Below are 57,671 nucleotides of genomic sequence, written 5' to 3' on the forward strand. Positions count from 1 at the left end.
AATCCAAACAAAAAAGGATGACCCTTTAAAGTCTTTGACTTTTGGGTCACCCTCATTTTCTTTATACTATATTGGTCTCGGCCTGTGTTTAATAGGCTTGTGTGCTCCAGCCTCCGCCCAATACCTTGTAGAGATTGACCATGGCCAGATATTCGTCGCGTATGGCATTGCTCAGCCCGATTTGAGCGTCGAAGAAGTTACGATGAGCATCCAGTACGTCGATGTAGCGGATTACCCCGTTGAGGTATTGCAGTTGAGCCAGGTCGACATATTTTTGGGCCGCTTCGTAGAGGTTGAGTTGCAACTCCGAAGTGCGCCGCTTCTTCTGGTAGGTGATGACGGCATCGTTGACCTCGCGAAAGACCTCGAGCACCTTCTGCTCATAGGCATAGCGCTTTTCGTCGTATGCCGCCAGGGCAGCCTTGTATTGCGCCTTCTTCTTCCCGAAGGTAAAGAGCGGGGCTACCAGATTGCCTGCCACGTAGGAGAAGGGCGATTGGAAGTAGCCTCTCAGTTCGTCGTTCTCGAAACCACCCACCAGATTGATGGTCAGCCTGGGAAAACGGTCGGCATAGGCAATGCCTACCGAAGCCATGGCCGATTTGAGCTGCTGTTCGGCCTGTCGCACGTCGGGGCGTCGTTGCAGCAGAGTAGAGGGGAGACCTATGGGAATCTCTTCGGGAAGCGAGGCGTTGAGGTCAAATTTTTTCCGTTCTATCTTTGAAGGATATTCTCCCGACAGAACGGCTATTTGATTCTCTTTCAAGGCTATTTTCTGTTCCAGATTCGGGATGAGGGCCGATGCGTTGGCCAATTCCACCTGAGCTTGTTGGTAGGCCGTCTCGGAGGTGAGACCACCCTCGAACCGCAGGCGGGCCTGGTTGACGCTCTCCTCGCGGGTCTCGACCGTCTGCAACACAATTTCGAGCTCTTGGTCCAGTGCAACCAGTTCGAAGTAGGCGGTGGCCGTTTCGGCAATCAGAGTCATCTGCATGGCCCGTGCAGCTTCGACCGAATTGAGGTATTCGGCTGCTCCTTTTTTCTTGCTCCAGCGCAGGCTGCCCCACAGGTCTACTTCCCAGCTCAGCGAGGCTTTCAGGCTGAGTTCGGGTTCGATGCTGGTCTTTTCGCCGTAGTAGGCATTGGTCTCGCGGTCGGCAAATACCTGGCCTCCGATCGAGGGCCACAGCGACGCCTTGCTCACGCGGTACAACTCCTCCATTTGTCGGATATGCGCTTCGGCTGCCCGCATGTTGCGGTTGTTGTTCAGCGTTTTGTCGATGAGTTTGCTCAGGGTCGAGTCGGAGTAGAGCTCCCACCAGGCCATATCGGCCAGCGTGAGGGTATCGTTTTCTCCCGCGATGATTTCGTCCGGCAGATTGAGCTCGGGCGCCTGGCAGCGCTTCTGGATGGAGCAACCGTTCAGAAGCAACGCGGCCAGCAGTATGAATAGAACTATTTTTGTCTCTTTCATCGTTTCATCAGTTTAAATTTCAGCTTGTATACCCATACAAAGAGCAGGGGAACAAAGATAATACCTATCGTGATGGCCACAATCATACCGAAGAATACGCCGGTACCGATGCCTTGTCGGCTGGCCGAACCCGGACCGCTGGCAAAGACGAGCGGCAACATACCGAGGATGAAGGCCAACGAGGTCATTACGATGGGGCGGAACCGCAGGTGTGCGGCTTTGATTACCGCATTGACTACGTTGTTGCCTTTCTCCACCTCCTCTTTGGCAAATTCGACGATAAGGATGGCGTTCTTGGCCACCAAACCGATGAGCATGACCAAACCGATTTGGAAGTAGATGTTGTTTTCGAGCCCGCATATCCAGTTGCCCAGATAGGCTCCCACACCGGCAATCGGCAGGGACAGAATCACGGCTACCGGGATAGACCAACTCTCGTACTGGGCTGCCAGGAACAGGAAGACGAAGAGCAGGGCCAGTGCCAGCACATAGCCGGTTTGTCCGCTTACATGCTTCTCCTGATAGGAGAGGCCGCTCCATTCCACACCGATGTTGGAGGGGAGGTGCTTCTTGGCAATATCCTCGAGGATGGTCATCACCTGGCCCGAGCTGTAGCCCGGAGCCGCTTCGCCCGATATGGTAGTCGAGGTGAACATGTTGAACCGTCGTATCGTACCCGGGCCGGTCGTGTACGAAGTAGTGCCGAGGGCCGTGATGGGTATCATGGCGTTGTTGCTGCCCTTGACGAAGAATAGGCCCAGATTCTCCTTGTGAGCCCGGTAGGGGGCTTCGGCCTGGATGTAAACCCGATAGATGCGGTTGAACATGTTGAAGTCGTTGACATAAATCGACCCCGTAAAGGTTTTGAGAGTCGAGAATATATCGGAGATTTTCACGCCCAACATCTGAGCCTTGTCGCGGTCGACATCGAAATAGAGCTGGGGAATATCGTTCTGAATCGATGAGGAGAGGCCGCTGATTTCCTTACGTTGCGAAGCGTAGTAGAGCAGGGTGTCGGCCGCTCGTTGCAGGTCTTCGTAAGAAGCGTCGCCACGGGCTTCGAGTACCATCTCGAAACCTCCCGAACTACCCAGACCCGGGATAACGGGCGGCGTGCTCAGGTAGGCTTTGCTTTCGGGATATGTATTCAGCTCTTCACGAATCTCTTCCATGATTTCGCGCAGGTTCGACGACTTGCGCTCTTCCCACGGTTTGAGAATAACGGTCAACTGGCTGCGTGACTGGTTGGTACCTACACGAGGGCTCGAGCCGGTTACGTTGAGCACATAGTCTACATCCTTGCGTGACATCAAATAGTTCATGGCCCGGTCGGTTATTGCCCGGGTACGCTCGAGGGTAGCCCCTTCGGGTAACTCCAATTCTACGGTGAAGTATCCCTGGTCTTCCTGCGGCATGAAACTTTGCGGTACTACCTTGTTGAGCAGCCAGATGGCAATCAGGGAGAGCCCGAAGGCTACCAGCACCCGGCGCGGATTTTTCAGGCCCTTGCGAATGAGTCGCTCGTAAAGCCGGTTTCCGAGTCCCAACCACAGATTGATATAGCGGAATACCTTGTTTTTCTTTTTACCCGAGGCCGGACGGAGCAGCAGGGCACACATGGCCGGACTCAGCGTGAGGGCGACCACGGTCGAGATGAGCACCGATACGGCAATGGTGATGGTGAATTGGCGATAGAGCTGACCCGTGATTCCGGCCAGAAAGCTCACAGGCACAAACACGGCGCACAATACCAGCGAGGTGGCAATAATGGCACTGCCCAGTCCCCGCATTGCCTTTTTGGTGGCGGTATAGGGGTCGAGGTGCTCTTCATTCATGATACGCTCGACATTCTCGACTACCACAATGGCGTCGTCGACCACGATACCGATAGCCAGAATGAGACCCAACAGAGTCATCATGTTGAGCGAAAACCCGAATGCCAGCATGATACCGAAGGTACCGATCAGCGAGATAGGTACGGCAATCACGGGGATAAGGGTAGCCCGCCAGTTCTGCAGGGAGAGGAATACCACCAGAATAACCAGAACAAGAGCCTCGAACAAGGTGTGATACACCTCGCTGATCGATTGCGAGATGTAGGAGGTCATATCGAACGGAATCTCGTAGGAAATGCCTTCGGGGAAGTTGCGGCTGATAGCCTCCATCTCTTTCTTCACCGATTTGGCTACCTCCATGGCGTTGGCTCCCGGCAACATGTTGATGTTCAGCACGGCAGCATTACCGCCGTTGATACCGCTCTCGGTGTTGTACGACTGGGCTTCGAGCGAGATGCGGGCCACGTCGCGCAAGCGGGTCAGCGACCCGTCGGGGTTGGCCCGAATCACAATCTCTTCAAACTCGGCTACCGACGACAATCGCCCTTGTGCGATGATAGGGGTGGTCACGTCGATGTTTTCGATGGGTTGTTGACCCAGCACACCGGCAGCCGATTCCCGGTTCTGGTCTTTCAGGGCCTTTTGCAGGTCTTCGACCGTGAGTCCGAGGTTGGCCAGTCGGTCGGGTTGAACCCATATTTGCATGGCGTAGTAGCGACTGCCGACATTCGACACGCTACCTACGCCCTTGACACGTCGCAGCACATCTACTACGTTGAGTGTCGCGTAGTTACTCAGATAAATCTCGTCGAATTTCGGGTCGTTCGACAGCAGCGTAACGGTCATCAGCTTGCTCGAAGCCTGCTTCTCTACCGAGATGCCGTTTTGTACCACCTCGGCCGGCAGACGGGCTTCGGCCTGCTTGACCCGGTTTTGTATTTCTACGGCCGCCAGGTCGGGGTCGGTCGATATGTCGAAGGTGATGGTTGCCGAAAAACTACCCGAGTTGCTGTTGGTCGACTCCATGTAGAGCATACCGGGGGTACCGTTCAACTCCTGCTCGATAGGTGTGGCTACGGCTTGGGTAACGGTTTGGGCACTCGCTCCCGGATAGGAGGCCGAGACCTTGACTACCGGGGGAACAATCTGGGGATATTGGTCTATGGGGAGGAGGATAAGGCCCAATACACCCACAATTACGATCACGATTGAAATAACAATCGAGAATATGGGCCTGTCAATAAAGAAGTCCGATTTCATAATGCACTAATTTTTGGGACTTTCTTCTTTTTTGGACTCTTCTCGATAAATGGCCGGTATCACCTTGTCGCCGTGGGTAAGTTTGTGGTATCCCTCTACAACGATGTTTTCGTTGGGGACAAGGCCACGCTCTATGATTACGTTGTTACCCACTTCGGGACCGAGTTCGACCATCCGGCGTTCGGCTACGCTGTCGGTTCTTACGACAAAGATGTAGGCGCCGCCCTTTTCGATAATGATTGCCTTGGTAGGTACTACGACCGCTTTTTCCCGTACATCGAGCAGAAGTCGCACTTTGGTAAACTGTCCCGGCAGCAGGATGTGCTCGGGGTTAGGCATCTCGGCACGAACCGAGAAGGTACCGGTTTGCGGGTCGACCTGCGGGTCGGCAAAGTCGACGATACCCCGTTGCGGGTAGGCCGAGTTGTCGGGCAGGGTGATGGTGATATAGGGTTCCCACGTGCGGGTTGTATCTTTCTGTCCCAGATTCACGTTGCGGGCTTTACTTTTCAGGTAGTCTAGCCCCGTCATGCTGAAGTCTACGCGCACCGTGTCGCTCTTGACCACCGTAGCCAGCAGCGACTGTCCACCCGGGCTCACGAGGGTACCTATGTCGACATTACGTTCCGATATGTAACCCGAGATGGGCGAGCTTACGGTTGTATACCCCAATGCTGTTTCGGCTTGGGTGAGGTCGGCTTCGCTCATCTCCACCTCGGCCTTGGCGCTCTCGTACGAAGCGATGGCGTTGTCGAGGTCGAGTTGACTGGCAGCATTCTGCTGGTAGAGGGGGCGTATACGCTCCAGGTCACGCTCGGCTTTCAGGGCCAGAGCCTTGTTCTTGTTCAACTGAGCTTTGGCTTTGTTGGCTCGGGCCTGGTACAGTTTAGGGTCGATAATGAAAAGTGGCTGACCCTTTTTTACATAGGTGCCTTCGTCGAAAAGCATTTTCTCGAGGAAGCCCTCGACCCGGGCCCGTATTTCGACAAACTGCTGGGCTCTGATGCGACCCACATATTCGCCATAAATCTCTACATCGTCGGTCTTCACGGGCTCTACTTCTACAATCGGCAGGTTGGGAGCCGGAGGTGCCGGTCGCAAGAACCAGTATAAGCCACCGCATATCAGAAGCAGGGCTATACCTATATATATCCACGAGCGTAACGAAATGCGGCGAAGTTGCTCTCGTAGCAGCAAAATGTAACCACCGATTCTTCGGGCCGTGCGCCGAATATTCTCAAAAGAAAGTTTTGTCATAAAATTTAATTCGTTGTTTTTTAGTGTCGAAACACAGTAATCCTAATTTAATGAAGAATGGAATGGTTTGCAAAAATACACTTTTTCCCTTTTATATGCGTTATTCTATTGCAATATTTAGAAAAAGAATCGCGAAAAATGGAGTTTTTTTTGTTTTATTCCAACTTAAATCGGATATTTGCAGCGGCTAAAATTTGATAAAGGCCCTTTTTTTGTAAAAAATCAATTTACAAAAAAGAACATATTTTATTTTACTTAAAAAAGATGCTTCTGTTGAGTGATTAAATTACTGAATATAAATGAATTTAAATTTTAACAAATTGACTCTTCGTACCATGATTACACAAAATAGAAAAAAAATATTTTTTTTTACTAGGGGAAAATCGGGAAATGGAGTTATTTAATATATCGTGAGAAAAAATAGCAAACTATATATAATGTATAATATGCCAGAAGAACGAATCATGAAAAAAACATTTCTTTTTTTGCAGGGAAATCAAAAAAATATTTATATATTGCAAGCGTTTTCTATTTGGAACGTGTAAAACTTGTTGTATGGGTTTTTACAAGTGATAGCTTTTCTTGAATAAAAATAGCATAATGATAATATATAAAGCCTATGGAGATTAAGTAATAGTTTTTTTAATGAGAGAGGTAAATTTTTTTTAGTATTCGAATACCTATAAATGCACGTATGTATAGAAGAAATCTAAAAGCAATTATTGTAGCTTTTGTACTGGTTTCAGGTTTTGGAATCGGTACCGCTGCGCATGCCAGTGCAGCCCCGGCTGTGGCGTCGAGTACGACACAAGCCCAGAGTGTAAATCAGAATGTAGCCGCAGGTACGAAAGTGGTTACGGGTACGGTTACCGACCCCTCGGGCGAGACTCTTATCGGTCTTACCGTAAAGGTTGTGGGTACCAACGTAGTCGTAGCAACCGATATCGACGGTAACTATTCGATTAAAGTTCCCGCGGGGAGCAACGAGTTGGAGTTCTCGTATATCGGCTATGAGACGATAAAGAAAGCTATCAACGGACAGAGCAAGATTGATGTAGTGATGGACAGCAACGACAAGTTGCTCGACGAGGTGGTGGTAACCGCCATGGGTATTACCCGTAAGGAGTCGTCGCTGACCTATGCTACTCAAGAGATCAAAGGCGACGAGTTGATGAAAGTACAGGATGCCAACTTTGTAAACTCATTGCAAGGTAAGGCTGCCGGTGTAACGATTACACAGAGTGCCGGTGGTGCCGGTGGTACTTCCAAGATTCTGTTGCGTGGTAACAAATCGGTTATGGGTAACAACAGCCCGCTGATTGTGGTCGACGGTATTCCTATGACCAACCAGATTGGTGGTGCCGCTTCGGCATGGAGCAGCGATGGTAACTCTCTTACCTATTCGAGCACGGCCGAGGGTGGCGATGCTCTTTCGCTGGTGAACCCCGATGACATCGAGAGCATCAACATTCTGAAAGGTGCCAATGCCGCCGCCCTGTACGGTAGTGCTGCTGCCAACGGTGTACTGATGATTACCACCAAGCGTGGTAAAGAGGGTAGCATCTCGGTGAGCGTGAACTCCAATGTGACGTTCGAGTCGCCGCTGGTTCTCCCCCAAATCCAAAACACCTACGGTGCCGATGTCAACGTGGCTGCCAATCAGCTCTCTACCACGAGCTGGGGTAAGAAGGTGTCGGACATGACGGCCGAAGAGCTTGCTTACCAGGGTGCTCACCTGCGCAACTATACCAAGAACGATATTTCCGACTTCTTCGAGACGGGTGCTACCTACAACAACTCGGTTTCGATAAGCGGTGGTACCGAGAAGGTTCGTTCCTACTTCTCGTATGCCAACTCTTACTCCGACGGTATGGTGCCCAACAACTCGTACCAACGTAACACCTTCTCGTTCCGTCAGAACTACTCGCTGTTCAAAAAGAAATTGAACATCGACCTGTCGTTGAACTATGTACACGCTACGACCAAAAATCGTCCCGGAGGTGGTACGGTGATGAACCCCTTGTACGACCTGTATCGCATGCCGCGTAACATCGACATGGATTACTATCGCAAGAACTACATGGGCCAAGGCACCTGGACCTCGAATATCTATGGTTACTACAACGAACAGAGACAATGGATTGCCAACGGTACTGCTCAACTGTCGGGTCCCATGCAACAGTGGGCCTACTTCTCGCCGGGTAACAACAACCCCTACTGGATTACCGGCATGAACCGGAGCGAGAATACCGAAGAGCGTGCCTACGGATACATTTCGGCCAGCTACGAAATTATCCCCGGCTTGAAAGCTCAAGGTCGTTTGAATATCGACCGCGCCAAATACAAAGGCTTCACCAACCGCTACGCCACAACCTGGAACGTAGCCACGATGGAAGACTATGGTATGTATGGTCAAGACCTCCTGTGGAGCAACGACATCTATGTAGATGCCATGTTGAGCTATAACAAAGAGATCAAAGACTTCTCGATTTCGGCATCGGCCGGTTGGGTAGGGCACACGGTGAAAGGCGAAACTCAAAAGATGTGGAACCGCGCTACCTACTTCTCCTACACCTCGATGAACGAGCTGCCTACCCGCATCAACTTCTTCGAACCCACCGCTTCGTGGGGTGCCGGTAACGTAACTACCTACAGCCTCTCGTCCAACTGGGACAAGGGTCTCTTCTTCACCGGTCAAATCGGTTATAAAGATTATGTATACTTGGAAGGTAGCTACCGTCAAGACTGGTATCGTGCCTTCAAACAGTTCGAGTATCGTGGTACGCCCGATAACTACGGTTACTTCTCGGTAGGTGCCAACACCTTGATGCACAAATACATCACCATGCCCGAGTTCATCACTCACCTGAAGCTGCGCGCATCGTATAGTGAGGTAGGTAACTCGATTCCCAACGAGGTATTCAGCATGGGTTCCGAGAACCTGGCTACCGGTGCCATCGCATCGTCGACCTACGGCTACTTCGACAACCCGCTGCCCGAAACTTCCAAATCGTTCGAGGCCGGTTTCGATGTATCGCTCTTCGAGAGTGCCCTCAACTGGGATTTGACCTACTATCACACGCAACTTTGCAACAGTTACTTCCTGCAGACGACTACGGGTGGTAAGTTGAAACCTGTAAATACCGGTATGATTCGCAACCAAGGTATCGAGACCACGCTCTCTTACTCGCTCAACTTCTCGAAAGACTGGATGTGGAGAACCTCGGTTAACTTCTCGTACAACGACAACAAGATTGTAAAAACCTTCAAGGACGACCAAGGCAACCCTGCCAAACTCGAGCAGAAGATTGCCGGTGGTAACATCGTGGTTCGCTACGACGAAGGTGGTTCGTATGGCGACATGTACGCCCTCGACTTCCGTCGCAATGCTGACGGCAGCATCTGGTTGAGCTCCGAAGGTGCTCCCCAGGTAAGTACGACCGACTTTGTTTATCTGGGCAACATGAACTCCGATTTCCAACTGGGTTGGGGTAACACTTTCACCTGGAAAGACCTTTCGCTCTACTTCCTGATCAACGGCCGCATCGGTGGTAAAGTCATTTCGCTTACCGAGGCTTACCTCGACTATCAAGGCGTTTCGAAACGGGTAGGCGACGCTCGCGACTACGCTGCCGCTCACAATCTGGTATGGACTTCGCCCGACGGATCGGTAACGAAACCGGGTATGATTATGCCCGACGGCAACGTGGCTCCTATCCAGGAATACTACCAGACCGTAGGTGGTAACTACATGGGTTCGCAATATGTATACGATGCTACCAACTTCCGTCTGGCCGAGCTCTCGCTGGGTTACACCTTCCGCAACCTCTTCGGTGGCGTTATCCGCAACCTGTCACTCTCGGTTATCGGTCGTAACCTCTTCTTCATCTACAAGGATGCTCCGGTTGATCCCGATATTGCCCTCTCGACCAAAAACGGTTTGGGTGCATTCGATATCTTCAATATGCCGGCAACCCGTTCGATCGGTGTGAATTTGAAAATTGATTTTTAAGTAAGTAGCCAATAATTAAGATAGAAATATGAAAAAAACCATTTTAACGGCATTTTGTGCCATGCTCGCTGCTGCGAGCTTGCACTCGTGTTTGGATTTCGATATGCCTACCGATACCTTTACCGGCGGTCAGACCGATTTGGATCCGGTCGTGTACAGAGGTAAAGCCGATAGCATCGACTATCGGAAAGTGATTTCGGAGCAGGGCTTCAACGATGCTATGTCCGATTTGCAGCAATACTTTGCCCAGATGAAGACAGCCCAATACTACCTGCGTGGTGGTAAAGATGGTCAGACCCCGGGTCCGCACCAATACCAGTATGTTTACAACATCACGGTCGACAACTATGCCGGTTATTTTGTAGTACCTCACAATTTCTCGCACGGCGGCGGCGGTCTGCTCAACTCGACCTATGCCTACAACCAGGACTATTGCGATGGCCCTTATGGTGCATTCCTCAGCATCAAGAACAACATTGCCAACATGATCAACCACCCCATGATCGACTCGATTCCCGAAATGAAAGCTATCGGTCTGTTGATCTTCGACTATTCGTCTCAAGAGATGGTAGACCTCTACGGTTCTATTCCTTATGTTGACCACAAGTCCAACAAGGAGAGCAACCCCTTTACCTTCAACAAGATGGCCGATATCTACGCTTCTATCGTAGATAACCTCGATACCATCAACGCCTGCTTGAAGCACTTCGACAGTCGTCCCGACTGGTACAAAGCCGGTGTACAATCTATTTTGGGTCAATACGATGTGATGACTCAAGACAAGAGCGTAGCATCGTGGTGCCGCCTGGCCAACTCGTTGAAACTGCGTATGGCCATGCACACCGTGAAGGTTCAACCCAGTGTAGCTCAGAAATGGGCCGAAGAGGCTGTTCAAGCCGGTGTTGTAGAGACTACTGCCCAAGAGTTGCTGCTCGACCCCATGGTGATGGGTTATACCAACCCCTTGTTCGAGATTGCCAACAACTGGGGTGATACCCGTCTGAACGCTTCGTTCGAGAGCCTGCTCGCCAGCCTCAAGCACCCCTATCTGGAGTATGTGTTCGACAAGAACAGCAATATCGTTGTCAACTCGTCCGACCCCAACGACATCATGCAAGCCAATACCCGCATCATGGGTCTGCGTGCCGGTATCCGTATGATTCCGGGTCAGGCCTACAAGGACAACTTCCGCATTGCTTACTCGTCCATTAAAAACAATGGTGAGATGGCTATGGCTCCGCTCTATCTGATGAAGGTTTCGGAGGTTGAGTTCCTGCGTGCCGAAGGTGCTCTGCGTGGTTGGAACATGGGCGGTAGCGCTCAACAGTTCTACGAGCAAGGTATCCGCAACGCTCAGGTAGAACACCGTCTGATGTCTACTTATTATCCCAATGCTGTCGACGAGTACATGAGCCTCGAAGCTCCTGTGGCCTATAAATATGTAGATCAGTACGATCACAGCTACGATGCCGAGAGCGTGACCACCATCGGTGTGAAGTGGAACGAAGGTGACTCGCAAGAGACGAAACTCGAGAAAATCATTACCCAGAAGTACATTGCCGCTTTCCCGTACTCTTATGAGTCTTGGAACGACATGCGCCGCACCGGCTATCCCAAACAGTTCGAGGTGCTGAACGTAGAGGATGGCGACGGTAGCCTGGTACAGGGCGATATTATCCGCAAGATACCTCTGCCCGGTCGTGATACGTCGGTAGGTATGTCCGATATCACCGCCTCGGGTATCGAAGCATTGGGCGGTAGCGATACGCAAGGTACTCGTGTATGGTGGGACGTAGCCGGTTCCAATTTCTAATTCCTAAATTTAACCAGTATAGTCAAAGAGCGGGGGAGAACCCCCTCGGGTCGCTTCCCCGCTCCTCGCTATAACAAAAAACACAATCTTTTTTTTAATTTAATGTTTTTATCATGAAGAAGTTTACCGTATTCGGTGCGGCTCTGCTCTTAGGCACAGCCGTAAACGTGCAGGCACAGGATGTAATCTACCCCGCGTCTGCATCGACTGAGATTTTTGACTTTACTCCATGGGACGACGATCAGCTGCTCGTGCTCTTTGCCAAGGCAGCCGACGAGGGCCGCAAATATCCTACCAAGGAGGAGTTTGAGGCTGCCGGTTTCAATCTCGACCTGGAGTTCTCGCGTTCGCACGTGCGTCCTGCCGCCATCATGGAGGATGCCACGAAAAACATCGTTCCCGATGTGTATCCTACCCGTCGGTTGTGGATGAACATTCCTACCGGTCAAGGTGACCTGATTGGTGGTTATCCCAGTGCCGAGTTCCACAACGACGTTTACTCCATGTGGAACTACACCAACCTCTATGGTGCTTGGAACCACAGCATTCTGCAAGCTCCCGGTTCGTGGGCCGATGCCGCTCACAAAAACGGTACCCACATGTTCTCGGGTATCAAGTTCTTCGAAAGCTGGGGTACAACCTCGAGTGCATATATTGACTTTATTACGGCCAAGAATGACGACGGTTCGTTCCGTTATGTCGATGCCCTGTTGAATGCCTTGATTTATCTGGGTCTCGACGGTATCAACTACAACTTCGAGGACGAAGGCTACAAACAAACCGACGTAGTTAATTTCCACAAAGCCCTTTACAAAAGAGCTGATGAGATTGGTTTCGACAGCTTCCACATCGGTATCTATACGAGCATGTCGTCGTTGACCAGCTACAACTTGGATGCTGTATTTGGTACAAAAGAGACCGGTAAGACGGCCGACCTGATGCTGAACTATGCTGCCAATGACTTCTCGTGGAATATGGCTTCGTCTGTAACGACTGCCGAGCAGGCCATGGGTTCTGCCGACGGTCTCTACGCCGGTGTATGGATGGTAACTTTGAACCGTCGTTGGACCGCTCTGAACCAAGATGAGCAATCCAAGAAGTGTGGTGTATGTCTGTGGGGCGAACACAAAGTGAGCCGTATCTTCCAATATACGGTAGGTAACTCGCTGATGGAGTTGCAATCCAACTATCAGACGCTGTTGGAGAAGGTATTCTCGGGTGCTAACCGCACGCCGCTGAATCGTCCGGTTGTCTCGAACTCGGCCGGTAACTTCCAAGTATCTCCCTCTGTTGGTATCGACCAACAGTTGACCTCGTTCTGCGGTCTGGCTTCGTTCATTCCCGAGCGTACGGCTATCCAAGGCGACCTGCCTTTCAACACCAACTTCACGCTGGGTAACGGTGATTTCTATGCCTACAAAGGTAAAAAGACACTGGGTAGCTGGTACAATATGGGTCAGCAAGACTATGTACCTACCTATCGTTGGGTCATCTACAACACGGGTACCGAAACCCTCTCTAACGACATCAAGGCCGAGTTTACTCACGAAGATGCTTACATCGGTGGTTCTTCGTTGCGCCTGAAAGGTACTCCCACTTCGACGGGTGCCGACGTATGGTTGTATCGTGCCAAACTGAATGTTTCGGCTGGTAATCCTAAAGCTAAAATTGCTGTGAAGACGGGTGTTGAGGGTACCAACGCTTCGAACCTCTACCTCATCTTGAGAAAATTCGACGATTCGAACTGGATGGAATTCCCCGTAGGCGACCTGGCTGGTGCAACCTGGGAAGAGAAAGAGATTGCTCTTACCGGTATTAACGCCGGCGATGTAATCGAATACATCGGTTTCCGTGTAAAAGGTTCGGCTGCCAATGACGACTATAAGATCATGATTGGTCAACTCATGCTGAGCGACGACCGTGCTGCTTCGGCTCCGGCCAGCATCGATGGCGAAAGCATCATCGCCGAAGTAAAAGAAGAGACTACCTCTTCGTTGTCGGTGAAACTGACTTGGAAAGTTGATCCTGCCGGTTTCTCGCCCGCTCGTGAAGACTATGGTATAATTTACAACGACGAGGTGAATATCGACCACTTCGAACTCTTCTACAAGAATGGCGAAGACGGCCGTGTATCGGAAGTAGGTCGTACCTCTACCTGGTCGGCTTATATTGGTAACATCCAATTCGCAAACGAAAACGACGATCCTTATGTAGGTATCCGTTCGGTATCGAAAGACATGAAGACCTACTCGCCCATCGAATGGGTTCACATCGCACGTTCTACCGAAACTTTGCCCGAGGCTTCCAACTCGCAATATCCTCCGACGTACATCAACTCGGCTGCCGATGGTTACGAGACCGCTTTGAGAACTCGTTACATTGCCGAAGTGAAGACGACCGGTGCTACTCAAAACATCGACTACTCGAGAAGCGACTCTGTAGGTGGTGAAAACTACCTCTTCGCCGAGGACTATGTACTGAAAGTTGAGCAAGGTCAGAAAGTAACCTTGACTCTCAAAGGTGCCAACTTGGACGATAACCTCAAGTACTGCTTCGGTGTTGCTTATATGGACTGGGATATCAACTACGAGTTCGATGCTACGACCGACGAAAAACTCTTCGAGGTTGGTCAGCTGAATGCCGGTACCGACTCGATCGTATCGGGTTCGACCTTCATCATCAATGTTCCCGAGGATGCTGCAGTGGGTACGACTCGTCTGCGTATGGTATTCTCCGATGCATGGTTCCCGCACCCCGGTCCCACGGGCGGCACGCAAAAAGGTTTCTCGATCGACTTCCCGGTTGAAGTTTCTGGCTCGAATGCTGGTCGTGAACCGGCTGCAAGCTATACCGAATTCCGCGACCAAGGTGTTGCCGACGAACCTGAAATGAACGAAGTATCGGGTATCGAGAACGTAGTCAACGAAAACGGTGGTCTCTCTGCTGTTTCGTCGATGTATCCTACCGTTACCAGCGACATGATCTATTTCAACAACGTAGAAAAGGCTTGGATATACACTGCCGACGGTCAATTCGTTAAGTTCTTGAAGAACAACCCCGAATCGGCTAATGTATCTGACCTCTCTGCCGGTGTTTATGTAGTGAAGATGCAAAACGGTCGCGTAATTCGCAACCAAAAGATGATCAAAAAATAATCTAAGATTGTTTTAGATTATAATCAGTCTGAAAAAGACTGCCTCTCTCGAAAGGTTATCCGATGTGAATCGGATAACCTTTCTTTTTTTTCCCGCCAGGGAAGAATACAAATGGAGTGGGGTAGAGTGAGGAGATGGGTGAAACAGAAAAGGCATTGGCAACCGCATGAACAACGATTGCCAATGCCTTTATTGTTTTGTCGGGGTAGCGGGATTCGAACCCACGACCCCCTGCTCCCAAAGCAGGTGCGCTAACCGGACTGCGCTACACCCCGAAACAAGCAATGGCCCTCTCTTTTTTGGGCAGGGCAAATTTACTGCTTTTTTTCGTATCGGCAATAATACGTTTACATTTTTATCAAATTCTTGGGGGAAACATACCTGTTTACCGATGTTTTATTTTAATTTTGCAAGGACATTCGGGCTGTTCCGAATGCCGTTGAGTAACCGAAATCAATAACAACAAAACATATAAATCCTATAACAATGTATAGAACGAATACATGTGGAGAGCTGCGATTGAGCCATGTGGGCCAACAGGTAACCCTGGCCGGTTGGGTGCAACGCAGCCGTAAGATGGGTGGTATGACTTTTGTCGATCTGCGCGATCGCTACGGTATCACTCAGTTGGTATTTAACCAGGAGACCAACGCCGGTTTGTGCGACCAGGCCAATAAACTGGGGCGCGAATATGTGATACAGGTGACGGGTACCGTGACCGAGCGCTCGAACAAGAACGCCAATCTGCCGACGGGCGACATTGAAATCATAGCCGAAAAACTGGTGGTGCTCCATACCGCAGAAACTCCGCCCTTTACCATCGAAGACGAGTCGGATGGCGGCGACGATATTCGCATGCAGTACCGTTACCTCGACTTGCGCCGTCCCATTGTACGCCGCAATCTCGAGTTGCGTCACAAGATGGCCTTCGAGGTTCGTCGTTATCTCGACGAGTTGAACTTCCTCGAGGTAGAGACGCCTGTGCTGATAAAATCGACTCCCGAGGGTGCCCGCGACTTTGTGGTGCCGTCGAGAATGAATCCGGGCGAGTTCTATGCATTGCCGCAGTCGCCGCAAACGCTCAAGCAGTTGCTGATGGTGTCGGGCTTCGACCGCTATTTCCAGATTGTAAAGTGTTTCCGCGACGAAGACCTGCGGGCCGACCGTCAGCCCGAGTTTACGCAAATCGACTGCGAAATGTCGTTTGTGGAGCAAGAGGATATTCTCAATATCTTCGAGGGCATGATCAAGCATCTGTTCAAGAAAATCCGCGGTATCGAGTTCAACGAGCCGTTCTTGCGCATGACGTGGGCCGATGCCATGAAATACTACGGTAGCGACAAACCCGATATGCGTTTCGGCATGCGCTTTGTCGAACTGAAGGATTTGACCGAGGGCCACAACTTCGGGGTGTTCGACAGTGCCGAGTATGTGGGCGGTATCTGTGCCGAGGGTTGTGCTACCTATTCGCGCAAACAACTCGATGAGTTGACCGACTTTGTGAAACGTCCGCAAATCGGAGCCAAGGGCCTGATTTATGTACGTTTCGACGAGAATGGGAATCCCAAGTCGTCGGTCGACAAATTCTATTCGCCCGACGACCTGAAGAAGTGGGGCGAACGCTTCGGAGCCAAACCGGGCGACCTGCTGCTGATTCTGGCCGGTCCTGCGATGAAGACCCGCAAGGCACTGTGCGAACTGCGTCTGGAGATGGGTTCGCGTCTGGGCTTGCGCGATAAGAATACCTTTGCTCCGCTGTGGGTTATCGACTTCCCCTTGTTCGAGTGGGACGACGAGACACAACGCTTCTATGCGATGCACCACCCCTTCACCTCGCCCAAGGCCGAAGATATTCCCCTGCTCGATACCGATACAGGAGCCGTGCGGGCCAATGCCTACGACATGGTAATCAATGGCGTAGAGCTGGGCGGCGGTTCTATCCGTATTCACGACAGCGAGTTGCAAGACCACATGTTCCGCCTGCTGGGATTCACCGAAGAGCAGGCCGAGGCTCAATTCGGCTTCCTGATGAATGCCTTCAAATACGGAGCTCCTCCTCACGGAGGTCTGGCATTCGGTCTCGACCGCCTGGTATCGATGTTTGCCGGTCTTGATTCGATTCGCGACTGCATCGCATTCCCCAAGAACAACTCGGGTCGCGATGTCATGCTCAATGCACCGTCGCCGCTGGACGACTCGCAATTGAACGAATTGTGTATCAAAGTAGATTTGAAGGATTAACAGCACGTGGTAATTCTAAATGATATTATAGAGACCATCGAGTCGGTAGCACCTGTCGCCTGGCAAGAGTCGTACGACAATGCCGGGTTGCAGGTGGGCAACCGGTTTCATCCGGTTTCGGGAGCGGTTGTGTGTCTCGATGTGACCGAAGGGGTTGTCGACGAGGCTATCGCCTTGGGCTATAACTTGATTGTGTCGCATCACCCCCTGCTCTTCAAGGGGCTGAAATCGATTACGGGGAGGAGCTATGTCGAGCGTATTGTCATCAAGGCAATCCAACACAACATAGCCATCTATGCCGCCCATACCAATCTCGATAATGCTCCTGGCGGTGTCTCGTTCAGAATGGCCCGCAAGTTGGGCTTGACTGAGGTGCGGGTGCTCGACCCCATGCCCGGGTTGCTGATGAAACTGGTTACCTATGTGCCTGTTTCTCATGTCGAAGCGGTGAGAACCGCTCTGTTCGAGGCCGGGGCTGGACATATCGGTAATTACGACCAGTGCAGTTTCGGTCAGGAGGGCGAGGGTACCTATCGTCCCGGGGTGCAGGCTCATCCCTATTGCGGTACGATAGGCGAGCAGCATCGCGAGCCCGAGACTCGACTCGAAGTAATCGTGCCCGCCTACATGCAGGGTGCCGTCGAGACCGCCTTGAAGCGAAGCCATCCCTACGAAGAACCGGCTTTCGACTGGATACCCCTGGCCAATCGCTGGGAGCAGGTGGGGGCCGGAGTGGTGGGCAATTTGCCTGAACCGGCCGACGAACTGCTGGTGCTGGAGAAGCTGAAAGATACCTTTGCGGTAGGTTGTGTGAAGCATTCGCCTCTGCACGGGCGCAAGATTTCGCGTGTGGCCCTGTGTGGCGGTGCCGGAGCATCGCTCATGTCGAGAGCCGTTGCCGTCGGAGCCGATATGTTTGTGACGGGTGAGATACGGTATCACGATTATTTCGAATATGAGTCGCGTATCCTGCTGGCCGAAATCGGTCACTATGAGAGTGAACAATATACAAAAGAGATTTTTTGTGAGATTATTCAAAAAAAATTCCCTACCTTTGCAATCCGTTCTACACAAGTAGATACAAATCCGATAAATTATTTGTAACGTATGGCTACTGACAAAACAAAAGCTGAAAAAGAATATACAGTGGAAGAGAAGTTGAAAACACTGTACGATTTGCAAACCATTCTCTCGGAGATCGATAGAATAAAGACGCTGAGAGGTGAGCTGCCTCTCGAAGTTCAGGACCTTGAGGACGAGATCGCCGGTCTTGAAACGCGTATCAAAAACTACCATACCGAGATTGAAGACCTGAAAGCTGCCGTAGCGGCCAAAAAAGTAGAAATACAAAACGCCCAAACGCTTATCGACAAATATACCAAGCAGCAAGACAATGTGCGCAACAATCGCGAATTTGACTTCCTCTCGAAAGAGATAGAGTATCAGACTCTCGAAATTCAGTTGTGCGAGAAACGTATCAACGAATACATTGCCGCACAAGAGGCCAAGAGCAAAGAGGTGGCTGCTTCGGAAGAGACGCTGCAGGATCGTCAGCATATCCTGGCCGAGAAGAAGAGCGAACTCGACGAAATCGTTTCGGAGACGAAACAGGACGAGGAGAAGTTGAGAGAGAAGGCCAAGAAACTCGAGAACAAGGTAGAGCCCCGTTTGCTCGCTGCCTTCAAGCGCATCCGCAAGAATGCCCGTAACGGTCTGGCTGTGGTTTACATCCAACGCGACTCTTGCGGTGGTTGCTTCAACCGCATTCCGCCTCAAAGACAGCTCGACATCAAGATGCGTAAAAAGATTATCGTTTGCGAATACTGCGGACGTATCATGATTGACCCGGAACTTGCCGGTGTAAAAGAGGAGCATTAAATCGATTGCAACGATATGGAAACAGCCGGTCACCCGAGTGGTGACCGGCTGTTTTGTTTTCTGCAACTTGCAGCTCGCAGGTTATTTGATTCGAATAGTCTGTATGGGTTGTTGCTTGACGGTGTCGAGCGGTTGTACCTGATATTTGACCCGACCGAAGTCGATGCTCTTCAGATCGAAGCAGCGGATGGCGCTGTTGTACATGGTGCGGTAGTAGAGCAGGCGGTTGGCCATGTCGGCAGCCGAAGTCCATTGCGTAGCGCTGGGGATGTCGGTAGGAGTCTGACCGGTCGTGAACTCAGCTCCTATGGGGATGTCGAAGTTGTTGAGAATGTGGAAACTCTCGGTAACGGCTTCGATTGCAGACTGGGACTGTGGAGCGGTGGTCTGGTAAAAGACCGCACGCACAAAGCGGGAGGGCGGTGTGATGTCGCCGGGAAGACCCAGAAATCCGCTGCCGGCACCGAACGAGGATAGCTTGATGTCGCCGAACGACTTGGGTTCGGTCGTTCCCGGATAGAGGTTGATGTAGTTGTTGAGATTGGTCATTTGCCAATCGAAGCCCGGCGAGTTGGTGAGTACCCCCAGCTTGTTTTCATAAAATTGCATCTTGCCGGCAATAATCTCCAGCACCACTTGGCGGCCTGTTACGTCGGTCATGCGCCAGTGGACCGTCGAGGCCCGCGGGTCTATCGATACGACGTGCACCGTTTTCAGTCCTTCGATGGCTTCGTCGACAGTGGCGAAGTTGCCCAGAATCCAGGCAACCAGTTGCAGGTCGGCCATGCTCGAGGCTTGTTGTGCCGGGTTATAGGCTTCGTATTGTCCGTAATTGGGAAAGTAGAAGAGCCCGGCCGACAATCCGGCTTCGTTCAGTCCTTCGGCTACAAACTCTTTTTGCTCTACGGCCAATCCCACATAGCCATATTTGGCTGTAAATTTCATGCCGGTTTGTTGCCCGCCCGGTACATAGGAGCGTTGTTCGTATCCGCGGGGAACAATCACATATTGGCTGTTCAAGTCGCTGCCGCCCCATTCGATGGTACGGGCTACGATTTTGGAGCCGTCTTTTACCGTGAGGGTAATTCCCGTGCACGCCCATAGCCGTGGTGTAGCAATAGCGGCAGCTGCAATCAGTAAGGAAAATAATCGTTTCATTGTTGCTGTATATTAAGTTAGAACATGTGCGATAGTCTGGCCGATTCAAAGGTATGAAAATATTTATGATCCCCATGGATGGGGATGAATGTATTTCTCGTCACTGAGCCTGTTGCCGGCCTTTTTATAAACACACGATGTTTGTGAAATGTTTGGGGCCGGGACAGAAGAAACGAATGGATAAAAAATGCCGGTCGAAAGGAAACTCCGGCCGGCATGATATGAGTTCTTCTTCGATGTTAGAACCGGAAACTGATGTAGAAGTAGTTACCCGACGTTTTCCAGGTCTGGTTCTCGTCGTCGATTTTGTACGAGGTAGAACCCCAACGGTATTCATAGCCCAGCGAGATAACTTTGTATGAAGCAGCCAAACCGGTATTGAAGTAAGAGCCGTAGTTGCCTTTGAACTCGTTGCCGTCGGTATTGAACATCATCGAGTAGGTGGGGTCATAGCGGAAATAGAGATTGACCTTCAGGAAGTCGATAGGGTTGACGGTAATCGAGGGGCCGAACTGCATGGAGATTTCTCCTTTGTAAATATCACTGTCGTCCCGGGTATAGAGTCCGTCTTCCTCTTCGTATTGAGCTACGGCAATGTCGAAGAAGGTCCAGTCCAAACCGAATTTGATCATACCCAGAAGCGGTTTTTTGTGCAGGTAATAGGTTTTGCCACGTCCGATAGAGAATGCAAAATCGCTGTTCAATTTCGGTTGTCCGTTACCTCGGTCGAGCGAGGTCATACCATAGGCGATATAAAAGTATTTGCTGCGTTTCCAAATCTTTTCCTGACGAGCCAGATATTCGAGTTTGGCGTTCATCTCGTTGGTGAGGTTTACCAGCGAAGTGTTAAGGCTGTCTACCTGATTACGTAATGCTTTGTTCTGGTTGCGATAGACAAAGAGCGAATCTTTCAGTTGGTCGTTCTCGACCGACAGCTCCTTGTATTTGCCCAACAAGTTTTTCTGTGCTCCGTCAAGCGAGTCTTTAGTAGCCAGGAGTAGTGCGTGTTTGCTTTTGAGGGTCGAGTTTTCCTGCGACAATGTCTGATTGGCGGTTGTCTTTTCGTCGATGACTTTTTGCATGACACCGATCGAATCCTTCAACATTTGGTTCTGCTTTTTCAGAGTCTGAGCCGACAGAGGTATTATCGACATTCCGATAAGACATAAGAGTACAATTCGTTTCATAATTTTAGATCTTTGTTTCAGGACAAAAGTATATAAAAAGAATAATATACGTATAATAATCTTTATTCTTTTGTTCGGAATTATTGGAGCCTTGTACCTGTTCTTTAACTTAATATCGACAAGAGCAGTAGCTAGCTGATAAATATCTCGGGCATGCCCGCAGCAGAGTCGGGGGTAGAGTACTGCTCCAGCAGGTGGAAGCACATCCGTTGCGAGCGTATGGGTGGGCCTGGTGTGCGGACATATTGGTTACCCAGATATTCGTCTATGCGGCAGGCTTTTACATTGTCTCGCAACTGCAGGTCTATGACCGACAGGATTTCGTTTTTGATATGCTGGTCGAAAATGGGTACGGCGGTCTCGATGCGGCGGTTCAGGTTGCGGCGCATCCAGTCGGCCGACGACAGATATACCTCTTCGCGTCCCCCGGCATAGAAGTACCAGATGCGGGCATGCTCGAGGTACGAGTCGATGATGCGCGTCATGTGTATGTTGCGGCTGTAAGGCTGGTTGGGTACCAGGCAGTTGATGCCGCGCACCAGCAGGTCGATGTGTACGCCTGCCTCGCTGGCATCGTAGAGGGCATCAATCATGCCCGTGTCGTGCAGGCCGTTCATTTTCAGAATGATGTGTGCCTTCCGTCCCTGACGGGCCTCTTCCATCTCGAAACGTATTTTCCGTTTCAACTCGTCGACCATGTTGAACTGGGCCACGAGCAACGTCTTGAAATCGCGGTCTTTTGAAGAACCGTCGAGTATGGAGAAGAGCTTGTCGAGTTCGCTCGTAATGGCGCGGTTGACGGTAAACAGCCCCATGTCGGAGTAGATGCGGGCTGTGTCTTCGTTGAAGTTGCCGGTACTCATGAAAGCATAGGCTTGGGGGTGAGAGCCGTCGGTAGGGGCACACTTGACCAATAAGGCCTTGGCATGGACCTTCAATCCCGGGGTGCTGTATACGACACGAACACCCGACTCCTGCATCAGTTCCGAGGTGATGATGTTGTTCTCCTCGTCGAACCGGGCTTTGATTTCGACATATACCGTCACCTGTTTCCCCTGTTTGGCGGCGTAGAGCAACCGGTCTATCACTTCGGAGTTTTCGGCTACCCGATATTGTGTGAGTTTTATTTCAGTCACGGCCGGGTTCTCGGCAGCCTCGGTCAGGAACCGGGTGAGGTAGTCGAACGACTGATAGGGGAAGTGTATCAGAAAGTCGCGGTGACGAATTACCTCGAACATCGATGGCGCATTGTCGAAGATGGGTAACCGCATGGGCGAGGGGAGTGTCTCGCTCAATACCTTGCCGGTGAGGTTGGGTAGCTTGGTCAGATCCTCCAGATTCAAATACCGGCTCGAGCGGATGCACTGGCCGTGTGGAATGTCGTAGGCTTCGCAGATATACTCCAGCATGTCGCGAGGCATGCAGCCGTCGTAGACCAACCGGTTGGCGTTGCCTATCTTGCGTTTCTTGACCCGCTTGCGCACGGCATCGACAATGTTGGCCCCCTCTTTGGGCTCGATGGAAAAGTCGGCATCGCGCGAGACCCGTATCGCATAGTGCGAGTCGATGTCGAATCCCGGGAAGACGATGTCGAGGTTCAAGGCAATCATGTCGTCGATAAACATCACGTAGTTCTTTCCGTTGTGCGGAGTGAGCTTGATAAACCGCGGCACTTTGCTGAACGGAATCTTTATCTGGGCATAGAACGGTTGTCGGTCGGGGTTGTTGCGTTCGCTCTTCCGATACATTTTGATGGCCAGGTAGAGCCGGTTGTCGCGCAGGAAAGAGACGATGTCGTCTTTCAATATCAACACCGGCTGCAAGAAAGGGAATACCTCTTCTTTAAAGAAGTTACGCACCTCGTCCCGGTGGCACTCCTCGATTTTCTCCTGATGGTACAGCACCATACCCTCGCGCTCGAGTTCGGGGATGATGTCGTTGAAAAAGAATTTGTTGAAGTCGTCGACCTGCTGGTTGACTTCCCGGTTAATCGACTCCAAGGTACGCTCGGCCTGCTCCTTCTCCTCGTCGCTTTTCGCAGAGTCCGACAGAATCTGGTGATACTCCGAAACCCTCACGCGATAAAATTCCTCTTGATTCGACTGGTATATCGACAGAAACCTGATGCGGTCGAACAACGGCACCGTCTTGTCCATGGCCTCCATCAATACCCGGTAATTGAAAGATAACCAACTGATATCGCGTTTGAAATACTTCCGAACATTTTCCATAGTCATCGTCGTAAGGATTAAGTAACGGTAAATATACAAATAATGTTCGGGTGTACAAATTTTTCTCGCAAATCTGCATAATGAGAAAAGCTAATGAAATAGCGATTATGGATTATTTACTTTTGTAGTTCCTGCTCAATATAATCGACTTGTTCTTTATCTAAATATTTGTAGGATTGGATGTAGCGGCTTATTCCAATATTTTCTAAATCAGCTCTTTTTAGGTAATTCCCCTCATACATTGAAGATATAGGTATCAGTTTGATACAGTCTGGATCGGGGAAAAATGGAACTTTCCAAAATTTTTCGTCTTTTCTGGAGGTGCTAGTGTTGGCAACTTTCAGTTTATAACAGATTTGATTATATCCGCCATTTGTTAGGTATAAATAACAAATATCTCCTATGGCGAATCGTTTCCGTCCTTTTGTCCAATATAAACATTTTAGTTCGTTGATGCACTTGATGTGATCAATCATATCTTCGTCACCCTTTAAAAATATAAATTTTACTTCTCGTTTCATAGTAAATCATTATATTATGGATACAAAAGTACGAATAAAAAGTGATAAACAGAAAAATGTAGCAAAGTTATTGGCAGATAGGCGTTTTAGGAAGATGGCTTGAAAAAATGAAAGACAGAAAAAGCAATGAAAAAGCCAAGTTAGGACATCGCAGCGTTACCAATTCGTGACCATGCCCAAAACAGGTTATGACGAGGTTGGAAGAATATAGAAAATATTAACTTCCAGTGAGTTACTAACAACTCACGCAAGAAAATGCGGCGTGAACGAGAATTGCAGTATTCCTCAATGATTTGCGTAGCGACGAAGGATTCTTCACGAACTAAATTTGAAACCAAAAAAATTTTAGAACGATGAAGAGTACATTTTCAGTTATCTTCTACCTGAAAAGACAGGCAGTGAAGAAAGACGGTACAGTACCGGTTATGGGACGTATCACAGTGGACGGAACGCAGACGCAATTCAGCAGCAAACTTTCGGTCGATCCCAAATTGTGGGACACGAAAGGCGGACGTGTCACGGGAAGAAGTTCAGCCGCACTTGAAACAAACCGCCTGCTTGACAAGATGCGTGTGAGCATCAACAGGCATTATCAGGAAATCATGGAGCGTGACAATTTTGTGACGGCTGAAAAAGTGAAGAATGCCTTTCTCGGACTGGAACACCGCTGCCATACACTGATGCAGGTGTTCCGCCAGCACAACGAGGATTATGCAAAACAGGTGGAAGCCGGCATGAAAGCCAAAGCCACGCTTTCAAAATATCTGGTCGTTTACAAGCACCTGCAAGAGTTCCTGAATATCCGATACCATGTGAAGGATATTGCCCTGAAGGAACTTACTCCGGCATTTATCTCCGATTTTGAAATGTTTCTCCGCACGGACAAGCACTGCTGTACCAATACGGTCTGGCTTTATGTGTGTCCGTTACGGACAATGGTGTTCATTGCCATTAACAATGAATGGCTGACACGCGACCCGTTCCGTGAATATGAAATCAAGAAAGAGGAAACGACAAGAGGGTTTCTCACGAAAGAGGAAATCCGTATGCTGATGGACGGCAAACTGAAAAACGCCAAACAGGAGCTTTACCGTGACCTGTATCTGTTCTGTGCGTTCACGGGGTTGTCATTCTCCGATATGCGCAATCTGCGTGAGGAAAATATCCGTACATACTTCGACAACCATGAGTGGATAAACATCAACCGCCAGAAGACGGGCGTGGAATCGAATATCCGCCTGCTGGACCTGCCCCGAAGAATCATAGAAAAATACCGCGGACTGTGTGAGGACGGAAGGATATTCCCTGTCCCCCATTACATGACCTGCCTGTATGGAATACGAGCCGTAGCCAAACGGTGCGGTATCACGAAACACCTTACATGGCACCAGAGCCGCCACACGGCGGCGACAACGGTATTCCTGTCAAACGGCGTACCTATTGAAACGGTGAGTTCAATGCTCGGACACAAGAGCATCAAGACGACGCAAATCTATGCGAAGATTACAAAAGAAAAGCTCAATCAGGATATGGAAAATCTTGTCGCACGTCTTGGCAGCATAGAAGAGTTCAAAGGATGCAACATCTAAAAAAGAAGAATCATGAAACGAAATATCATTACCATAGAAGGAAAATCGGTAACCGTAACCGGTAACGATGTATGGATGACGGCATGGGAAATCGGAGAACTGTTCAATGTGACAACAACAGCGGTGAATGCGGCTATCCGGGCAATCCTGAAAACGGACGTGCTGAATGACTTTGAGGTGTGCCGGTATGTCCGGCTGGAAAACGGTCTGAATGCCGATGTCTATTCCCTTGAAATCATTATACCGATAGCGTTCCGCCTGAATACCTATTATACCCATGTGTTCCGTTCGTGGCTTTTACGGAAAGCGTACGCCAAAGAGCAGAAGGATACCTATATGCTGTTTGTGCCGATAGCCAAAGGAGGCCATTGCTGAGAACGGAACAAACGCAAGCAAGAACGGACAACCGGATGACGGCTGTCCGTTCTTGCTTTTGGTCGGAGGCTATCTGAAAGGCTTCCGATAGTTCGCTTCCAGTACCTCACGCAGTCCCGATTCGGGATACAGTGCCTTTCCGCCTAAAATGATATAAGGCAGCAGCCGTTCGTTACGGTATTCCTGAAGAGTACGGCGGCTTACCCGTAAAAGGTCTGCCACTTCCTTGTCCGTCAGGTACACCTCACCGTCAAGCGGCGGGCGGTAACTCTCCAGAAACCCGCTGAGCCATCTGGAGCTTTTTTTCATTTTCTGCAATATGGAAGCGACCTTTTCGTCTTCCATCGTGATGATTTCATTGTTCTCGTTCATGTTACTTCGGATTTAGTGGTGAATATTCGGTTATTTGCCGCCGGGGTGGATTATGCCGACAAGCGGAATCAGCCGCTTGACCTCTTCCGGCTTGTAAAAGAACTTGTGCCCGATCTGTGAATAGCCGATGAATCCCTTGTCACGCAGTTTCTGCAAGGTGCGCTGGCTTATCCGTAACCGGTTACACACTTCGTCGCCCGTGAGCCAACGGGCAAGGCGTTTCCCGTCCCCCTTGCGCTGCAAGGCGGTCACTTTTTCCACAAAGGCGTCCCACTGCGCCATCAGTTCCTCGAAGGTCTTTTTCTCAATAGATACCGTTTCCATAAGAATTTGATTTTAGTTCCGTGCAAAGGTAACGACGCAGGCGGAAAAAGATTCCATATTCCGCTAACTGGCAACTTGTTGCGCCGTTTGTCCGGGTAACGGAGCCATTTCTCAAAAAAATCTCACGTGAGCCACGTAGTGAGTTGTTAAAGCCCCTTTTGTTTATTGCTGAACTTTGCCGCAGGAACAAGAAAAAAGACAGAACATGAAAGTGATAACGATGGAAAGTTCCGCATACAAGGCAATGATGGAACAGATAGCAGAAGTAGCCGGCTATGTCCGTGAAATCAGGGAGGCGATGAAACGTGAAAATACGGACAGGCTTCTCGACACGAATGAAGCCGCCAGAGAACTGGGCGTAAGCAAGCGGACCTTGCAGCGCATGAGGGATGATCACCGTATCAGATACGTGGTCCTGCGGCGCAAATGCCAGTACAGGCTCTCGGAAATCCGGAGGATTCTTGACTCCCATACCATCCGGGAGGACGGCAGGACACTCGATGAACTGCACCATAACAGCAGACTGCCCACCGGAAACGGCAGGCAGCCGAAAGGAAGGAGGACATGAACATGGAACTGCTGACAAAGAAACTGTTTGAACAGTGGATGGAAACCATCCTTGAAAGGCTTGAACGTCAGGACGAGATGCTGCTTGCCCTGAAAGCACCGGAAAAACGGGAACACACGCCGGACAGGATACGGCTCTTTGACAACCAGGACCTGTGCCTGCTGCTCCAGATAAGCAAACGGTCACTGCAACGCTACCGCAGCACGGGAGCCTTGCCCTACAAGATACTGGGCAAGAAGACCTATTACAGCGAAGATGACGTGCTGAAATTCCTGTCGGAACACGTAAAGGACTTCCAGAAGGACGATGTCGAGTTCTACAAGGCTCGTATCCATAATTTCTTTAATAAATAACAATTAAAAATTATTCAAATGGCAAAGAAAAGCGACGAAAAGGACGTGCTGATAGTCCGTGATGAAAAGACGGGCGAAATCAGCGTGGTAGCCGGCCTTAATGCGGACGGCTCGCCCAAGCGGACTCCGGCAAGGCTGGACAACGCAAAGGATTTTCTACTGTTCGACAAGCATGGTGACATGCTCGACAACTTTTTCAAAAACTTCTTCCGGCAATGCAAGGAACCCAGCCGCTTCGGTTTCTACCGCATAGCGGCGGATCAGGTGGATTCGCTCTTGGGGGTGATGAAAGACCTCCTGCAGAAACCCCATGAGAACAAGGACATTCTTGCCCCGCACAAGGTGGACACATCCACCTATCAGATGCAGACGGAAGAAGAAAAAATGGAAAAGAAAGAAGAACAAAGTGAAACAAAAAAACAGGAAAACATGGAACAGAAACAGGAAAAAACGCAGGAAAAGCCTCAGAACCGACAAGGCTACCAGCCCATTGACGAGAGTTCAATCAACTGGCAGGAACTGAAAGAGAAATGGGGCATCGACCGTGAGGAACTTGAAAAGTCCGGTGACCTGAAGAAGATGCTCAACTACGGCAAGTCGGATCTGGTGAAAGTGTCCCCAAAGTTCGGGGAGGAAATCTTTGAACTGGACGCCCGCCTGTCGTTCAGGAAAAACGAGGACGGCAGCATCGGTCTTGTACCGCATTTCATCCGCAAGGAGCAGAAACTTGACGAGTACAAAGGGCACAAGTTCTCGGAAGACGACAAAAGGAATCTGAAGGCTACCGGCAACATGGGGCGTGTGATTGACCTTGTGGACAAGGAAACCGGAGAGATTATTCCCTCGTACATCAGCATTGACCGCAAGACGAACGAAATCACCGATGTCCCTGCCAGCAAGGTACGCATACCGGAAAGAATCGGAAAGACGGAAATCACCAAACAGGAGCAGGAAATGCTCCGTGCGGGGCTGCCGGTAAAAGACAAGCTGGTGGAACGCAATGACGGAAGGAAGTTCGTAACGACCCTGCAGGTGAATGTGGAACAGCGCGGAGTCGAGTTCGTGCCGGGCACCGGAAAGTCCCCGCGTACCGTACAGAAACAGGAAAACACGGAACTGCCGGAACTGGAACCGGACATGAACGACGCTGAAAAGCAGGATGCGAAGCAGCAGAAAAGGAACACATGGACGAACGAGGACGGCAGCATCCGCGGTATCACCAAATGGTGCGGCAAGCCCCTGACGGAACAGCAGCAGGCGGACTACAAGGCAGGCAAGACCATCAGACTGGAGAACGTGACGGACAAGCAGGGGCAGCATGCCATCATGTATGTCAAGTTCAATCCGGAAAAGGGACGCCCGTACCGCTACGATGAAAATCCGGACAATGCCCAGAAAGTCGCCCCGTCGAACGAAAGCCGGACACAGGTAGCCGTAAACAGCGAGGGCAAGACGAACGAGGCGACCAAGAACATCAAGGAGCCGCTGCAGCAGGGACAGTCAGCCCCGAAGGATGACGCACAGAAGCAGCAGCAGGAAAAGCCCAAGAAAAACAAAGGCATGAAGGTATAGTCCCCGCACACCACTAAATCCAAAAACATAAAAAACAGAATCAAAACAAATCAGTATGAAAACAATCATAGCAGAAAAGCCCAGTGTGGCACGTGAAATCGCCCGCATCGTGGGTGCCGGCAAGCGAGAGGAAGGTTATCTGACCGGAAACGGTTATAATGTGACATGGGCATTCGGACATCTTGTCCAGCCCGCCATGCCGGAAGAATACAACCTGCACGGCTTTGTACGCAGCAACCTGCCCATCATTCCCGAAACCTTCACGCTTGTTCCCCGACAGGTAAGGACGGAAAAAGGATACAAGGCGGACAGCAGCGTGGTCGCCCAGATAAAAATCATCACCAGACTGTTCAAGGACAGCGAGCAGATTATTGTGGCGACCGATGCCGGCCGCGAAGGTGAGCTGATATTCCGATACCTCTATCATTATATCGGCTGTACGGTCCCGTTCGTGCGTCTGTGGATAAGCAGCCTGACGGACAAGGCTATCCGTGAGGGACTGAAAAAACTTGAAGACGGAAGCAAGTATGACAACCTTTACCATGCCGCCAAAGCCCGAAGTGAAGCCGACTGGCTGGTGGGGATAAACGGAACGCAGGCACTGTCCATCGCAGCCGGACGCGGAACCTACTCGGTGGGACGTGTCCAGACGCCGACACTGGCGATGATCTGTGAACGTTATTGGGAAAACCGCCGTTTCACCCCCGAAGCCTTCTGGCAGCTGCATATCTCGGCAAAGGTACAGGACAGTGACGGAGTCGTGAAAATGCCGTCGGTGGAGAAATGGAAGGACAAGGCAACCGCAACAGCCCTATATAATAATGTAAAGGAGAGCAACACGGCTACTGTCGTGAAAGTCGAACGAAAGGAGAAAATCGAAGAAACACCGCTTCTGTATGACCTGACCACACTCCAGAAGGATGCGAACACGAAGTACGGGTTCACTGCAGAGCAGACACTCGACATCACGCAGAAACTTTATGAGAAGAAACTCGTCACTTATCCCCGAACCGGCAGCCGATACATCCCGGAAGATGTCTTTGCGGAAATACCGAAACTGCTGGCTTTCATCGGCAGGCTCTCACAATGGAGCGGCAAGGTCCCGCAAAAGCCGGAGCCTACCCGAAGAAGTGTTGATGACAGCAAGGTGACAGATCATCACGCACTGCTGGTTACGGGAGAAAAGCCCCTGTTCCTTTCCGAAGATGAAAGCAAGGTGTACCATCTGATAGCGGGACGCATGATAGAAGCCTTTTCGGAAAAATGCGTGAAGGACGTGACAGCCGTCACGGTGGAATGTTCCGGTGTGGTATTCTCAGCCAAAGGTCATGTAGTGAAACAGGCCGGATGGCGTGCCGTCTGCAAGGAAGAACAGGAAGAGACGATACTTCCGGACTGGAAAGAAGGGGAACTGCTGCACCTAAGCGGCTGTTCCATGACGGAAGGAAAGACCAAGCCCAAGCCTCTCCATACGGAAGCCACCCTGCTCTCGGCGATGGAAACGGCCGGCAGGGAAATCGAGGACGAGGAACTGCGTCAGGCACTGAAGGACTGCGGTATCGGAACCCCCGCCACCCGTGCCTCCGTCATTGAAACGCTCTTTGCCCGCGAATATGTGACAAGGCAGAAGAAATGCCTTGTGCCCACAGAAAAAGGGCTTGCCCTCTATTCCATTGTCAAGACCATGCGCATTGCCGACGTAGCCATGACCGGCGAATGGGAAAAGGAACTGGCGTGCATCGAACGCGGAGAGGTATCTGCCGGAAAGTTCCGCAAGGAGATTGAGGAATATGCGACATCTATCACCTCCGAACTGCTGTCGTGCGAAAAGCTGTTCGGGAAAAAGGATTCCGGCTGCATGTGTCCCAAGTGCGGAACGGGCAGGATGCAGTTCTTCGGCAAGGTGGTACGATGCGACAACACGGAATGCGGCCTGCCCATATTCAGGCTGAAAGCCAACAGGATGCTTACCGACGATGAAATCAGGGAACTGCTGACAAAGGGAAAGACGGGTGTCCTGAAGGGATTCAAGAACAAGCAGGGCAAGCGTTTCGATGCCGCCCTGGTCTTTGATGCCGACTTCAACACCGGTTTTGTCTTTCCGGAAAGAAAGGACGGTGCGGCATCCGCAAAAAAGAGAAAGTGAGGAATGGGAAGTAAGGGGTAATCCGCCTTTCGGATGAATTATCAGCGGAAATTATTTCGTATTTCATCCGGATTGGACTACCTTTGCCACTGATTCAAGGTTCATAAATCATCATACTGATCAAGACTTTGGATTTAGTGGTGGCACTCGGAGGGATACCGGGTGCCTTTTTCTTCCCCTTCCCCGTATATCCGGACATTTGTCAAATCACTAAATCCATTGTAAAAATGAACAAGAAGAATCTTGAACAGACCGAACTTTCCTATTACGGTCTGTATCTGCTGAACTATCTCAAGGAAAACAAGTTTGAACAGGCTTCCGATGCCGCCTTCGTGAAGGCGCGTGCCGATGAAGCCGCAGAAGCCTATGAGCGTGCAAGGCTTGAGGGGTACACTCCCGACGGTGCGCAGGAGATTGCCATGTCCGCACTCGTCCACGGCCTGCACTATTCCCGATACGCCATCCTGCGTGAAGTCGTGGAAAGCGAGTTTCATGAAGAGATTCCGGAAGACGCGCGTGAGGGCTTCGTAGAGAAACTGCTGCCGCTTGTGGGCAACATATTCTCCATTTACGACCTGTCAGACGACCAGTTCGCCCTGTCGTCCGACTATGACCTGCTCTATACGGAGCTGACGGGAGCCGTCGTCCTTTACCTGAGGGAGTATGGCATTTAACCGCAAGCAGAAACTGCGCGACAACATCGAGGCGATACGGACGGCATTCACACTGGAGAAGGAACAGCGCACGCCCACCGCGCGTGAACGTGTGCTGCTGGAAAGGTATTGCGGCTTCGGGGGACTGAAGTGCATACTGAATCCCGCCAGAGAACTGACGGATGCCGTCCATTGGGCGAAATCTGACCTCGACCTGTTTGCCCCGACCATCGAACTGCACCGGCTGATCCGTGAGAACAGCCGGGATGAAAGGGAATACAAAAGTTATGTGGACTCGCTGAAATCATCGGTACTGACGGCATTCTACACGCCGGCGGAGGTTACGGGTGCAATAACGGAAGCCCTGTATGACCGCAAGGTGCGTCCCGACCGCGTACTGGAACCGTCCGCCGGTATGGGTGCTTTTGTGGATGCGGTGCTGCAATACCAGCCGCAGGCGGATGTGATGGCTTTCGAGAAGGACCTGCTGACGGGCAAGCTGCTGGGCTGTCTTTACCCGGAACAGAAAATCCGCACGATGGGTTTCGAGAAAATCGAAAAGCCGTTTCTGAACCATTTTGACCTTGCCATCTCCAATATCCCTTTCGGGGATTTCGGAGTGTTCGATGCGGAGTTCAGCCGCAGCGCATCCTTTGGCAGACGTTCGGCACAGAAAGCCATCCATGACTATTTCTTCCTGAAAGGTCTGGATGCGGTGCGTGACGGCGGCATCGTGGCGTTCATCACCTCGCAGGGGGTATTGAACAGCTCGAAGGTATCCGTCAGGAACGAGATGTTCAGCAAGGCGAATCTGGTATCGGCAATCCGACTGCCCAACAACCTGTTTACCGACAATGCAGGCACGGAAGCCGGCAGCGACCTGATCATCCTGCAAAAAGACCTGCAAAAGAAAGAACTGACACAGGAAGAGAGGGTACTGACCATCATACAGACGGAACATAACGGCGGACTGACGGAGAACGCCTATTTTGCCTACCACACGGAACGTATCGTACATACCGATGCGAAGAGGGGTACCGACCCGTACGGAAAGCCCGCCATGATATATACGCACAGCGGAGGTGTGGAAGGTATCGCGACAGACCTGGGCAGGATGCTTGCGGAGGACTTGCGCAAACGTCTGAACATGGAACTTTATCATGGACGCAGGACAGCAGCGGAACAGACCGTACAATCCGCCATGAGCATCTCCATGCCGGAAACTGAAACAGTGAAGGCGGAAAGGTCAGTTCCCGAACCTGACCCCGTCCGGCAGCAACCGGAGAACAGGGATGCAGCGACAGAAGAAAAGGCACAACCGGTTACGGAAAGACAGGAGACCGGGACGCATGAGCCGGAACAGGCTCCAACCGTGCAGCTGACACTCTTTGACCTGTGGGAATATACGGAAGAGGAACGCAATCAGGCCCTTTCGGGCAAAAAGAAAAAGTCCGCAGCCAAGTCAAAGGAAAAGAACGGCAAGAAGCAGGCACAGGTTACGCCGAAGGTTACGGATAAACCGGCGGCTGCATCTGCCGTTTCCCCGCAAACGGAGACTGAAGACGAAAAGGCGGAAGATGTGAAAGATGTGAAAGCGGAAGATGTGGAAGCCAAAGAAACGGCAGTCCAAGCCCATCCGGACGACATATATGCGGATATAGACTGGGAGGAAAACCCGCCCATCAACGGTTTTTACGAAACCATGATGCACCTTACCCCCGAAGTGCGTATCCAGCTCAGGCATGAGGCGGAGAAACACAGACAGGAACTGCTTGCGAAGTCCGGCATGAAAGACACCCTCGACCCGGCGTTTGTGCCATCGTCGGATTCCCGGCCGGTGCAGCAGGCTGACATGACACACGGGTCAGAACAGGCACCGGAAGATGAAAGCCCATTGCCGGAAGGCATGACCGCTACGGCTGAGAATCCGTCCGTACAATCCGGACAGACGGGAACAACTTCCGCTTCGCTGTTCCCGGAATATGATACGGAAACTGCCAAGGAGGAAACTGCCGACCTGACACCGCACCCGTACAGCGGGACGGTGGAAGCCTATCACCGTGACGGCTCAATGGTGGCGGAAGGGACCACCGTCGGGTATCTGAGGGGCATCACCCCCTATGGAGCCACCTTCCACCCGCTTGACCTGAAAGGCTACCAGAAGGAAAAGGCCCTGCTGTATATATCCATCCGTGACGCCTATGAACGCCTGTACCGGAATGAGGCGGAAAACCGGACGGAGGACAACCGTCAGCGTGAATACCTGAACGTGTCCTATGACGAGTTCGTGATGCGTTACGGCAACCTGAACGCCAGACAGAATGCAAAACTTCTGATGATGGATGCCTCCGGGCGTGACGTCCTTGCACTGGAACGTGCCGAAGAGGGGAAATTCGTGAAGGCGGACATTTTCGAGCGTCCCGTTTCCTTTTCGGTGGAAACATACGTCAATGCCGGGTCGCCCGAAGAAGCCCTGTCCGCCTCGCTCAACAGATATGGCGGCATAGACCTCGACTTCATGCGTGCCATAACCGACAGTACGGAAGAGGAACTGCTCGGAGCCCTGCAGGGACGTATCTATTACAACCCGCTGGTTTCAGGCTATGAGATAAAGGACCGATTCATTGCTGGAAACGTGATAGAGAAGGCGGAGCTTGTGGAAGAATGGATAAACGACCATCCCGGACATGAGCGGCTTGCGGATGCGGAGCAGTCTCTTGAAGCCCTGAAAGCCGCCACGCCGCAGCGTATCGGTTTTGAGGAACTGGACTTCAATTTCGGCGAGCGATGGATTCCGACAGGCATCTATGCCGCCTACATGAGCCATCTGTTTGACACGGAAGTGAAAATCTCCTATTCGCCGAGCCTTGACGAGTTTTCGGTGGCATGTGCCTACAAGAACATGAAAATATGGGAGGAGTTCTGTGTAAAGGGCTATTACCGGAACTATGACGGCATGAGTCTGCTGAAACACGCTCTGCACAACACCTGCCCCGACATGATGAAGAAGGTCGGCGAGGACGAGAACGGAAACGACATCAAGGCACGCGACAGCGAGGGCATCCAACTCGCCAACGCAAAGATTGACGAAATCCGCAACGGCTTTACTGAGTGGCTGGAGGAACAGTCGCCACAGTTCAAGGAGCGTCTGACAACCATGTATAACCGGAAGTTCAACTGCTTCGTTCGACCGAAATATGACGGCTCGCACCAGACATTTCCCGACCTGAACATGAAGGGGCTGGAAAGCCGGGGTGTGAAAAGCATCTACCCATCGCAGAAGGATTGTGTCTGGATGCTGAAACAGAACGGAGGCGGGATCTGCGACCATGAGGTTGGAACCGGCAAGACGCTGATAATGTGCATCGCAGCACATGAAATGAAACGTCTCCGGCTTGCCCACAAACCGATGATTATCGGGCTGAAGGCGAATGTCTCCGAAATTGCGGCGACCTATCAGACAGCCTATCCGAACGCACGTATCCTGTATGCCTCGGAAAAGGACTTTTCAGCCGCTAACCGCGTTCGGTTCTTCAACAACATCAAGAACAATGACTATGACTGCATCATCATGTCGCACGACCAGTTCGGAAAAATCCCGCAGTCGCCGGAACTGCAACAACGCATCCTGCAGGCAGAGCTGGATACGGTGGAGGAAAATCTGGAAGTGCTGCGCTCGCAGGGCAAGGACGTGTCGCGTGCGATGCTGAGAGGACTGGAGAAACGCAAGTTCAACCTGCAAGCCAAGCTGGACAAGGTAGAACACGCGATAAAGTCGAGGACGGACGATGTGGTGGACTTCAGGCAGATGGGCATCGACCATATTTTCATAGACGAGTCGCACCAGTTCAAGAACCTGACGTTCAACACAAGGCATGACCGTGTGGCAGGTCTGGGCAACTCGGAAGGAAGCCAGAAGGCACTGAATCTGCTGTTTGCCATCCGCACCATCCAGGAGCGGACGGGAAAGGATCTGGGGGCGACGTTCCTGTCGGGCACGACCATCAGCAACTCGCTGACGGAGCTGTACCTGCTTTTCAAGTACCTGCGTCCGAAGGAGCTGGAAAGACAGGACATCCGATGCTTTGACGCATGGGCGGCAATTTTCGCCAAAAAAACGACGGATTTTGAGTTCAATGTGACGAACAACATCGTGCAGAAGGAACGCTTCCGCTACTTCATCAAGGTGCCGGAGCTGGCGGCGTTCTACAACGAGATAACGGACTACCGCACAGCGGAGGATGTGGGCGTGGACCGTCCGCACAAGAACGAGATACTGCACAACATACCTCCCACGCCCGACCAGGAATATTTCATCAAACAGCTGATGGAATTTGCCAAGACGGGCGATGCCACACTGCTCGGCAGATTGCCGTTGTCGGAAACGGAGGAAAAGGCGAAGATGCTCATCGCCACGGACTACGCAAGGAAGATGGCACTGGACATGCGCATGATAGACCCGGAATATGAAGACCACCCGGACAACAAAGCGAGCCACTGCGCAAGGATGATAGCGGAGTACTACCGCAGGTATGAAGCACAGAAAGGAACGCAGTTCGTGTTTTCGGATCTGGGAACCTACCAGACGGGAGAAGGCTGGAACGTGTACAGCGAAATCAAGCGCAAATTAGTGGAGGACCACGGCATACCGGCACAGGAAATCCGGTTCATACAGGAGTGCAAGACGGAAAAGGCACGCAAGGCGGTGATTGCCGCTATGAATGAAGGTTCGGTGCGTGTACTGTTCGGCTCGACGAGTATGCTGGGTACGGGTGTGAACGCACAGAAACGATGTGTGGCCATCCATCATCTTGACACACCGTGGCGCCCGTCCGACCTTGCACAGCGTGACGGGCGTGGCGTGCGTGCGGGAAACGAGATCGCCAAGCATTTTGCCGGCAACAATGTGGATGTCATCATCTATGCGGTGGAAAAGTCGCTGGACTCGTACAAGTTCAACCTGCTGCACTGCAAGCAGACGTTCATCAGTCAGCTGAAGAGCGGTGCAATGGGCGCAAGAACCATAGACGAGGGAGCGATGGACGAGAAATCCGGCATGAATTTTTCGGAATACATGGCGATACTGTCGGGGAACACCGACCTGCTGGACAAGGCGAAGCTGGAGAAGAAGATAGCCTCGCTGGAGGGTGAACGCAAATCGTTCAACAAGGGCAGACGCGAAACCGAACGGAAACTTGAATCCAAAACCGCCACATTGTCCGACTCGATAGAGAAAGCCAGGGGTATGACGGAAGACTGGGAAAAGTTTACGGCAGCGGTACAGACCGACATGGACGGCAACCGCCTGAATCCGATACAGGTGGACGGGCTGGAACAGACGGATGAAAAATCCATCGGCAAACGCCTGCAGGAGATAGCGAAGAACGCCACGACCGGCGGACAGTACAAGCGTGTAGGCGAACTGTACGGCTTCCCCATCAAGGTGGTCAGCGAAAGGACGCTCAAAGAAGGTCTGGAGTTTATCGACAACCGCTTTGTCATAGAAGGCAATTACAAGTACACCTACAACAACGGGCATCTGGCAATGGCTGACACACATGCCGCCGCCACGAACTTCCTGAACGCACTGGAAAGGATACCGGGCATCATCGACCAGTACAAGGAAAAGATCGCCACGCTGGAGCGTGAAATCCCGCAGTTGCAGGAGATAGCCGGGAAGACATGGAAGAAAGAGGACGAGCTGAAACAGCTTAAATCAGAACTCGCCGCACTGGACCGCAAGATACAGCTGGAGCTGGCTCCACCCGGCGAGAATGTCCCCGACGGAGAAAAGCCGTCCTTGCCGGAAGGAACCGGGACAAAACCGATACCTCTGGAGCCGCAGCTGCAATCTGGCTATGTCATGAGTGATTTGCAAAAGGAAAGCAAACCGAAAGGTTTGAAACTGTAATTAAAAGACGGTTGTCATAAGGCAGCCGTCTTTTATTATGAGATTATTTGTTGCAATTGTAAAGAAATACATTCTTAAATGAATGAAAATTTCTTTCTTACCATGTCTGTGTGATTTTGAAGTTCAAAAAATGGATGAAATCGCATCAAAATGTTTTGTAAAACGTGGTAACGGACCTAAATCTTATTTGTCTAATATTAAAGGTAGCAATGCCGTTTACAAAGAATTTAAGTCGTTCATAAAACGGTTTTCTTCCATAATGAGAAAGGTAGTTATTTACCCCAATTATAAATGCTTAAGATATGGAAGAGAAACTATCTTTGGTGATAACCTTGCCTGAAAGTCTGGCAGGATTGCCTATACGATTTGAAGTTAATTCGGGTTGTAGAAATATCGCATTGAACTTAGAATCATCAACCCCTATTAAGAAAAAGTATCTGCTGATATGGAACCAGACAGATTATTTGAAAGTGGATGACGAAGATATTCTATGGATTAAGGCTGACGGAAGTTACAGTTGCATCCATTTTAGGGATGGAAACAAAATGATGGTTTCAATCAATCTGGCCAATATCATGAAAGACCTCCCTCAGAAAAAGTTTATGAGGATACATCGTTCATATATTGTAAATGTCAGAAATGTTGAAAGTATCGCTGGAAACTGTGTAAGAATGAACGGCCAATATATTCCGATAGGTCGCGAATACCGCAAAGATTTCTTTGAGCATTTCTCTTTTATCGGTGTCAGAAAGAATCCGTTGTAATGTTGTTCATAAAGGATTCCGGCAGTTCGTAAAACAAATTTGCCCCACTTATATGTCTCCCGTAAATTTACCATCGTAAACCTACAGGTTACATTAAAACAATTTATTATTAACAATTAAAAAAAGGAGGTCATTATGGCAATTGACACCACCCCTTCGCAAGTAGCAACCAGTGCACTACAAGCGATTCCCTTCGGTTCCATTATCGGAGGTCCGTTGAAAGCTGCAATCGAAGCACAGGCTATGGCAGCCCAGACATCATGGCAGTTTATTCAGGAAGTAGGTCTGACGGTTAATCCGCAGACAAATCAGAAAGAAGCCGTGAACGTATCGTTCCAGTTCATGCAGGACGGACGCATGGTACAGCTGAATGTTCCGTTGCTGACCATTGTACCTATCCCGTACATTGCAATCCAGAACGTGGACATCAACTTCAAGGCCAACATTTCTGCATCATCTTCTTCGGTTCAGGAGAACACATCTTCTGAGGCGATAGATGCCGGGGCAAACATCAAAGCCAAAGCCGGCTGGGGACCTTTCAGCGTGGAAGCAGACATGAAAGCCAACTATTCATCCAAAAAGGACTCAAAGGCTACACAGGATTCACGTTACAGTGTGGAATACACAATGGACGTGGCGGTGAAGGCCGGACAGGACAGTATGCCGGCAGGTCTGGCAAAAGTGCTTGAACTGTTGGGCAGCGCGATGGATGTCAGCAATCCAAAAGGTACACTTGAAGTCAATGCTCGCAAGTTGACTCTTGACCCGAACGGCAATGCGACTTTGATTGTCACTTACAAGAACTGCAACGGTCTGTTCGAATCTGAAAAAGTCAAAGTAACAGATGGAAACGGAAATCCTTGCAACGCTACTGAAACCAATGCAGAGAGCGCAGTCTTTGAATTGAAGGCTATCGGTGATTACACTGTTGAAGTTACTGACAATGCCGACAAAAAGCTGAATGTGAAAGTAGAACAGTAATTCAGATCATTAAAACCTAAAAAAAAGAATCTTATGGCTCAATTAAGTACAATTATCAGTTCAATCCTCCGCGATATGGTATCGGCACAACATGAGGCAAATATGTATGCCGCATCGCTGGAAGAGATTTACAGACGGGACGGACGTCTGGAAAGGTTCCATCTGCCCGCCATCGCGCTCGGTGAACTCGAACTGGGCATCCAATATGGAGTAAAGGACGACTCCGCCCAAAAGGAACAGTTTGAAATCAATTATCCGGCATTGCGGAAACTCTCGAAAGAGATCAGTTTGCAGCTCGCCAATACTGTTTTGGCCAGTGTGCTGAAAACACTTCAGGAGGAAATGCCCACGAACAGCGCCGAAGGGGAGGACAACCCCGTACTCATGCTGAACAGCGCTCCGGACATGAAACGTGATTTTTGTGCCTATCTGAGTCGTAAGATTCTTAAATCATTCCGTGAGTCGTTCCTCACACTTATCAACGATGACGGTACTGCCAACCGGGGACAAATCATGAAATGCGTGATTTCAACCTGCGAGGAAGAAGTTCTCAACAACAAGGATTTCAATTTCCATTTTGACCAGACAGGCGGCACTTTGCTCCGCGAAAAGGTAAGGCAGGAGATCCGCCAGTCGGTTAAGACGGTGCTTGACGAGTCCCTGAAGGATCTGGACTTGAAACGCAAGAAGCTCGTTCCCTCCCTTGATGTAACGGTTAATTCGGAAGAAATAGCGAAACTTCCGGACGAATGTGTCCACACACTCCATCTGAAACTTGATCCTCGCGACATCAGGCTATATCAGGATGAGAACAAATAAATTCAATCGTACAACATAAAACCCCATAATCATGGCAAGTGAGAATAACCAAAAGAACATCAGCAGCCAAGTGATGGAACTTAAAGACCTTATTTCCGGCCCGTTGGTTGCTACAATAGACGCGGATACCATTTCCGCCAGAAGGTATCTGAGCTACCTGATAGAACTGGCATTTGAAGAATACGACAAGGAAACGGGCAAGGGCGGCAAGTTACGGACACTTGATTTCACATTCACGAGCCAGGATGTGAATGGCACCCATCTGCAAAGAATCAGCATTCCGCTGCTGACCCTTGTCCCGCTTCCTCTGTTGCAGGTAAAAGAAGCGGATTTCGATTTCGACATACAGGTCGTTGATGCGGTCAGCGCGGACAAGGACGCCACATTTTCATTTAAGAAAGGTGAACCCCAATCGGAAGATAACAGTAACGACGGTGTCAAGCTGCGTGTGTCTATGGCTCCAAGCAGTGCCAGCGGCAGCGTCAAGACAACAACCCAGCAGTCCCTGACTGCCAACATGAAGATAAAAGTCAAGATGCAACAGGCCGACATGCCTGGCGGTGTGGCAAACCTGCTTCATCTGACCACCAACAACCTTCAGATAGAAAATATAGACGAACCGTCTTCGCAGGATGAAAACAAGGAGGAACAAAGAAATGGCAGACAATAATCAACATGAACAACGGGTTCCGGGTTTTGCCTGCCCGCAGTGCGGCAGATTCATTACCACGAGTATAACGGAGCTGCTTTCGGCTACCTATCTGCAATGTCCTTTTTGCCATTTGCAACTGCATATTGACCGCCGGCAGTCTTCCAATGCCCTGAAAGCCCTTGCCAAAGTGGAGGCGGCACGTCTGAATGTGGAAAAAAAGAGCAAGTTCAACAGATAAAAAACGGTCATGGAAGAAAAAGGAACATGGAAACGGGTCAAGTCCACCATACACCGATGGTATGTTGCGTTCTTGCGTTCACTGGGACTACGGAAAAAGGCATCCGATGAGAACGGACATACCGATAATCCGCCGGATTCTCCCGACGCGCCTCCGGTTCCGGTGCCGGATGTTCCGCCCTCTTCTCCTGAAGAACACCCCGAAAACGGCATTTCCGCGGACATCATCTGCAAACGTCTGGAACATTTAAGCAAGAAACGGCTTTTTTCCGTACGGAAGAACGGCAACCGTGCGGAATGGAAGGTACGCCCGGCGAACTTTGTGGACGCCTATCTTTTCCTGCTCGGCATACCTCGTGTAGAAGTGTCGTGGTTGACAACCCGGCGTATAGGGGACAAGACCGTAATCAGTGTCTCGTTTCAAGACGGAGGAAAAATTGAACTGATCAACAAAAAAATACTCTCGGAGAAAAAGCTTTTCCTTCGTCTGACGAAAGGGAAAGAGTGTTTGTTAACCATATATTTTATCAACTCTTAAAAAATGTAATTTATGAATCCATTTGAAAAATGTCTGGACGGACAGTCCGAAATGCTGGTGGCTTGTGCAACCATGCTGGAAAAGTATGTGTCAAAGTATCCGCAGACAAAAGGTAATGTAAAGTTCAACGATGAAGACATGAAGCTGTGGAAAGAGAAGTTCTACCCGTCATTGGTGGAAAGCGGTCCGCAACTTCCCGACAACCTGTTTTTCGACCCTTCGGGAAAGAACAAGGACATCGGTATCGGTAAGGACGGCGAGTTCAGCGCAACTGAACTGTTCCAGTTCCTTTACCGGGTATATAAAGCCCTGTATGAGGTTACAGCTATGAACAAAGGATTGATATAATGCCGTTTCATATCGTCCTGAGGAGCGTGCGGAAAAAGCATTGAGGGGCTCGCCGCTCCTTTTCATTTTAACAACATAACCATTAAAAAAAAGATTATGCAAACAATCAGATTAAATTCCACCGGTCCTGACGTGGAACTGCTCCAGCAGCTTCTCTGCAAATGGGGATATACGGTGAACGGCACGGGCGTATTTGACGCGGAAACGGATGCAGCCGTCCGCAAGTTCCAGCGTGACGGAAGACTGGATGCCGACGGTATAGTAGGCAAACGTACATGGGATTTGCTTCAGAACGAGGATGCCCGTGCCCTTTCTTCCTATCGTATCAATGATGCCGATTATGAGAGGGCTGCCGGTCTGCTCGGCGTGGAAGTGGCGGCGGTCAAGGCGGTTCTGGAAGTGGAAACGGGCAACAAGGGCGGTTTCCTTGCTCCCGGGCATCCGACCATACTTTTTGAAGGCCATATATTCTGGAGCCAGCTGAAGGAAAGAGGCATCGACCCGGAGAAATACCAGAAAGGCAACGAGGACATACTTTATCCGAAGTGGGACAAAAGCCACTATAAGGGCGGCATGAAGGAATATGACCGTCTGGAGAAAGCCCGTGCCATCCATCATGAGGCTGCCGATTCTTCCGCAAGCTGGGGACTGGCACAGATCATGGGATTCAATTACAAGGCCTGCGGCTGCAAGAATGTAAGCGAGTTTGTGAATGAAATGACGGAAAACGAGGGCAAGCAGCTGGATTTGTTCGTCCGTTTCCTGCAAGGAAACAAATGGGACAAGTATCTCCGCACGCTTGACTGGAAAGAGTTTGCCCGTCATTACAACGGTCCGTCGTATGCCCAGAACCAATATGACACGAAACTGGAAAATGCGTACAAGAAGTATAAATAATCCGGTATGTTACGCGGTCCTGCGTATGTTTATCCTGATGTCGCTTGCCTTTTCAGCAGGCGGCATCAGGTCATTTGCGTCTGAGAAAGGGGATGCAGACAGCATCCTTGCCGTCCTTTTCCCGGACGGCAAGGCCATCGGTCAGCCCTATACACGCAACCATACGGACATCAGGATGGTGCGTGTGTTCAGCGAGGATGAAGCCTACGGCATTTTCAGGCGGCTGTGCGGAAAAAAGTATATTTTTCCGGTGGATGACGGCAGGCATCACTATCATGCGTGCCTGCTTGTGAAGCCCTATACCGGTTATCTGCTTTACAGCTTTCATGTGAAGCCGGGCACTTATGAGGTCGGTGTCATCTATGTGCGTTCGCCCGAACTGCGTAAACTCGGGATAAAGGAGCTTCATTTAGTAAAAGCGATAAAAATGAAAAAATAATCCATCGTTCTTTGACATATATGTGAAAAATAAGGGGTTAGATGATAAAAAGCTCTGATTGGAGGACCTGATACAAACGGATTTTTTGTAAATTCGCGAAATTTTTAGAAATCCGAAATGATGATACAAGGTCCTGAAATCTATTATGCGGCATCCTGCCTGATACTGGTCATCACGTCATTGTTTTGTGCGTTGGTGCGTTATTTCCACATGTGCCGTCCGTTTGACGAGGAAGAAGCCTATTTCTATCCGGCACGCAAGCTCATCACGATTGTCTATGTCTGTTTTGCCCTGCCGGTGGTATGGCTTTTCCGTATGGACAGCCCGGACGCATGGTTTTTCATTCGAGTCTTTCTTGTGCTGCTGTTGCCCGGTGCGGGCGTGTTGTCGTTCCGCCGGTTTTTCTTCAGTAGGACAAAACACCGCAGACTGATATTTGTATTGTCCGGTATCATTCCTTCAGCCATTATCCTGACCTGTTGGATATATGGGTGGATAGGAGGAGATACGCTCCACCGCCACCGTTACATGCTCTTTCCGCTTGTCGGCGTTTATTCTCTGATGCTGACCGCCATGCTGTTGCATACCACATGCTGGCTGTTGCGCCAGATCCGCCTGCACATGCAGGAAGAGTATTCCAACAGAGAAGATTTTCCGGTACGTTTTGCCGGTTTTGTCGTATTCATGCCGGTGCTGTATCTGGGAGCCGCATGGTGGCTGTTTGCCACCGGCGACCGTGATTACAACATGTGGCTCCAGCTGGTCATTTCAGCCATGCACATCGTATTCCTGATACTGATACTGCATCCGCAGCGGAAAGAATACCGGGAAGTGGTGGAAGAAGCGGAAGAACTCATAACGGAAAAAATGGAAGCAGTCCTGTCCGAACAGGAGGAAGGCAGCAGCCTGCTTTCTGCTTCCGTCAAGGATGAACTGGAAGCTAAAATCCGGACAGCACTGAGCGAAGGCAAACTTTACCTGAACCCGAACCTGAAGATCGGCGAACTGGCAGATGCGGTAAAGAGCAACCGGAAATATGTGTCCATTGTCATGAAAGAGCGTTTCGGTTCCTTCTACAAGGAACTGAACCGGCTCAGGATAGAAGCCGCTGTCCGGTACAAGGAAGAACATCCTTCGGCAAGCCGTGAGGATATTGCCACGCATTGCGGCTTTTCCAATGTAAGAACATACAGCAGAAATCTGAAATCAGGTGAACAGGACAAGTAAACGGGAGGACAATTTGAGGAAATTCCTTAAATTGTCCCTCATTATGAGCATTTTTCCTTAAATTGTCCTTCAGATTTTCATAAATTGTCCTCTGTCCTTTCATTAAAATTCGTTACCTTTGCGGCGGTTTTAATAAAAGAACGGCAATGAATTTCGATTTACGGTACATTTCAGGAAATATGACAATCTGTTCAGGCAACATTCCGTTGTCTGTTGCATCGTGCATATACCCGTATTTCCTTTCAAAAAAGTGTGCCGAAAATTTGGAAATGTGTGAAATTCGTGTAAACACACACACACACACACACACATTGCGACCGGCGTATCTTCGCGCGTTAATATACTTATTATCATCAATATATGCAAGGGTGGAAACTCCTTTTTACGGGAGTTTTCCACCCTTTTCCGTATTCGTATGCCCCGTTTAACCCATTAAAGCAAAAGTCGTATGAATACCGAAATAACCATCATAGCAAGTATTTTTCTGTTGCTGGGCGGACTGGCAGCATTTCCGTTTACGCTCAACTATGCCAATACCTCATGGATGCCCCGATGGATGCGTCCTGACGTGGACTATCTGGAACGTCCGTTCCGCTATGACTATCCGGCACGTGGCATACATATATTCTTCTCCATCCTGACGATGTTTGTGGGAGCTATGTCACTGCTTACCTTGCTGGACAAGAACCTGTCCCAAACGGTAACTCCCGGACAGTGGTTCGACAGTATGTCACTTGTGCTTCCTACATGTCAGGTATCCTGTATCCTGTTCATGCGTCAGGAATACAACGATCCGTTTGAATATGCCGACCGCCTTACCGGATTCAGCATGTGGAAAGTTACAGCGGCTCTATGCCTGATACCTCTTCTATGGTTGCCATACGTTGCCGGTCTATTAGATTCTTCCATATACCGTTTTACGGTACTTTCCTATAATTTGCTGGCATACACCTTTCTCGTTTACGATTATATACGGGTTTATAGAAAACGTTTTGATTATGAATACACCGGACATGTCGGTCTGAAAGAAATGTATCCGGAAAGCCTGTACCTTTTGGCCTATCCGGTCTGTTCGGTAACCCTGCTCTGGTCCCTATGGCAAAACAAAGAGGTCTGTATCCTCTTATATGGTGTGGCGTTGATTATTTTCAGTCTGACGAAGACAGTATGCCGTTTTCATCCGGCAATCCGGGGAGATGAACATGAACGGTGTGAATATCTCTGGTATCGTCCCCGCGAAATGACTACTGACCGGGCAAAGAGGATTTGCAGTCAGATACAGAAAGGCAGAGGGATATTTGCCGATTCACGTCCTTATTACGTGGTTGTCAGCCGCCGCTGCCATTCCACCCGTTACCAGTTTCAGCTTACCACTGAGGGAGAACATCAAAAAAGGATTCTTCTCGATGGGAACATACGTGTCCTGATCTGTAGGAAATTCGATTCTTTATCCGCAGCCAGCCTTTACCGGCTGCAACTGGTGGAGCAATACTGGAACACGTACTATAATAATTTTTTCCGTTACGAGTCACGTGCCCGTTCGGAGTTTGAAGAAGAACTGAAATGCGACGGAATCGAGGAGAAGAAAATCGGTTCTTCCATTTAAGCAGCATCAAGTGATAATGACCTATAATATGAAAAAAAGGAACTATATTCTGTTACTCTGCATCCTGCTCTGTGCAGCTCCGCTCATGGCCCAGGATGCCCCGGAAAATACGAAATCCCCCGGCTGGTATGCAGGCGTGCAGGGCGGCGTGCCCTTCGGCGTATCTACATTCAGCAGTTTCGGTTTCGACAAGACCCGTGCGGGATTCAGCGGCGGGCTTTACGGAGGCTACCGTTTCAATCCGGTACTTTCATTGGAGGCTCAGGCCGTTTTCGGGAAAACGGGCATGAGCCAGAGAGATTGCTGCATCTCCGGCAATTACTGGCTTGGTTCGGACGGTGTCCGTTATCATGCTCCGGTACTCGGAATGGAAGGCTGGGACTATGCCGGCCTGAAAAGCAGTGTAACGACGCAACGCTACGGTTTGCAGCTCAATGCCGATGTGCTTGGTTTTTTCCCGTCCACCCGTCAAAGCCGGTGGAGCGTGGAGGTGTCGCCCCTGCTGGCAGCCGTTGGCACGAAAGCCTCCCTGTCCACCCTTGACGGCGGAAAAGAGGCATGCAAGGAAAATACGGAATGGCATCTGGGTGCAGGCGGAAACATTCAGGCAGGATACCGTTTTGCCTGCGGTATAGGTGTCGGCATTTACAGCGGTGTCACTTACCTTACGGGCGACGGCATGGACGGACTTCCCAAGAGCGGGCACAAAGCCAACTATATATGGGAAAGCGGCATACGTGTCAGTTTCGCGTTCGGCAAGAAAAGCGGAAAGAAAGCAGACCACGGCATTGCTTACCCGGCATCTGCCGGTCAGCCGCAGGATGAGAGGGACAATGCCGTAGAAACAGCCCCGGCGGAAATACCGGAACAGACCGTCACGGACAGTACGGCACAGAAAACTGTTGTCACGGCAGCAGACAATTCAACCGGAATCGACATCGTATTCCCCGTTGTCTATTTCGATTTCAACAGCACTTCGCTTCGTCCGTCCGAGACATCCAAGCTTGAAACGATACTCGGCATACTGAAAGAACATCCCGACATGCACATAGTCGTGACTGGATGGTGCGACACCAGTGGCAGCCGGAGCGTAAACGAACGCTATTCCATCCGTCGTGCCGAAGCAGTCAAGCTGTGGCTTGAAAGTCGTGGCATCGCAGCCGGACGCATTACAGTCATAGGGCGTGGCAGTGACGTGAACGAGAAGGATGCGGAGAAAGCCCGCCGTGCCGAAGTGACAGACAAGGAAAGAAAGGAGGTAAGCAAATGAAAACGACCCGATTCTACTTGTATATAACGATATGCGCCCTGTTCAGCGCAACATTTACGGCCTGCGACAAGGATATACACGAAAATGACAGGCACGGACTTGCCGTCGGCATGGAATGGCTTGAAGGCATCGAGCCGACCGACATCACAAGTCCGGTAAACCTGTGGATATACGATGCGGAGGGGCATGAAGTGGAAGCGCACGAGTTTTCCTCTCCGCAAGAACTGGCATCCGGCCTGTTCAGCCTGCCGGAGGGCGACTATACGCTTGTAGGCGTCTGCGGCCTGACAGAGCCGTTTCGGTATGATTATGAGAACGGTACACGGACAGCCGACATGCTGCGCGTTTCGCTTGCCGACCCGTCGGCTTCGCCCGCACACGCCGTCGGTGGCGTGGCCGGGGTGAGAGTGACCGACACCGGGGTCAACCTCCGCTCCGTCATCCGTGTCGCTCCGTTGCTGGCAGAGCTTGCCGTCCGTATCAACGGCGTGCCCGAAGGAGCGTCGCTTGCCGTCACGGTACGCAATGCCGCCACCTGCCTTTATCCGGCACGGCGCGGCGATGACAACAGCTACGTCGTACCTTCCGCCGAAAAGACAGATGCGCTCCTGCCGCAAGCCGTTGCCGACAGGGGGACGCTCTCTACCGATGCCCGCCTGATGCCGACGGCACAGGGCGAAACCTGCACGATGCTCTATATGGTCATGACCTTTGCCGACGGCTCCCGTCATGAATACACGGCGGAAGCTCCCCTGATGCTTGCCGGGAAACGCTACGAGCTGGCATTGGAATACGACAGGATGCAGCCCTACATGTATATCACCGCCACCGACATTAACCCCTGGGGCGAAGGCTGGATTACGAGTGATGACATCTTTAATCCCGGAATATAATTAACAAATAAAATAAAGATAGAGTTATGATGAAGAGCATGTTATCCGTTGCTGCCGCACTCCTTGTACTGGCGGCATGCACGAACGACCATGAACCCGACTATGCTCCGGCAAAAGAGATCCGGGTGAACGCCTCCATCGGGCAGATGACCCGTGTGACAACCGACGGCAACGAATCGGCTTTCGAGACGGGCGACCGCATCAGCGTCTATGCCTGGCTGGGTACAGCCGACGATGCACAGCAGCTTGTGGTGGACAATTCCGTCAACACCTTAGGCGACGACGGCACATGGACGGCCAGCCCGCAAATGCTGTGGGCAAACAGCAGTTCGGCGCATTACTTTCTGGGCATTTACCCTGTGCAGGAGGTAAGCGACCTGAAAGCCATGAACTATGTACTGACCCCTGAAGACCAGGAGGCAAGCGACCTTCTTTATGCCATGAATGCCGGCACTGAGAACAAGGGCATAACGCCCACTAACACGCCCGTGGCGCTGACCTTCAGCCACCTGATGTCGAAATTAGTCATCAACCTGAATTTCCGCAGCCAGTGGTCCGGAACACCGGTCGTGGAATCGGTCAGAGCCATTGCAAAGGCGGAGGCAAGCATCAATCTCCTCTCCGGAGAGATTACGCCACAGGGCGACAATAAGGCGATAGACATCCCGGCTTTGGAAACACCGGCAGCCAACTACGCTTGCAGCTATGCCGGTATCATGATTCCTAACAGCAATTTAATTGAAATACAGATCAAGGTAAAAGACATTGACGAGCCATACGTCTATAACGTAGGGGTTTCCATCCCGTTGGAAACAGGCAAGTACACCACCGTCAACCTGACATTGGGACGTGACGAAATCACCTTAGACAATGACATCACCATCACCGACTGGGCTCCGCTCGAAGGCGACTATGGCGGTAACATATTTTTTCCGGGTGCGTAAACCGCTGTGCTGACTATATATTTATAACTGATTAAAACAGCAAACGTATGAATATAAAGAATCTATTATTGGCAACAACCGCTATCCTGTTGGCTGCGTGCAGCACCGACAGCGATGTACTGCCACCGCAAGACCTTGGACAGATAAGGGTAACGGCATCCGTGGGAGCCATGACCCGTGTGGCCCATAGCGGCAACTCGACCACCTTCGAGACGAATGACCGCATCAGTGTCTATGCCTGGTTAGGAGCCGACAACGACATGCAGCGGCTTGTGGTGGACAACTCCATCAATACATTAGGCGGCGACGGCACATGGACCGCCGAGCCGCAGATGCTTTGGGCCGACAATACGTCCGACCACTATTTCCTCGGCATCTATCCCGAGCGCAACAGAACTACCGATTACAAGGCCGACCCCTATACGCTGGACTTCAATAACCAGACCGCGAGCGACCTGCTGGTGGCGAGGACCACGGCCAAGCCCACCGGTTCTGCCGTGAAGCTGGAGTTTGAGCATGTAATGGCCAAGCTCGTGGTAAACCTTTCGTTCCGCAACGAGTGGACAACCGCACCCGAAGTGGCTTCGGTAACGGCAGTCGCATGCACCGAAGCCACCGTGAATTATTTAGAGAATCCTGTCGAGGTAACCCCGGCCACCGGTCAAAACCTTGTGGTGATTCCCTTCACGGGCACATCCGCCAGCTTTGCCGGCATCATGATTCCCGGGCAGAGCGGGTTCCGCACCATCAACGTCACGTTGGAGAACGGCAAGGTATATACCTATACCCACTCTGCGGACATCGACCTACAACCGGGCAGATACACTACGGTGAACCTTGTGCTGGGACGCGACAACATCAAACTGGACGATGCGGGCATCAACGTGTCGGACTGGGAAAACGGTACTTCCATTGATGGCGGTGAAGCGACCGAAGCCTACTCATACGATTCCAATACCAAAACCATCACCATTTACAGCGGTGAAGGACTGAAGGTAGCGGCAGATGTGGCGAACAGCGGTGATACCGACATCAACATCATCCTCGACAATGACATCGACCTCTCGGACATCGACTGGACGCCGATAGGAACTGAAAGCCGACCATACACCGGCAACTTCGACGGCGGCGGCCATACCATCACGGGGCTGACCGTAAACCAAACAAGAAATTATGTAGGGTTGATTGGGTGTATTGGTTCTGATGGAACAGTGAAGAATGTGAAACTGGAGAATGTGAATATAACCGGTGACGGCTATTTCGTCGGTGGTGTTGCAGGAACAAACTATGGCACAATAGAAAATTGTTCGGTTGATGGCACTTTAACAAACTATGTACATTACCTCGGTGGTGTGGTTGGAAATAATTATGGTAGTATCATAGGCTGTTCATCGTCGGGAACAATAACGGGTACCGGCCCGAATGTAGGCGGGATAGGCGGACAATCTGTAGGTGGAACTATCATGGCCTGCTACTCCGTAGCCAATATAAAAGGAAGGAGCAGTTCTGGCGGAGTGCTTGGACAAACGAATAGAGAAACGGTCGTTATAGCCTGTTATCACGCCAAGGGCAATGTTACAGGTGAACAGTCTCGGATGATAGGCGGTGTGATAGGATGGAATTATGGTAAAGTCACCGCTTGCTACTGGGAAAACAATCAGGGACAAGGCATCGGCGACAATCAGGGCAGCACCACCATCGAAACCACCAAGGTGGACGGCACTGACGTTACCTGGCAGAAAGCTGTTGCCGCCATGAACACCGCCTTGCAGAGTGCAGGCTCAGGTTGGCATTACGTACTCAACGGAGCGCTGCCGACATTGGAGGAAAAATAAACCGTCGGACGGGATTCCGGTTCCATCCGAAAAAGGAATCTTTGAAAGATAAATAATTAACAACTTAACAGAAAATAGTTCAAATGAAAAAAGCAAACATTTTGGCAACAGCAGCGCTGGCCACCCTTTTGGCAGCCTGCTCCAACGACAGCGACGTATTCAATACGCCCGACTATGCCGACACGCCTATCGGACTGAATGTGAACGTAGGCCCGATGGCAACCCGTGCCGGTTATGAACAGGGAGCATTGACCGAAGGAAGTTTCGGACTTTATCTGACAACGGATGGCACGAACAGCGACGAACGCTACAACTGCACGAACCGGGAAGTGAAATATGACAATGGCTGGACGATTCAGGGCGGACAACTCCTGTGGAAAAGCAATGATGCAACAGTAACCTATTACGCTTATCTGCCCTATACAGGAACAGTGGGCGATGCTGCAAGCTATGCCTTTACGGTGAAGACCGACCAGAGCGATGAGAGCAACGTCAAGGCTTCCGACCTGCTTTATACCGGACAGCAACCCGCCACACCCGGAACGGCACTCGACATTACATTCAAACATGCGCTGTCCAAGCTGAACGTGACACTGGCAAAAGGCTCTGAGCTTGAAGACGGACTGACCTTCACATCGGTAAGGCTCTCCAACTGCGCCACGGCCACTACCGTGAATCTGACTGCCGGAACAGCCGGTACCGCCACCAACAGCGGACAGACCATCACCATGTATGCTGCAACGCCAAGCGAGCAATACGAGTGCATCCTCGTACCGCAGACCTTCGCTCAGAGCCTGAAGGTGGAAATCACCGACAACAACGGAAAGGTATATACATTCACATCCAACAAAGACCTTACGTTTGCCAGTGGTGAAGAATACACGCTGAATCTTACCGTAGGCCGCGACAAAGTGACGACGGGCACCATTTCTGCCGACCCATGGGGTGAGGAACAGCAAGGCGGCGACTTAGTAACAGAATAAAAGTAAACAACGTTCATAAACATAACAAGAATGAAAATAGCAAAATATATTCCGGCTGCCGCCCTCGCACTGGTGTTGGCAGGCTGCCAAAGTGAAGATGATTTCATCTCTTCCGACTATGCCAACGACCCGATGGCCGTACACATCCGTGCAGGCATCGAGGCTCTGCAGACTCGTGTGAACACGGCAGGAACAGGCGACGCATGGGAAACAGGCGACCTGATTTCGGTAGCCAATACCTCGACAGGTGCGGTAACAGGCAAGGACAAGGCGGTTTACAAATACAACGGCGGCACATGGGAGCCGTCAGGAGCCGACTACATGGTCTGGGCTGACGATGTAAACACCTTTGAAGCCTATTATCCCGTCGTGGAAGGGAAAACGGACTCCTACACGCAGTTTGAACTCCCGGCCGACCAGAGCAGCAGCAATCCAACTGAAACCAATTACATAGGCCGTGCGGACTATATGACGGCGGCAGCGTCACAAAGTAAGAGCGATGCGCTGAACCTGACATTCAAGCACCACCTGACCAAGGTTACCGTGAAGATAAGCGGTTACGGTGACCAGTACGCCACACAGAAACCTGTATTCCAGGCTCCTACATTCACGGTACCTACCACAACGACTACAGTCGATGGAAAGACACTGACCGTTGCCGGCAATGGAACGACAGTAACCGGACTATTCAGCGAGGACACTTCGGCAGAAGCCAAACACAGCTTCACCGCCGTCCTGCTGCCGGGCAAGTATGCTGCTGACGATACGTTTGTCCAGCTGAACATTCAGGGCGGCACTCCGCTTATCGTCAAAGCCAACGAGCAACTGACTACCGGTTTGGAATCGGGCAAAGCCTATACCTTCAACGTGACCGTAGGTAAGGATGGTGCCACCATCAACAGCGTTACGGTTGGCGACTGGGGTACCGACGGCTGGACGGAAAGCGGCACGGCAGACGAGGAGACAGGGCCTAAGGTGAATGCGGACACCCATACAATCAGTTTGAGTGATGTCGGACAATTGAATACTGAACTCATAGGGCAAGCCTTGAATGGCGAGACAACGAATGTACCTCTCACCATTCAAGGCCCGATGAACGAAAATGACATTGCCGCCTTGAATAAATATCTGAAAGATAATTCCGATGCAACGCTCTCACTCGACCTTAAGGGGGCAACGCTCGCCTCCATTCCAGACCTGGCTTTTTCTCAAATAAAAGGATTGGTTTCCATCGAGCTCCCCGAAGGGTTAACAAAGATTGGTAATTCTAATTCTTGGAATGGTAGTGTGTTCTATGGATGTACAGGATTAGAGTCTGTGAAATTTCCATCCACACTGGAAGAAATGGCTTTCAGTTCTTTTTTTGACTGTACAAACCTGGAAACGATTGACTTGAGTAAAACGAAAGTCGCCAGCATAGAAGCTGCCTTATTTCGCAATTGTAGCAGTTTGACAAGCGTATCATTCGGACCGAAAACCAGTGTATTCAATAATAAAGTTTTCGTCGGGTGCAGTTCTTTGACAACCATAGACCTGTCTCTTTGCGAGGCTGTACCGACCTTCAATTATACTCAAGGTTCGGATGCCGAGTCGCCTTTCTATGGTCTCGAAAAGAGCAAGATAACCATTTATGTGAAAGATGCAGACATGAAGACCGCATTTGAGGATAGCGAGTGGGTATCACGGGTTGGATTTACTGCAGATAATTTTGTAGTCAAGAATAATCAATAAACTCTCATTCCGGGCGGGAGCATCAGTGCCCGGTAACATCATACAGAATCGCAGCCCGCTACCGCAAGGTAAGCGGGCTGCATTTTCATAAGAGAAATTATAAACAAAATGAGGTAAACCGCATGAAACAGAAAACAATAGCAACCAGACACCTGCGCACCAAGATAGCGGCAGGATATGTGCTGATACTATTACTTATTTTCGGCATTGTATATATCTGGCTCAACGAACAGCAGAGGCGACAGGAAATAGAGACAACAAGCAACAAGATAAGATGCTTCCGTAAGGACGTACACGAAGTGTATGTGAAGGTGGTTGACTTATCCCTGATTGGTGAAACCGTGCTGGACTGGAACGAGGAAGACATGGCGGCATACCATGAGAAGCGTCTGGAAGTGGACACTCTGCTCAGCCGGTTCAAGTCGACCTACCGCAGCGAACGTATAGACAGTGTCTGCCGGTTGCTGTCTGAAAAGGAAAAGCTGCTGAACAAAATCATGCTGGTACTCAATGAACAGGAAGAAATAAAGGACAAAATAGCCCGCCGTGTTCCGGTGATAGCCCGCAAAAGTTCGCAGGAAGAACCGCCCAAAAGGAAACGGACAGGTTTTCTGGGTCTGTTCGGGAAAAAGGAAGAAGCGAAACCGACCGCAACGACCACCATGCTCAATACGTTGAACAGTGACGTGATAGCCCGCCAGAAAGAACAAAGCGAAAGGTTGAGCCAATACACCGACAGCCTTTCGGTGAGAAACAGGAAACTGAACTGCCAGTTGCAGGGCATGATCAAGAAAATGGATGCGAGAATACGGACAGACCTGCAACGGCAAGAAACAGAGTTAGCCGCCATACGCAGGCAATCGTCGGTGCAAGTAGGCGGACTGACTGCCATCGTAGCCTTTCTTCTGCTGCTTTCGTATGTTGTCATTCACCGGAACGTGAAACGTATCTGCAGGTACAGGAAAGAAACAAACGAGCTGATAGACAAGCTGCAAAAGACTGTGCAACAGAACAGGCAACTGCTCTCTGCCCGCCGGAAAATCATGCTGACCGTCACGCATGAACTGCGCACTCCGCTCACTGCCATCAATGGTTACGGAGAACTTCTGACACATACTGAAAATGAGAACAAAAGAATAGAATATACCCAAAACATAAGACAGGCAGCCGGCAGAATGACAGATATGCTGAATACCCTGCTGAACTTTTTCCGGCTTGACAGCGGGAAAGAACAGGCAAACGCTGTCCCCTTCCGCTTGAAAAATGTGATTGAAATACTTCAGACAGAATTTGAGCCGAGAGCTGAAGCCAAAGACTTGACCCTGCACATAAGCGGATGCAGCGACGTCATTCTGATGGGCGACCGCAACCGGCTGATACAGATAGCCAACAATCTGCTTGGCAATGCCATCAAGTTTACGGAAAGCGGTACGGTAGGACTGGACATGACCTATGAAGCCGGGAAACTTGTCCTGACCGTGCAGGATACGGGTACGGGCATGAACAACGAACAACGGGAAAAGATATTTGAGCCCTTCGAGCGTCTGCCGAATGCCGCCGTCGAGGACGGCTTCGGACTGGGGCTCCCGATAGTCAAGAACACAGCCACTCTGCTGGGCGGAACAGTCGCAGTTGAGAGCGAGGAAGGCAAAGGCAGCCGGTTTACCGTGAGACTGCCGATGCCCCTTGCCGACAATATCATAGAGATAGAAAAGCGCAAGGCCGGAATTTCAGCCAGACGCCATGCGGCTTTTTACTCCGTTCTGGTTCTGGACAATGATGAAATGACACTGGCCATGACCAAAGAAATGTATGGCAGCTGCAATATACGCTGCGACACATGTACCAATACTTCAGACCTGATGGAAGCCATACGGGAACGGGACTATGATTTGCTGATAACCGACCTGCGAATGCCTGAAACAAACGGATATGACGTGCTGAAACTGCTGCGCTCGTCGAATGTGGGCAACTCACAGACCATTCCGGTAATCGTCACTACGGCCTGGGGGAACTGTGACGAGCAAAGCCTGCTCGACTTCGGTTTTTCGGGCTGCCTCTTCAAGCCATTCTCATTGCCAGACCTGCTGCAAATATCCGAAAAATGTGTCGGTATAAAGGAACAGGAATACTCACCGGACTTATCCCCCCTGCTGGCTTACGGCAACAAGGAGGAAATGCTGGATACACTGACCCAAGCTACGGAAAAAGAAATGCAGGGAGTGAAACAGTCCGTCATGATGAAAGACTTCAAGGCTCTGGACGAATGGGTACACCATCTGCGCAGCTCATGGAGCGTTATCCGTGCCGACAAACCATTATGGCAACTTCACGGGGTTTTACACAAGGAAGGCGGCAGTACGGAAGATGAAATCAGCCGTGCCGTCGATGCCGTTGTCCGCATGGGGCATAGTATCATAGAACAGGCAAAAAAAGAAAGGAGGGTACAGGATGAAGGTTTTTGTTGTTGAGGACAATCCGGTCTATTGCAAATATGTATGCAACCTGCTTGCCAAGGAAGGATTTGAAACGGAAACCGCTTCATCGCTGTCAGCCGCCCGTAAGCTGGCGGACAAGATGAAGAGTGAGGACATCATACTTGCCGACCTTCGCCTGCCCGACGGTGAATGTACCGGACTGTTGCTGTGGATGCGCAATCAGGGCAAACGGCAACGCTTCATCGTCATGACCGATTACGCCGAGGTACATACGGCAGTGGAAAGCATGAAACTCGGCTCTGAGGACTATATCCCGAAACGGCTGATAGAAGAACGGCTGCTGCCACTCGTGCAGACCATACGGAAAGAACAGGAACGCACAAGACGTGCCCCCATTTTCAGACGTACCAGCGAGGCGTATCTTTCCGCAAAGCATCGCGCCAAGATTGTCGCGCCGACCAATCTGAGTGTGATGATTCTGGGCGAGAACGGAACCGGAAAGGAGCATTTCGCCCAGTATATCCACGAAAACAGCAAACGGGCGGACAAACCGTTTGTCGCGGTGGACTGCGGTTCGTTGTCCCCGGCACTGGCACAGTCCGCCTTTTTCGGTCATGTGAAAGGGGCGTTTACCGGTGCGGATGCCAACCGCAGCGGATTTTTTCAGGAAGCGGAAGGCGGCACGCTGTTTCTGGATGAGGTTGGAAACCTCATGCCTGACACCCAACAAATGCTGTTGCGTGCCATACAGGAACGGCGTTACCGTCCCGTCGGCGGCAAAGAAGACAAGACAGCCGACGTGCGCATTATAGCAGCCACCAACGAAGACTTGCAGAAAGCCGTATCGGAGAAGCGTTTCCGTCAAGACCTGCTTTACCGCTTGCAGGAATATGCTGTAACAGTACCACCACTCCGTGAAAGCAGTGATGACATCATGCCTCTCTCGGAATTTTTCCGTGAACAGGCTAATGTGGAACTGGAACGCGATGTGAAAGGATTCGACCAGTCGGCACGCAAAGCCCTGCTCGCCCATTCATGGCCGGGCAACGTGCGTGAACTGCGCCTGACGGTACAGGCAGCGATACTGCATACGGCAGGAGATATGGTGTCTGCAAAAGATTTGGAAATGAACCGTGAACATATCTGCACTTCTTGTTGTTCTACCTTAAAAGATGAGGAACTTG

General features: G+C 50.7%; 42 protein-coding genes and 1 tRNA gene (1 of these 43 running past the window's edge). 33 read left to right on the forward strand and 10 right to left on the reverse strand.

Annotated features, from left to right (window positions below):
• Positions 1-88: 88 nt before the first annotated feature.
• From NW211_RS11035 to NW211_RS11045, 3 genes are read right to left on the reverse strand one after another with little or no spacing between them, the layout of a single operon-like run.
• Positions 89-1,474 carry an efflux transporter outer membrane subunit gene (locus tag NW211_RS11035; protein WP_258327889.1) on the reverse strand — a complete coding sequence of 462 codons (1,386 nt, stop codon included), beginning with the start codon at positions 1,472-1,474 and terminating at the stop codon, positions 89-91.
• On the reverse strand, positions 1,471-4,569 hold the full coding sequence (locus NW211_RS11040) for an efflux RND transporter permease subunit (RefSeq protein ID WP_258327890.1): 3,099 nt from the start codon (positions 4,567-4,569) through the stop codon (positions 1,471-1,473). Before NW211_RS11040 ends, NW211_RS11035 begins: the two co-directional genes overlap by 4 nt.
• A gap of 6 nt (positions 4,570-4,575) precedes the next feature.
• Complete coding sequence (locus NW211_RS11045) at positions 4,576-5,826, reverse strand: efflux RND transporter periplasmic adaptor subunit (RefSeq protein ID WP_087407497.1); 1,251 nt, start codon at positions 5,824-5,826, stop codon at positions 4,576-4,578.
• Positions 5,827-6,520: 694 nt separating this feature from the next.
• Between NW211_RS11045 and NW211_RS11050 the strand changes: the two genes are divergently transcribed.
• From NW211_RS11050 to NW211_RS11060, 3 genes are all read left to right on the forward strand, one after another.
• A complete protein-coding gene (locus NW211_RS11050) occupies positions 6,521-9,838 on the forward strand; it encodes a SusC/RagA family TonB-linked outer membrane protein (RefSeq protein ID WP_258327891.1) in 3,318 nt (1,105 codons plus the stop codon).
• A 28-nt stretch (positions 9,839-9,866) separates the two neighbouring features.
• Complete coding sequence (locus NW211_RS11055) at positions 9,867-11,651, forward strand: SusD/RagB family nutrient-binding outer membrane lipoprotein (RefSeq protein WP_258327892.1); 1,785 nt, start codon at positions 9,867-9,869, stop codon at positions 11,649-11,651.
• Between the two features lie 113 nt (positions 11,652-11,764).
• Positions 11,765-14,806: a T9SS type A sorting domain-containing protein gene (locus NW211_RS11060; protein WP_258327893.1), complete on the forward strand. Its 3,042-nt coding sequence runs from the start codon at positions 11,765-11,767 to the stop codon at positions 14,804-14,806.
• 200 nt (positions 14,807-15,006) lie between these two features.
• Here NW211_RS11060 and NW211_RS11065 read toward each other — a convergent pair.
• Positions 15,007-15,081: transfer RNA gene (locus tag NW211_RS11065), tRNA-Pro, on the reverse strand.
• A 211-nt stretch (positions 15,082-15,292) separates the two neighbouring features.
• Here NW211_RS11065 and aspS point away from each other — a divergent pair.
• Genes aspS through NW211_RS11080 form a run of 3 tightly spaced genes read left to right on the forward strand, consistent with a single transcriptional unit; the run spans position 15,293 to position 18,925 of the window.
• Positions 15,293-17,047 (forward strand): aspartate--tRNA ligase, encoded by a 1,755-nt coding sequence (aspS, locus tag NW211_RS11070; protein ID WP_258327894.1) that lies wholly within the window; start codon positions 15,293-15,295, stop codon positions 17,045-17,047.
• A 6-nt stretch (positions 17,048-17,053) separates the two neighbouring features.
• A complete protein-coding gene (locus NW211_RS11075) occupies positions 17,054-18,151 on the forward strand; it encodes a Nif3-like dinuclear metal center hexameric protein (protein ID WP_258327895.1) in 1,098 nt (365 codons plus the stop codon).
• A gap of 3 nt (positions 18,152-18,154) precedes the next feature.
• On the forward strand, positions 18,155-18,925 hold the full coding sequence (locus tag NW211_RS11080) for a zinc ribbon domain-containing protein (protein ID WP_087407491.1): 771 nt from the start codon (positions 18,155-18,157) through the stop codon (positions 18,923-18,925).
• 81 nt (positions 18,926-19,006) lie between these two features.
• On the opposite strand, the gene NW211_RS11085 is transcribed toward NW211_RS11080, so the two are convergent.
• The 4 genes from NW211_RS11085 to NW211_RS11100 all read right to left on the reverse strand — a co-directional run bounded on the left by NW211_RS11085 (position 19,007) and on the right by NW211_RS11100 (position 24,022).
• A complete protein-coding gene (locus NW211_RS11085) occupies positions 19,007-20,083 on the reverse strand; it encodes a choloylglycine hydrolase family protein (RefSeq protein WP_258327896.1) in 1,077 nt (358 codons plus the stop codon).
• A 239-nt stretch (positions 20,084-20,322) separates the two neighbouring features.
• Positions 20,323-21,270 (reverse strand): hypothetical protein, encoded by a 948-nt coding sequence (locus NW211_RS11090; protein WP_258327897.1) that lies wholly within the window; start codon positions 21,268-21,270, stop codon positions 20,323-20,325.
• A 131-nt stretch (positions 21,271-21,401) separates the two neighbouring features.
• Positions 21,402-23,501: a polyphosphate kinase 1 gene (ppk1, locus tag NW211_RS11095; protein ID WP_258327898.1), complete on the reverse strand. Its 2,100-nt coding sequence runs from the start codon at positions 23,499-23,501 to the stop codon at positions 21,402-21,404.
• Between the two features lie 116 nt (positions 23,502-23,617).
• Positions 23,618-24,022, reverse strand: coding sequence for a hypothetical protein (locus NW211_RS11100; protein ID WP_258327899.1), 405 nt, complete (start codon positions 24,020-24,022; stop codon positions 23,618-23,620).
• A gap of 353 nt (positions 24,023-24,375) precedes the next feature.
• Here NW211_RS11100 and NW211_RS11105 point away from each other — a divergent pair, with 353 nt between their 5' ends.
• Both NW211_RS11105 and NW211_RS11110 read left to right on the forward strand, forming a co-directional pair.
• On the forward strand, positions 24,376-25,611 hold the full coding sequence (locus NW211_RS11105) for a site-specific integrase (protein WP_225722587.1): 1,236 nt from the start codon (positions 24,376-24,378) through the stop codon (positions 25,609-25,611).
• A 12-nt stretch (positions 25,612-25,623) separates the two neighbouring features.
• Positions 25,624-25,986: a hypothetical protein gene (locus NW211_RS11110; RefSeq protein WP_022233786.1), complete on the forward strand. Its 363-nt coding sequence runs from the start codon at positions 25,624-25,626 to the stop codon at positions 25,984-25,986.
• A gap of 69 nt (positions 25,987-26,055) precedes the next feature.
• Here the strand turns inward: NW211_RS11110 and NW211_RS11115 are convergent, their stop codons facing one another.
• On the reverse strand, positions 26,056-26,358 hold the full coding sequence (locus NW211_RS11115; RefSeq protein WP_109114889.1) for a helix-turn-helix domain-containing protein: 303 nt from the start codon (positions 26,356-26,358) through the stop codon (positions 26,056-26,058).
• Between the two features lie 30 nt (positions 26,359-26,388).
• Positions 26,389-26,682 (reverse strand): helix-turn-helix domain-containing protein, encoded by a 294-nt coding sequence (locus NW211_RS11120; protein ID WP_022233788.1) that lies wholly within the window; start codon positions 26,680-26,682, stop codon positions 26,389-26,391.
• A 205-nt stretch (positions 26,683-26,887) separates the two neighbouring features.
• On the opposite strand from NW211_RS11120, the gene NW211_RS11125 reads away from it, so the two are divergent.
• The 25 genes from NW211_RS11125 to NW211_RS11245 form a co-directional block, all read left to right on the forward strand.
• A complete protein-coding gene (locus NW211_RS11125; RefSeq protein ID WP_148330998.1) occupies positions 26,888-27,250 on the forward strand; it encodes a helix-turn-helix domain-containing protein in 363 nt (120 codons plus the stop codon).
• Between the two features lie 2 nt (positions 27,251-27,252).
• Positions 27,253-27,603 (forward strand): helix-turn-helix domain-containing protein, encoded by a 351-nt coding sequence (locus tag NW211_RS11130; RefSeq protein ID WP_217770530.1) that lies wholly within the window; start codon positions 27,253-27,255, stop codon positions 27,601-27,603.
• Positions 27,604-27,621: 18 nt separating this feature from the next.
• Positions 27,622-29,175: a DUF3945 domain-containing protein gene (locus NW211_RS11135; RefSeq protein ID WP_235352770.1), complete on the forward strand. Its 1,554-nt coding sequence runs from the start codon at positions 27,622-27,624 to the stop codon at positions 29,173-29,175.
• Between the two features lie 55 nt (positions 29,176-29,230).
• Positions 29,231-31,321 (forward strand): type IA DNA topoisomerase, encoded by a 2,091-nt coding sequence (locus tag NW211_RS11140; protein ID WP_235352769.1) that lies wholly within the window; start codon positions 29,231-29,233, stop codon positions 31,319-31,321.
• Positions 31,322-31,548: 227 nt separating this feature from the next.
• Positions 31,549-31,995 (forward strand): DUF1896 domain-containing protein, encoded by a 447-nt coding sequence (locus NW211_RS11145; protein ID WP_235352768.1) that lies wholly within the window; start codon positions 31,549-31,551, stop codon positions 31,993-31,995.
• A complete protein-coding gene (locus tag NW211_RS11150; protein WP_235352767.1) occupies positions 31,985-37,885 on the forward strand; it encodes a helicase-related protein in 5,901 nt (1,966 codons plus the stop codon). Before NW211_RS11145 ends, NW211_RS11150 begins: the two co-directional genes overlap by 11 nt.
• 302 nt (positions 37,886-38,187) lie before the next feature.
• Positions 38,188-38,649 (forward strand): LytTR family DNA-binding domain-containing protein, encoded by a 462-nt coding sequence (locus NW211_RS11155; RefSeq protein ID WP_235303599.1) that lies wholly within the window; start codon positions 38,188-38,190, stop codon positions 38,647-38,649.
• 135 nt (positions 38,650-38,784) lie between these two features.
• Positions 38,785-39,630 (forward strand): DUF2589 domain-containing protein, encoded by an 846-nt coding sequence (locus NW211_RS11160; protein WP_235303303.1) that lies wholly within the window; start codon positions 38,785-38,787, stop codon positions 39,628-39,630.
• Between the two features lie 33 nt (positions 39,631-39,663).
• Complete coding sequence (locus NW211_RS11165) at positions 39,664-40,449, forward strand: hypothetical protein (RefSeq protein WP_235352766.1); 786 nt, start codon at positions 39,664-39,666, stop codon at positions 40,447-40,449.
• A 31-nt stretch (positions 40,450-40,480) separates the two neighbouring features.
• Positions 40,481-41,119, forward strand: a complete 639-nt coding sequence (locus NW211_RS11170) for a DUF2589 domain-containing protein (protein ID WP_235352765.1) — start codon at positions 40,481-40,483, stop codon at positions 41,117-41,119.
• Positions 41,106-41,339 carry a hypothetical protein gene (locus tag NW211_RS11175; protein ID WP_235352764.1) on the forward strand — a complete coding sequence of 78 codons (234 nt, stop codon included), beginning with the start codon at positions 41,106-41,108 and terminating at the stop codon, positions 41,337-41,339. The genes NW211_RS11170 and NW211_RS11175 overlap by 14 nt, the downstream gene beginning before the upstream one ends.
• 9 nt (positions 41,340-41,348) lie before the next feature.
• A complete protein-coding gene (locus NW211_RS11180) occupies positions 41,349-41,876 on the forward strand; it encodes a hypothetical protein (RefSeq protein ID WP_235352763.1) in 528 nt (175 codons plus the stop codon).
• Between the two features lie 12 nt (positions 41,877-41,888).
• Complete coding sequence (locus NW211_RS11185) at positions 41,889-42,224, forward strand: hypothetical protein (protein ID WP_177897435.1); 336 nt, start codon at positions 41,889-41,891, stop codon at positions 42,222-42,224.
• 132 nt (positions 42,225-42,356) lie between these two features.
• Positions 42,357-43,121 (forward strand): N-acetylmuramidase family protein, encoded by a 765-nt coding sequence (locus NW211_RS11190; protein ID WP_258327900.1) that lies wholly within the window; start codon positions 42,357-42,359, stop codon positions 43,119-43,121.
• 25 nt (positions 43,122-43,146) lie between these two features.
• Positions 43,147-43,560, forward strand: a complete 414-nt coding sequence (locus NW211_RS11195) for a hypothetical protein (protein WP_258327901.1) — start codon at positions 43,147-43,149, stop codon at positions 43,558-43,560.
• A gap of 117 nt (positions 43,561-43,677) precedes the next feature.
• A complete protein-coding gene (locus NW211_RS11200) occupies positions 43,678-44,787 on the forward strand; it encodes a helix-turn-helix domain-containing protein (protein ID WP_235352760.1) in 1,110 nt (369 codons plus the stop codon).
• Positions 44,788-45,235: 448 nt separating this feature from the next.
• On the forward strand, positions 45,236-46,393 hold the full coding sequence (locus NW211_RS11205) for a hypothetical protein (RefSeq protein WP_235352759.1): 1,158 nt from the start codon (positions 45,236-45,238) through the stop codon (positions 46,391-46,393).
• Between the two features lie 28 nt (positions 46,394-46,421).
• Positions 46,422-47,663, forward strand: a complete 1,242-nt coding sequence (locus NW211_RS11210; RefSeq protein ID WP_235352758.1) for an OmpA family protein — start codon at positions 46,422-46,424, stop codon at positions 47,661-47,663.
• Positions 47,660-48,556, forward strand: coding sequence for a FimB/Mfa2 family fimbrial subunit (locus tag NW211_RS11215; protein ID WP_235352757.1), 897 nt, complete (start codon positions 47,660-47,662; stop codon positions 48,554-48,556). The genes NW211_RS11210 and NW211_RS11215 overlap by 4 nt, the downstream gene beginning before the upstream one ends.
• Before the next feature lie 26 nt (positions 48,557-48,582).
• Complete coding sequence (locus NW211_RS11220; RefSeq protein WP_235352756.1) at positions 48,583-49,500, forward strand: fimbrillin family protein; 918 nt, start codon at positions 48,583-48,585, stop codon at positions 49,498-49,500.
• Between the two features lie 47 nt (positions 49,501-49,547).
• Positions 49,548-51,335 (forward strand): fimbrillin family protein, encoded by a 1,788-nt coding sequence (locus NW211_RS11225; RefSeq protein ID WP_258327902.1) that lies wholly within the window; start codon positions 49,548-49,550, stop codon positions 51,333-51,335.
• A gap of 83 nt (positions 51,336-51,418) precedes the next feature.
• Positions 51,419-52,318: a fimbrillin family protein gene (locus NW211_RS11230; RefSeq protein WP_235352755.1), complete on the forward strand. Its 900-nt coding sequence runs from the start codon at positions 51,419-51,421 to the stop codon at positions 52,316-52,318.
• 30 nt (positions 52,319-52,348) lie between these two features.
• Positions 52,349-54,049: a fimbrillin family protein gene (locus tag NW211_RS11235; RefSeq protein ID WP_235352754.1), complete on the forward strand. Its 1,701-nt coding sequence runs from the start codon at positions 52,349-52,351 to the stop codon at positions 54,047-54,049.
• Between the two features lie 365 nt (positions 54,050-54,414).
• Positions 54,415-56,520 carry a hybrid sensor histidine kinase/response regulator gene (locus NW211_RS11240; protein WP_258327903.1) on the forward strand — a complete coding sequence of 702 codons (2,106 nt, stop codon included), beginning with the start codon at positions 54,415-54,417 and terminating at the stop codon, positions 56,518-56,520.
• On the forward strand, positions 56,501-57,671 hold the 5' portion of the coding sequence (locus tag NW211_RS11245) for a sigma-54 dependent transcriptional regulator (RefSeq protein ID WP_235352752.1). Its footprint extends 134 nt past the window's final position; 1,171 of the gene's 1,305 nt are visible here — the first part of the coding sequence; its start codon is at positions 56,501-56,503; the stop codon falls past the right edge of the window. Before NW211_RS11240 ends, NW211_RS11245 begins: the two co-directional genes overlap by 20 nt.

It is taken from the genome of Barnesiella sp. ET7 (genome assembly GCF_024733785.1).
Taxonomy (GTDB): domain Bacteria; phylum Bacteroidota; class Bacteroidia; order Bacteroidales; family Barnesiellaceae; genus Barnesiella; species Barnesiella merdigallinarum.

Excerpts from the sequence above, each read along its gene's own strand:
- NW211_RS11110 (WP_022233786.1), top strand. The coding sequence starts at position 25,624 with ATGAAACGAAATATCATTACCATAGAAGGAAAATCGGTAACCGTAACC.
- NW211_RS11160 (WP_235303303.1), top strand. The coding sequence starts at position 38,785 with ATGGCAATTGACACCACCCCTTCGCAAGTAGCAACCAGTGCACTACAA.
- NW211_RS11150 (WP_235352767.1), top strand. The coding sequence starts at position 31,985 with ATGGCATTTAACCGCAAGCAGAAACTGCGCGACAACATCGAGGCGATA.
- NW211_RS11195 (WP_258327901.1), top strand. The coding sequence starts at position 43,147 with ATGTTTATCCTGATGTCGCTTGCCTTTTCAGCAGGCGGCATCAGGTCA.
- NW211_RS11185 (WP_177897435.1), top strand. The coding sequence starts at position 41,889 with ATGAATCCATTTGAAAAATGTCTGGACGGACAGTCCGAAATGCTGGTG.
- NW211_RS11080 (WP_087407491.1), top strand. The coding sequence starts at position 18,155 with ATGGCTACTGACAAAACAAAAGCTGAAAAAGAATATACAGTGGAAGAG.
- NW211_RS11125 (WP_148330998.1), top strand. The coding sequence starts at position 26,888 with ATGAAAGTGATAACGATGGAAAGTTCCGCATACAAGGCAATGATGGAA.
- NW211_RS11040 (WP_258327890.1), bottom strand. The coding sequence starts at position 4,569 with ATGAAATCGGACTTCTTTATTGACAGGCCCATATTCTCGATTGTTATT.
- NW211_RS11145 (WP_235352768.1), top strand. The coding sequence starts at position 31,549 with ATGAACAAGAAGAATCTTGAACAGACCGAACTTTCCTATTACGGTCTG.
- NW211_RS11050 (WP_258327891.1), top strand. The coding sequence starts at position 6,521 with ATGTATAGAAGAAATCTAAAAGCAATTATTGTAGCTTTTGTACTGGTT.
- NW211_RS11165 (WP_235352766.1), top strand. The coding sequence starts at position 39,664 with ATGGCTCAATTAAGTACAATTATCAGTTCAATCCTCCGCGATATGGTA.
- NW211_RS11225 (WP_258327902.1), top strand. The coding sequence starts at position 49,548 with ATGAATATAAAGAATCTATTATTGGCAACAACCGCTATCCTGTTGGCT.
- NW211_RS11200 (WP_235352760.1), top strand. The coding sequence starts at position 43,678 with ATGATGATACAAGGTCCTGAAATCTATTATGCGGCATCCTGCCTGATA.
- aspS (WP_258327894.1), top strand. The coding sequence starts at position 15,293 with ATGTATAGAACGAATACATGTGGAGAGCTGCGATTGAGCCATGTGGGC.
- NW211_RS11135 (WP_235352770.1), top strand. The coding sequence starts at position 27,622 with ATGGCAAAGAAAAGCGACGAAAAGGACGTGCTGATAGTCCGTGATGAA.
- NW211_RS11155 (WP_235303599.1), top strand. The coding sequence starts at position 38,188 with ATGGAAGAGAAACTATCTTTGGTGATAACCTTGCCTGAAAGTCTGGCA.
- NW211_RS11105 (WP_225722587.1), top strand. The coding sequence starts at position 24,376 with ATGAAGAGTACATTTTCAGTTATCTTCTACCTGAAAAGACAGGCAGTG.
- NW211_RS11175 (WP_235352764.1), top strand. The coding sequence starts at position 41,106 with ATGGCAGACAATAATCAACATGAACAACGGGTTCCGGGTTTTGCCTGC.
- NW211_RS11060 (WP_258327893.1), top strand. The coding sequence starts at position 11,765 with ATGAAGAAGTTTACCGTATTCGGTGCGGCTCTGCTCTTAGGCACAGCC.
- NW211_RS11140 (WP_235352769.1), top strand. The coding sequence starts at position 29,231 with ATGAAAACAATCATAGCAGAAAAGCCCAGTGTGGCACGTGAAATCGCC.
- NW211_RS11235 (WP_235352754.1), top strand. The coding sequence starts at position 52,349 with ATGAAAATAGCAAAATATATTCCGGCTGCCGCCCTCGCACTGGTGTTG.
- ppk1 (WP_258327898.1), bottom strand. The coding sequence starts at position 23,501 with ATGGAAAATGTTCGGAAGTATTTCAAACGCGATATCAGTTGGTTATCT.
- NW211_RS11035 (WP_258327889.1), bottom strand. The coding sequence starts at position 1,474 with ATGAAAGAGACAAAAATAGTTCTATTCATACTGCTGGCCGCGTTGCTT.
- NW211_RS11210 (WP_235352758.1), top strand. The coding sequence starts at position 46,422 with ATGAAAAAAAGGAACTATATTCTGTTACTCTGCATCCTGCTCTGTGCA.
- NW211_RS11055 (WP_258327892.1), top strand. The coding sequence starts at position 9,867 with ATGAAAAAAACCATTTTAACGGCATTTTGTGCCATGCTCGCTGCTGCG.
- NW211_RS11180 (WP_235352763.1), top strand. The coding sequence starts at position 41,349 with ATGGAAGAAAAAGGAACATGGAAACGGGTCAAGTCCACCATACACCGA.
- NW211_RS11115 (WP_109114889.1), bottom strand. The coding sequence starts at position 26,358 with ATGAACGAGAACAATGAAATCATCACGATGGAAGACGAAAAGGTCGCT.
- NW211_RS11215 (WP_235352757.1), top strand. The coding sequence starts at position 47,660 with ATGAAAACGACCCGATTCTACTTGTATATAACGATATGCGCCCTGTTC.
- NW211_RS11240 (WP_258327903.1), top strand. The coding sequence starts at position 54,415 with ATGGCGGCATACCATGAGAAGCGTCTGGAAGTGGACACTCTGCTCAGC.
- NW211_RS11120 (WP_022233788.1), bottom strand. The coding sequence starts at position 26,682 with ATGGAAACGGTATCTATTGAGAAAAAGACCTTCGAGGAACTGATGGCG.
- NW211_RS11205 (WP_235352759.1), top strand. The coding sequence starts at position 45,236 with ATGAATACCGAAATAACCATCATAGCAAGTATTTTTCTGTTGCTGGGC.
- NW211_RS11230 (WP_235352755.1), top strand. The coding sequence starts at position 51,419 with ATGAAAAAAGCAAACATTTTGGCAACAGCAGCGCTGGCCACCCTTTTG.
- NW211_RS11220 (WP_235352756.1), top strand. The coding sequence starts at position 48,583 with ATGATGAAGAGCATGTTATCCGTTGCTGCCGCACTCCTTGTACTGGCG.
- NW211_RS11085 (WP_258327896.1), bottom strand. The coding sequence starts at position 20,083 with ATGAAACGATTATTTTCCTTACTGATTGCAGCTGCCGCTATTGCTACA.
- NW211_RS11090 (WP_258327897.1), bottom strand. The coding sequence starts at position 21,270 with ATGAAACGAATTGTACTCTTATGTCTTATCGGAATGTCGATAATACCT.
- NW211_RS11100 (WP_258327899.1), bottom strand. The coding sequence starts at position 24,022 with ATGAAACGAGAAGTAAAATTTATATTTTTAAAGGGTGACGAAGATATG.
- NW211_RS11170 (WP_235352765.1), top strand. The coding sequence starts at position 40,481 with ATGGCAAGTGAGAATAACCAAAAGAACATCAGCAGCCAAGTGATGGAA.
- NW211_RS11130 (WP_217770530.1), top strand. The coding sequence starts at position 27,253 with ATGGAACTGCTGACAAAGAAACTGTTTGAACAGTGGATGGAAACCATC.
- NW211_RS11045 (WP_087407497.1), bottom strand. The coding sequence starts at position 5,826 with ATGACAAAACTTTCTTTTGAGAATATTCGGCGCACGGCCCGAAGAATC.